At 64.2% G+C, this 56912-nt stretch carries 52 protein-coding genes and 1 pseudogene (2 of these 53 cut by a window edge); 38 read left to right on the forward strand and 15 right to left on the reverse strand.

What is annotated here, in order from left to right:
* The 4 genes from ACV1FX_RS16230 to ACV1FX_RS16245 all read left to right on the forward strand — a co-directional run.
* Positions 1-755, forward strand: the 3' end of a protein-coding gene (locus ACV1FX_RS16230; RefSeq protein WP_473118555.1) for a sulfatase-like hydrolase/transferase. The gene continues 958 nt to the left of window position 1, outside the view; 755 of the gene's 1713 nt are visible here — the last part of the coding sequence; its start codon lies beyond the left edge, outside the window; it ends in the stop codon at positions 753-755.
* A gap of 373 nt (positions 756-1128) precedes the next feature.
* Positions 1129-2301: a COG1470 family protein gene (locus ACV1FX_RS16235; RefSeq protein ID WP_473118556.1), complete on the forward strand. Its 1173-nt coding sequence runs from the start codon at positions 1129-1131 to the stop codon at positions 2299-2301.
* Positions 2298-3281: an ABC transporter ATP-binding protein gene (locus ACV1FX_RS16240; protein WP_473118557.1), complete on the forward strand. Its 984-nt coding sequence runs from the start codon at positions 2298-2300 to the stop codon at positions 3279-3281. The genes ACV1FX_RS16235 and ACV1FX_RS16240 overlap by 4 nt, the downstream gene beginning before the upstream one ends.
* Complete coding sequence (locus tag ACV1FX_RS16245; protein WP_473118558.1) at positions 3271-4233, forward strand: ABC transporter permease; 963 nt, start codon at positions 3271-3273, stop codon at positions 4231-4233. The genes ACV1FX_RS16240 and ACV1FX_RS16245 overlap by 11 nt, the downstream gene beginning before the upstream one ends.
* Positions 4234-4316: 83 nt before the next feature.
* Here ACV1FX_RS16245 and ACV1FX_RS16250 read toward each other — a convergent pair whose 3' ends face one another.
* Complete coding sequence (locus tag ACV1FX_RS16250; RefSeq protein WP_473118559.1) at positions 4317-5876, reverse strand: glycine betaine ABC transporter substrate-binding protein; 1560 nt, start codon at positions 5874-5876, stop codon at positions 4317-4319.
* Positions 5873-6655 carry an ATP-binding cassette domain-containing protein gene (locus ACV1FX_RS16255; RefSeq protein ID WP_473118560.1) on the reverse strand — a complete coding sequence of 261 codons (783 nt, stop codon included), beginning with the start codon at positions 6653-6655 and terminating at the stop codon, positions 5873-5875. Before ACV1FX_RS16255 ends, ACV1FX_RS16250 begins: the two co-directional genes overlap by 4 nt.
* 141 nt (positions 6656-6796) lie before the next feature.
* Here ACV1FX_RS16255 and ACV1FX_RS16260 point away from each other — a divergent pair, with 141 nt between their 5' ends.
* Both ACV1FX_RS16260 and ACV1FX_RS16265 read left to right on the forward strand, forming a co-directional pair.
* Positions 6797-7612 carry an ABC transporter ATP-binding protein gene (locus tag ACV1FX_RS16260; protein ID WP_473118561.1) on the forward strand — a complete coding sequence of 272 codons (816 nt, stop codon included), beginning with the start codon at positions 6797-6799 and terminating at the stop codon, positions 7610-7612.
* Positions 7612-8400 (forward strand): ABC transporter permease, encoded by a 789-nt coding sequence (locus ACV1FX_RS16265; RefSeq protein WP_473118562.1) that lies wholly within the window; start codon positions 7612-7614, stop codon positions 8398-8400. The genes ACV1FX_RS16260 and ACV1FX_RS16265 overlap by 1 nt, the downstream gene beginning before the upstream one ends.
* Positions 8401-8468: 68 nt before the next feature.
* Here the strand turns inward: ACV1FX_RS16265 and ACV1FX_RS16270 are convergent, their stop codons facing one another.
* Entirely contained in the window at positions 8469-8918 is a 450-nt protein-coding gene (locus ACV1FX_RS16270; RefSeq protein ID WP_473118563.1) for a cupin domain-containing protein, read from the reverse strand.
* Positions 8919-9055: 137 nt separating this feature from the next.
* Between ACV1FX_RS16270 and ACV1FX_RS16275 the strand changes: the two genes are divergently transcribed.
* The 18 genes and pseudogenes from ACV1FX_RS16275 (at position 9056) to ACV1FX_RS16360 (ending at position 29952) form a co-directional block, all read left to right on the forward strand.
* A complete protein-coding gene (locus ACV1FX_RS16275; protein ID WP_473118564.1) occupies positions 9056-10084 on the forward strand; it encodes an ABC transporter substrate-binding protein in 1029 nt (342 codons plus the stop codon).
* A 42-nt stretch (positions 10085-10126) separates the two neighbouring features.
* Positions 10127-10831 (forward strand): NUDIX hydrolase, encoded by a 705-nt coding sequence (locus ACV1FX_RS16280; RefSeq protein ID WP_473118565.1) that lies wholly within the window; start codon positions 10127-10129, stop codon positions 10829-10831.
* A 111-nt stretch (positions 10832-10942) separates the two neighbouring features.
* Positions 10943-12277, forward strand: coding sequence for an ABC transporter substrate-binding protein (locus tag ACV1FX_RS16285; protein WP_473118566.1), 1335 nt, complete (start codon positions 10943-10945; stop codon positions 12275-12277).
* A 24-nt stretch (positions 12278-12301) separates the two neighbouring features.
* Positions 12302-13069 (forward strand): ABC transporter ATP-binding protein, encoded by a 768-nt coding sequence (locus tag ACV1FX_RS16290; RefSeq protein ID WP_473118567.1) that lies wholly within the window; start codon positions 12302-12304, stop codon positions 13067-13069.
* Positions 13070-13072: 3 nt separating this feature from the next.
* On the forward strand, positions 13073-13771 hold the full coding sequence (locus ACV1FX_RS16295; protein ID WP_473118568.1) for an ABC transporter ATP-binding protein: 699 nt from the start codon (positions 13073-13075) through the stop codon (positions 13769-13771).
* Positions 13772-13784: 13 nt separating this feature from the next.
* Positions 13785-14666, forward strand: a complete 882-nt coding sequence (locus ACV1FX_RS16300; protein WP_473118569.1) for a branched-chain amino acid ABC transporter permease — start codon at positions 13785-13787, stop codon at positions 14664-14666.
* A pseudogene (locus ACV1FX_RS16305) lies at positions 14663-15671 on the forward strand (branched-chain amino acid ABC transporter permease); the annotation flags it as partial. The gene ACV1FX_RS16300 and the pseudogene ACV1FX_RS16305, both read left to right, overlap by 4 nt.
* Complete coding sequence (locus tag ACV1FX_RS16310; RefSeq protein ID WP_473118570.1) at positions 15643-16572, forward strand: polyphosphate kinase 2 family protein; 930 nt, start codon at positions 15643-15645, stop codon at positions 16570-16572. The pseudogene ACV1FX_RS16305 and the gene ACV1FX_RS16310, both read left to right, overlap by 29 nt.
* Before the next feature lie 20 nt (positions 16573-16592).
* Positions 16593-17606, forward strand: a complete 1014-nt coding sequence (locus ACV1FX_RS16315) for a patatin-like phospholipase family protein (RefSeq protein ID WP_473118571.1) — start codon at positions 16593-16595, stop codon at positions 17604-17606.
* A gap of 676 nt (positions 17607-18282) precedes the next feature.
* On the forward strand, positions 18283-20616 hold the full coding sequence (locus ACV1FX_RS16320) for a mechanosensitive ion channel domain-containing protein (protein ID WP_473118572.1): 2334 nt from the start codon (positions 18283-18285) through the stop codon (positions 20614-20616).
* Between the two features lie 329 nt (positions 20617-20945).
* Positions 20946-22595 carry an NAD-dependent malic enzyme gene (locus ACV1FX_RS16325; RefSeq protein WP_473118573.1) on the forward strand — a complete coding sequence of 550 codons (1650 nt, stop codon included), beginning with the start codon at positions 20946-20948 and terminating at the stop codon, positions 22593-22595.
* A 138-nt stretch (positions 22596-22733) separates the two neighbouring features.
* Positions 22734-23126, forward strand: a complete 393-nt coding sequence (locus tag ACV1FX_RS16330) for a BlaI/MecI/CopY family transcriptional regulator (RefSeq protein WP_473118574.1) — start codon at positions 22734-22736, stop codon at positions 23124-23126.
* Positions 23123-25636, forward strand: a complete 2514-nt coding sequence (locus ACV1FX_RS16335; protein WP_473118575.1) for a M56 family metallopeptidase — start codon at positions 23123-23125, stop codon at positions 25634-25636. The genes ACV1FX_RS16330 and ACV1FX_RS16335 overlap by 4 nt, the downstream gene beginning before the upstream one ends.
* Positions 25637-26022: 386 nt before the next feature.
* Positions 26023-27507, forward strand: a complete 1485-nt coding sequence (locus tag ACV1FX_RS16340) for a DUF1800 domain-containing protein (protein ID WP_473118576.1) — start codon at positions 26023-26025, stop codon at positions 27505-27507.
* Between the two features lie 2 nt (positions 27508-27509).
* Positions 27510-28766: a DUF1501 domain-containing protein gene (locus ACV1FX_RS16345; RefSeq protein ID WP_473118577.1), complete on the forward strand. Its 1257-nt coding sequence runs from the start codon at positions 27510-27512 to the stop codon at positions 28764-28766.
* Between the two features lie 30 nt (positions 28767-28796).
* Positions 28797-28958 (forward strand): hypothetical protein, encoded by a 162-nt coding sequence (locus ACV1FX_RS16350; protein ID WP_473118578.1) that lies wholly within the window; start codon positions 28797-28799, stop codon positions 28956-28958.
* 165 nt (positions 28959-29123) lie between these two features.
* Positions 29124-29675: a septal ring lytic transglycosylase RlpA family protein gene (locus ACV1FX_RS16355; protein ID WP_473118579.1), complete on the forward strand. Its 552-nt coding sequence runs from the start codon at positions 29124-29126 to the stop codon at positions 29673-29675.
* A 121-nt stretch (positions 29676-29796) separates the two neighbouring features.
* On the forward strand, positions 29797-29952 hold the full coding sequence (locus tag ACV1FX_RS16360) for a hypothetical protein (RefSeq protein ID WP_473118580.1): 156 nt from the start codon (positions 29797-29799) through the stop codon (positions 29950-29952).
* A 258-nt stretch (positions 29953-30210) separates the two neighbouring features.
* Here ACV1FX_RS16360 and ACV1FX_RS16365 read toward each other — a convergent pair whose 3' ends face one another.
* From ACV1FX_RS16365 to ACV1FX_RS16375, 3 genes are all read right to left on the reverse strand, one after another.
* Complete coding sequence (locus ACV1FX_RS16365; protein WP_473118581.1) at positions 30211-30579, reverse strand: hypothetical protein; 369 nt, start codon at positions 30577-30579, stop codon at positions 30211-30213.
* 84 nt (positions 30580-30663) lie between these two features.
* A complete protein-coding gene (locus ACV1FX_RS16370) occupies positions 30664-30927 on the reverse strand; it encodes a hypothetical protein (protein ID WP_473118582.1) in 264 nt (87 codons plus the stop codon).
* Positions 30928-31133: 206 nt separating this feature from the next.
* Complete coding sequence (locus ACV1FX_RS16375; RefSeq protein ID WP_473118583.1) at positions 31134-33821, reverse strand: flavin-containing monooxygenase; 2688 nt, start codon at positions 33819-33821, stop codon at positions 31134-31136.
* A gap of 263 nt (positions 33822-34084) precedes the next feature.
* Here ACV1FX_RS16375 and ACV1FX_RS16380 point away from each other — a divergent pair, with 263 nt between their 5' ends.
* Positions 34085-34300 (forward strand): hypothetical protein, encoded by a 216-nt coding sequence (locus ACV1FX_RS16380; protein WP_473118584.1) that lies wholly within the window; start codon positions 34085-34087, stop codon positions 34298-34300.
* A 97-nt stretch (positions 34301-34397) separates the two neighbouring features.
* On the opposite strand, the gene ACV1FX_RS16385 is transcribed toward ACV1FX_RS16380, so the two are convergent.
* A complete protein-coding gene (locus ACV1FX_RS16385; RefSeq protein ID WP_473118585.1) occupies positions 34398-35633 on the reverse strand; it encodes an LON peptidase substrate-binding domain-containing protein in 1236 nt (411 codons plus the stop codon).
* A 267-nt stretch (positions 35634-35900) separates the two neighbouring features.
* On the opposite strand from ACV1FX_RS16385, the gene ACV1FX_RS16390 reads away from it, so the two are divergent.
* A complete protein-coding gene (locus tag ACV1FX_RS16390; protein ID WP_473118586.1) occupies positions 35901-37412 on the forward strand; it encodes a carboxylesterase/lipase family protein in 1512 nt (503 codons plus the stop codon).
* 9 nt (positions 37413-37421) lie between these two features.
* Here ACV1FX_RS16390 and ACV1FX_RS16395 read toward each other — a convergent pair whose 3' ends face one another.
* Complete coding sequence (locus tag ACV1FX_RS16395) at positions 37422-37601, reverse strand: hypothetical protein (protein WP_473118587.1); 180 nt, start codon at positions 37599-37601, stop codon at positions 37422-37424.
* Between the two features lie 164 nt (positions 37602-37765).
* On the opposite strand from ACV1FX_RS16395, the gene ACV1FX_RS16400 reads away from it, so the two are divergent.
* Together ACV1FX_RS16400 and ACV1FX_RS16405 are read left to right on the forward strand one after the other, a co-directional pair.
* A complete protein-coding gene (locus ACV1FX_RS16400; protein ID WP_473118588.1) occupies positions 37766-38563 on the forward strand; it encodes a DODA-type extradiol aromatic ring-opening family dioxygenase in 798 nt (265 codons plus the stop codon).
* A 191-nt stretch (positions 38564-38754) separates the two neighbouring features.
* Positions 38755-39054, forward strand: coding sequence for a hypothetical protein (locus ACV1FX_RS16405; RefSeq protein ID WP_473118589.1), 300 nt, complete (start codon positions 38755-38757; stop codon positions 39052-39054).
* A 67-nt stretch (positions 39055-39121) separates the two neighbouring features.
* Here ACV1FX_RS16405 and ACV1FX_RS16410 read toward each other — a convergent pair whose 3' ends face one another.
* The 3 genes from ACV1FX_RS16410 to glgC are packed head-to-tail and all read right to left on the reverse strand — an operon-like array spanning position 39122 to position 42151.
* On the reverse strand, positions 39122-39382 hold the full coding sequence (locus tag ACV1FX_RS16410) for a SemiSWEET transporter (RefSeq protein WP_473118590.1): 261 nt from the start codon (positions 39380-39382) through the stop codon (positions 39122-39124).
* 55 nt (positions 39383-39437) lie between these two features.
* Complete coding sequence (gene glgA / locus ACV1FX_RS16415) at positions 39438-40892, reverse strand: glycogen synthase GlgA (protein WP_473118591.1); 1455 nt, start codon at positions 40890-40892, stop codon at positions 39438-39440.
* The gene (gene glgC / locus ACV1FX_RS16420; protein ID WP_473118592.1) at positions 40883-42151 is read right to left on the reverse strand and encodes a glucose-1-phosphate adenylyltransferase; all 1269 of its coding nucleotides are present in this window, start codon (positions 42149-42151) and stop codon (positions 40883-40885) included. Before glgC ends, glgA begins: the two co-directional genes overlap by 10 nt.
* A gap of 246 nt (positions 42152-42397) precedes the next feature.
* On the opposite strand from glgC, the gene ACV1FX_RS16425 reads away from it, so the two are divergent.
* The gene (locus ACV1FX_RS16425) at positions 42398-42844 is read left to right on the forward strand and encodes a hypothetical protein (protein ID WP_473118593.1); all 447 of its coding nucleotides are present in this window, start codon (positions 42398-42400) and stop codon (positions 42842-42844) included.
* A gap of 228 nt (positions 42845-43072) precedes the next feature.
* Positions 43073-43534, forward strand: coding sequence for a hypothetical protein (locus ACV1FX_RS16430; RefSeq protein WP_473118594.1), 462 nt, complete (start codon positions 43073-43075; stop codon positions 43532-43534).
* Between the two features lie 108 nt (positions 43535-43642).
* Here the strand turns inward: ACV1FX_RS16430 and ACV1FX_RS16435 are convergent, their stop codons facing one another.
* Positions 43643-43804: a hypothetical protein gene (locus tag ACV1FX_RS16435; RefSeq protein WP_473118595.1), complete on the reverse strand. Its 162-nt coding sequence runs from the start codon at positions 43802-43804 to the stop codon at positions 43643-43645.
* 193 nt (positions 43805-43997) lie between these two features.
* Here ACV1FX_RS16435 and ACV1FX_RS16440 point away from each other — a divergent pair, with 193 nt between their 5' ends.
* Positions 43998-47060, forward strand: a complete 3063-nt coding sequence (locus ACV1FX_RS16440; protein ID WP_473118596.1) for an AAA family ATPase — start codon at positions 43998-44000, stop codon at positions 47058-47060.
* Positions 47061-47062: 2 nt separating this feature from the next.
* On the opposite strand, the gene ACV1FX_RS16445 is transcribed toward ACV1FX_RS16440, so the two are convergent.
* From ACV1FX_RS16445 to ACV1FX_RS16455, 3 genes are all read right to left on the reverse strand, one after another.
* The gene (locus ACV1FX_RS16445; protein WP_473118597.1) at positions 47063-48154 is read right to left on the reverse strand and encodes a catalase family protein; all 1092 of its coding nucleotides are present in this window, start codon (positions 48152-48154) and stop codon (positions 47063-47065) included.
* 152 nt (positions 48155-48306) lie between these two features.
* Positions 48307-48693, reverse strand: coding sequence for a hypothetical protein (locus ACV1FX_RS16450; RefSeq protein ID WP_473118598.1), 387 nt, complete (start codon positions 48691-48693; stop codon positions 48307-48309).
* A gap of 267 nt (positions 48694-48960) precedes the next feature.
* The gene (locus ACV1FX_RS16455; RefSeq protein ID WP_473118599.1) at positions 48961-49947 is read right to left on the reverse strand and encodes an ABC transporter substrate-binding protein; all 987 of its coding nucleotides are present in this window, start codon (positions 49945-49947) and stop codon (positions 48961-48963) included.
* Between the two features lie 472 nt (positions 49948-50419).
* Between ACV1FX_RS16455 and ACV1FX_RS16460 the strand changes: the two genes are divergently transcribed.
* From ACV1FX_RS16460 to ACV1FX_RS16490, 7 genes are all read left to right on the forward strand, one after another.
* Positions 50420-51538 carry an ABC transporter substrate-binding protein gene (locus tag ACV1FX_RS16460; RefSeq protein ID WP_473118600.1) on the forward strand — a complete coding sequence of 373 codons (1119 nt, stop codon included), beginning with the start codon at positions 50420-50422 and terminating at the stop codon, positions 51536-51538.
* Positions 51516-52529 carry an ABC transporter permease gene (locus ACV1FX_RS16465; RefSeq protein ID WP_473118601.1) on the forward strand — a complete coding sequence of 338 codons (1014 nt, stop codon included), beginning with the start codon at positions 51516-51518 and terminating at the stop codon, positions 52527-52529. Before ACV1FX_RS16460 ends, ACV1FX_RS16465 begins: the two co-directional genes overlap by 23 nt.
* A complete protein-coding gene (locus ACV1FX_RS16470) occupies positions 52523-53314 on the forward strand; it encodes an ABC transporter ATP-binding protein (RefSeq protein ID WP_473118602.1) in 792 nt (263 codons plus the stop codon). Before ACV1FX_RS16465 ends, ACV1FX_RS16470 begins: the two co-directional genes overlap by 7 nt.
* A complete protein-coding gene (locus ACV1FX_RS16475; RefSeq protein WP_473118603.1) occupies positions 53308-54492 on the forward strand; it encodes an acyl-CoA dehydrogenase family protein in 1185 nt (394 codons plus the stop codon). Before ACV1FX_RS16470 ends, ACV1FX_RS16475 begins: the two co-directional genes overlap by 7 nt.
* Before the next feature lie 22 nt (positions 54493-54514).
* Positions 54515-55615 (forward strand): LLM class flavin-dependent oxidoreductase, encoded by a 1101-nt coding sequence (locus ACV1FX_RS16480; protein WP_473118604.1) that lies wholly within the window; start codon positions 54515-54517, stop codon positions 55613-55615.
* The gene (locus ACV1FX_RS16485) at positions 55612-56550 is read left to right on the forward strand and encodes an ABC transporter substrate-binding protein (protein ID WP_473118605.1); all 939 of its coding nucleotides are present in this window, start codon (positions 55612-55614) and stop codon (positions 56548-56550) included. The genes ACV1FX_RS16480 and ACV1FX_RS16485 overlap by 4 nt, the downstream gene beginning before the upstream one ends.
* A gap of 248 nt (positions 56551-56798) precedes the next feature.
* A protein-coding gene (locus ACV1FX_RS16490) for a CmcJ/NvfI family oxidoreductase (protein WP_473118606.1) crosses the window boundary here: on the forward strand, positions 56799-56912 show its 5' end (the start). Its footprint extends 732 nt past the window's final position; only the first 114 of its 846 coding nucleotides appear in the window; its start codon is at positions 56799-56801; the stop codon falls past the right edge of the window.

Consider the following 56912-nt stretch of genomic DNA (forward strand, 5'->3'; position numbering starts at 1 on the left):
GCCGCTGTGGCTATGACGCGATGTCGCTGTATCCCGCCTACGGCGCCTTCATGAGCGCGCGCAGCTTCCAGATGACGACCGGCATCGAGCGCTTCTATGATGCGAAGGACCTCGGTGCGAAGGACGTCGAGCCGGATTCGTTCTTCTACGACAAGGCCCTTCAGTTGATGGGCGAGCAGCCGCCGAACAAGCCGCTGTTCAGCTTCATCTATCTCGGCGCCAATCATTTCCCCTGGGAGACGCGCTTTCGTCCCGACCTGATGCCCAGCTGGCGCGCGCCCGGTAACACACCGTCGATCGACGAATATCTGCGCCGCCAGGCGATGAGCGCCGAGCAGTACCAGGCCTTCCTGGCCGGACTGAAGAAGAAATTTCCGAATGAGCCGTTCCTGATCGTGCGCTATGGCGATCATCAGCCGGAATTCGCGCCGCAGATCCTCGAGCCCGGGCTCGACGAAGGCAGTCTCGGCAAGAAGCTCGACGATTATGATCCGCGTCTCTACGCCACCTATTATGCAATCGACGCCATCAATTTCGAGCCGGTGAAAAGCAATGCGGTGATGGACACGATCGACGGCGCCTATTTGCCGCTGGTGATCCAGGAAGCCGCCGGCATCCCGCTCGACCCGTCCTTCGCCGCGCAGAAGGACGTCATGCTCCGCTGCAAGGGCATCTTCTATGGCTGCAAGGACGGCCAGGAAGCGCGACGGCTCAATCGCCTCTTGATCAATGCCGGCATGATCCACGGGCTGTAGCGCGTGTAGTCGACGTGTGGCGCTTCCACGCCGTCATTGCTGTGGAGCAAAGCGACGAGCTAATCCAGACTCGCTCAGCGGAAAGATTCTGAATCGCTTCGCTCGCAATGACGATGCGGATGCATTGTGCAAATTTGGTTCACAAATCCACGTTGCCGCGCTTGCCCGCTCACGTCGGTTTGAAGTCTCGCGCATTTTTCAAACTAAAGTCTGAGCCGAAAACGCCTGCAATCACCGACTTGTAACTGGCGCGGTGCTTCGCTTCCAAAACATCGTCATGATTGCTTCGATGATGCGACGCGCTGCCGCCAATGTCTCTTCGGCGGCACGATGCCCATCCGTGATTCAACTTTCCTTGCAAGGAGTATCGTCCATGCGAGTGCTTGATGCTGCGCGTCTTGCATTTATCCTCACCTTGATCGGCCCCGCCGCCCATGCCGCCGAGCCCGCGCATGATCACGACATCAAGGGCCTATACCTCATGACCGACTATCCGTCGGTCACGGTGCGGCCGGGGACTACCACCAACATTTCGTTGCGCTTGCAGGACTACGGCCTGTCGCCGGAGCGCTATCAGCTTTCGGTCGCGGGCGTGCCTGCGGGGTGGAGCGCGACGCTGCTCGGCGGCGGCCAGCCGGTCGGTGCCGCCATGCCTGCGCCCGACTCCAGTGTCGCATTGCAACTGAGGCTCGACGTTCCCGCAAACAGCGATCTCAGTCCGCAGACGCTCACGGTGAAGGCGCAGGGGCAGGGGACGAACGCGGAGCTGCCGATTGCGGTGTCGCTCGCCAAGGAGCTGCCGGCCAAGCTCAGCGTGAAATCGAGTCTGCCGTCGCTGCGCGGCAGCCCGAAATCCAATTTCGACTACACGCTATCGATCAAGAATGACTCGGGGCGCAATCTCGTCGCAAGTTTTGCCGCCGAAGCGCCGGCGAATTTCGAGACGTCGTTCACCGAGGCTTATGGCTCGCAGGAGCTGTCTTCGATCCCGATCGATGCCGGCCAATCCAAGGACGTCAAGCTGAAGGTGCGTCCGCCCAGCACGATCGACGCCGGACATTTCCCGGTGAAAGTGACGGTGAAGGCCGAGGACGTCTCCGCATCGACGGATCTTGCGCTTGACGTGGTCGGCCAGCCCCAGCTCCAGGTTTCGGGGCGCGATGGCCTGCTGAGCGCGCGCGCCGTCGCCGGCCAGCAGAGCTCGATCCCGATCGTGGTGACCAACACCGGCACGGCACCAGCCGAGAACATCGCGCTTGCGGGCACTGCGCCAAGCGGCTGGAAGGTGACGTTCGAGCCGAACGCCATCGAGCGCCTCGTCCCCGGCAAGGATGCCGAGGTGCAGGCGCTGGTGACGCCGAGCGACAAGTCCCTCGCCGGCGATTACCAGGCCACGATCCGCGCCACCTCGCGTGGCGAAAACGCCTCGAGCCAGTTCCGTATCACCGTCGGCACGTCGACGGTGTGGGGCATGGCGGGTGCCGGCGTGATCGGCGTCGCGCTGTTGTTGATGCTGGGTGCAGTTGCGAGGTTTGGTCGGCGATGAGCAACACTCCGGAGAAAAAGACAGCGACGCGCGGCACCGTCATCACGGCGCGCGGCCTGACGCGGCGATACGGCAAGGCGGCCGTCGTGGACGCCATCGACTTCGATATCGCAAAGGGTGAGGTGTTCGGCCTGTTAGGGCCGAACGGCGCCGGCAAGACAACGACCATCATGATGATGCTCGGCCTGACCGAGATCTCCTCAGGCACGGTCAGCGTCCTCGGCTTCGATCCGCCGCGCCAGCCCTTGCAGGTCAAGCGGCGGGTCGGCTATTTGCCCGACGCGGTCGGCTTCTACGACCAGCTCACGGCAACGGAAAACCTGGCCTACACCGCGAAGCTGATGGGCCTGTCGCGCGGCGAGCGAGCGCGGCGGATCGCGGCGGCGCTCGCGCGCGTCGGGCTTGCCAACGTCGCGGACCGGCGCGTTGCGACCTTCTCGCGCGGCATGCGCCAGCGGCTGGGCCTTGCCGAGATCATCGCCAAACGCGCCGAGATCGCCATTCTCGACGAGCCGACAAGCGGGCTTGACCCGCAGGCAACGCTGGAATTCCTCGCGTTGATCGGCGAGCTCAAGGCCGAAGGCGTCACGGTGCTGCTTTCGTCCCATATGCTCGACCAGGTGCAGCGCATCTGTGACCGCGTCGCGCTGTTCCAGGCCGGGCGCATCGTGCTGATGGGCTCGGTGCCGGAGCTTTCGGTCAAGGTGCTTGGCGCGGGCTTCGTGGTCGAGGTGGAGGCCGAAGGCGCCGGCATCGCGCGGAGGCTTGCGATGATTCCCGGGGTAACCCAGGTCGAGACCCTCGCCGCCGATCGCTTCCGCATGACCGCCGAGCGCGACGTGCGGCCGGACGCGGCGCGCGCGGTGGTGGCGGTTGACGGCGCGCTCAGGCGGCTGTCAGTCGACGAGCCGAGCCTCGAGGTGATCTACGCGCGTTATTTCCAGGCTCAGCCCACAGGAGACGTTCGTCATGCGGCGTGAGGGATCTCCGTTCCAGGGCCTGTCCACGGTCTTCGTCAAGGAGCTGGCGGATCATGTTTCCAGCGTCCGCATGCTGATGCTGCAATTGCTCATCGTCTTCACGGCGCTTGCCGCGCTCTATGAGGCGATCAACAGTCTCAAGCAGAACACGGCGGAAGATCCGTTCCTGCTGCTGCGCCTCTTCACCATCGACCAGGCGCCGCTGCCGTCCTTTGTCGCCATCCTCGGTTTCCTCATTCCGTTGATGGCGATCGGGCTCGGCTTCGACGCAGTCAACAGCGAGCATAACCGGCGGACCTTGTCGCGCATCCTGGCGCAGCCGATCTATCGCGATGCATTGCTGATGGGGAAATATCTCGCCGCGCTTGCCACCATCGGTATCAGCCTCGCGGCGCTCTGGCTGCTGGTGATTGGGCTCGGGTTGATCTTTCTCGGCGTGCCGCCGGGTACCGAGGAGATCGCGCGTTCGCTGGTGTTTCTGGTGGTAGCGATCTTCTACGCCGGTGTCTGGCTCTCGCTCGCCATGCTGCTCTCGATCATGTTCCGCTCGCCCGCGACCGCAGCCCTGGTTGCGCTCGGCACCTGGCTGTTTCTGACCGTGCTGTGGCCGATGCTGGCGCCTGCGCTGGCACAGGCTATCGCGCCGCCCGATCCGCGCTATGTGCTGCTCGGCCTCAACGATCCGGCGACCGCGGTGTGGACGCAGGAGCTGTTGCGGCTGTCGCCGAACGATCTGTTCGGCGAGGCCATGCTGGCCGTGCTGTCGCCCACCACGCGCGCGTTGGGGCCCGTGTTCATCGACCAGCTCCGTGGCGCGGTGATGGGCGCACCATTGCCGTTCCGCGAAAGCGTCATGATCGCCTGGCCGCAGACTGTCGGCCTCATCGCCGGCACCATCGTCCTGTTCGTCTTCGGCTACGTGCTGTTCCAGCGGCAGGAAGTGAGGGCGTGAATTACCGCACTACCCTCTCGTCCTCCAGAGAGGGGCAGGGAGGGGGTAGCCAACTCCCCCGCAAACCGGCTACCCCCTCGACTCTATCGTTGTCCGATCTTCGTCCATAACCACCTGGCCACCGCGTCGGGGGACGAGTTCGCGTCGTTCCCGCTGGCGCGCAGATTGGCTTCGCGCATGTCGGCGATGTCGATCCGATCGAGCAGCGGCTTAAGCGCGGCCTTGAGCCGCTCGTCGCCGGCACGCTTGGGAGCAAGCAGCAAAATGGCATCGTAGGGCGGGATCGCGTTCTTGGGATCGTCGAGCGCTACGAGATCATATTTCGCGATCAGGCCGTCGCTGGTGTAGCCCGCGATGACGTCCACCTCGCCGTTTGCGACGGCCGCATACATGAAATCCGGTTGCATCTGCCGCTGGGCGCGGAACGCAAGCCCATAGGCGTCGCGCAATGCCGCCCATTCGGGACGCGAGAAGAACTCGTAGTCGCCGGCGATCGACAGATCTGACGCATGCGCGGCCAGATCGGCGACGGAGTGAATGCCGAGCGCTTCGGCGCGCTTGCGCGGCATCACCAGCGCGTAGGCATTCTCGAAGCCGAGCTCGCCAAGCAGTGTGATGTTCTGTCTGGCGAGCGCCGTCTTCAATTCCTCGATCAGCTCCTTGCGCGGCTTGATATCCGTGCGGTGCAACTGGTTAGCCCAGAGCGTGCCCGAATAGTCGACATAGAGGTCGATGTCGCCGGCCTTCAGTGCCTCGAAGGCGACGTTCGAGCCGAGGCCCGAGCGCGCCGTTGCGGGCAGGCCCGCCGCCGCCAGGCGGTCCCGTATCAGGGCCGACAACACGTATTGCTCGGCGAACGTCTTGGCGCCGACGACGTAAGCTGGCGAGGAGCGTCCGAGCGAAGGCACCAGCGTCGCGGCGACCAGCGCCGCAATTCCGACGCCGCCAAGCGTTGTGCGCAGGCGGCTGCGATTGCGCAAGCCTGTTTCGATCAGGCCGAGCAGTTGATCGACAGCAAGCGCCAGCACGGCCGATGCAATACAGCCGAACAGCACGAACACCCAGTTCTGGGTCTGCAGGCCGGCGAAGATGTAATTGCCGAGGCTGGTCTGCCCGATCGGCGTGGACAATGTTGCCGTGCCGATCACCCAGACGGCGGCGGTGCGAATGCCTGCCATCATCACCGGCAGCGCCAACGGCAGCTCGACCATGGCGAGCGATTGCCGCGGCGTCATGCCGACCCCTTGGGCCGCTTCCAGCAAGGCGGGATCGATGCCGTTCAAGCCGGTGATGCCGTTGCGCAGCACCGGCAGCATAGAATAGAGCGCCAGCGCCAGCATTGCCGGCAGGAAGCCGAAGGCGGAAAAGGAAACCCCGAACCAGGCGAACGTTGCGGAAGCCGCCAGCAGCAGGAGCGGATAGAACAGCGCGAGCAGTGCCAGCCCCGGCACGGTCTGCACGATGCTCGCGAGCGCGAGCAGGATGTTGCGCGCAACCGGGCGGTTGCGGCAGAGGATCGCGAGCGGCAGGCTCACGATGAGCCCGAGCGCGAGCGCCGCGAGGCTCACCCGCACATGGTTGCCGAGATAGTCCGGCAGATGCGACAGCGCCTCCCCCCAGCGCGGATCCGAGATCAGGCTCATGCCGCACCACCCTGTGGCAGCCGCTCGTTCAGTCGGGCGACCTGGCGCCGCGGCGTGCGCAGCAACTCCAGAACATAGGCATCGTCGCTTCGGCCGAGCTCCGCCGGCGTGCCCAGCGCAAGCAGTTGCCCGGCGTGCATCACTGCTATGCGGTCGGCAAGAAGGATCGCTTCCGTCATGTCGTGGGTGATCATGACCGTGGTCAGGCCGAGCTTGTGATGCAGTGCGCGATAGTCCTCGCCGAGCGCGTCGCGCGTCAGTGGATCGAGCGCGCCGAACGGCTCGTCCATCAGCACGATGCGTGGACGCGCCGCAAGCGCCCGCGCCACGCCGACGCGCTGGCGCTGTCCGCCGGACAGGTCCTGCGGCAATCGATCGCGATGCTGGATGCGGTCGAGCCGCACGAGGTCGAGCAGCTCGTCCACGCGTGAAGCTATCTCCCCCTGCGGAACGCCCAGCAGCTTCGGCGTGATGCCGATATTGTCCGCCACGCTAAGATGCGGAAACAGCCCGCCGCTCTGGAAGACGTAGCCGATGCGCCGCCGCAGCGCGACCGGGTCGACACGGCTGATATCCTCGCCTTCGACAGTGATCGTGCCGCGGTCGGCCTCGATCAGCCGGTTGGTCAGTCGCAGCAGGGTGGTCTTGCCCGAGCCCGAGCCGCCGACGATGGCCAGAAACTCGCCTTCGGCGACGTCAAGCGAAACGCCGTCGACAGCCATGACCGGGCCGAAGTCTTTCGCGACGTGCGCATAACCAATCACTGATTTGGTGGGCATCGGTGAGGACCCGGCCTTGCACTCCCGCAAGGGGAGATTGATGGAGGCGACCCCGCATGCGTACCACGCTTGGCCGCTCAATTGAACTTGGCGGCGCAAGCGGCTATGGCATCCAGCCAAGAGCTGGGAGGAAATCGGCAGATGACAACGCCCACAGCTGTGGCGCTCGAGGATACGAAAGTCGCATTCCGGCTGGAGGATGGGCGCGTCTATACGGCGGTCGAAGAGGCGCGGCTCACCGTCGGCCAAGGTGAATTCGTCGCCATCGTCGGTCCGACCGGTTGCGGCAAATCCACGCTCCTCAACGTCGCCGCCGGGCTGCTGAAGCCCGCCGCCGGCAGCGTCAAGGTGTTCGACCGGCCGCTCGCGGGCCTCAACAAGGACGCCGGCTATTTGTTCCAGGCCGATGCGCTGTTCCCCTGGAAGACGGCGATCGACAATGTGGCAATCGGCCTCGAGATCAAGGGCACGCCGCGCCCCGAGGCGCTTGCACGCGCGCAAAAATGGCTGACCTCGGTCGGGCTCGGCGCATTCGCGGGCCGCTATCCGCACATGCTCTCGGGCGGCCAGCGCAAGCGCGTGGCGCTGGCGCAGGTCCTGATCCGCGATCCAAAAATCCTGCTGATGGACGAGCCGTTCGGTCCGCTCGATGCCCAGACCCGGCAGGTCATGGGCAATCTCCTGCTCGAGCTCTGGAGCGCCGACCGCAAGGCCGTGCTGTTCGTCACCCATGATCTGGAGGAGGCAATCGCACTCGCCGATCGTGTGGTGATCATGTCGGCGGGGCCGTCCTCGCGCATCATCGGCGACTGGCGCGTCCAGCTTGCACGGCCGCGCGACATTTTCGAGGTGCGGCTGGACAAGGAGTTCCACGCGCTCCATCGCGAGATCTGGAGCGTGCTCAAGGATGAGGTGATGAAGGGCTACGCGCAATCCACCCAGGCGGAGGCGGTCTGATGTCGCGCCTCACGCTGCTCTCGCTGCAATTGCTGGTCGCCGTGGTCGCGATCGTGCTGTGGCAGGTGCTCTCGACCGTTCCGGTGTTCGGCAAGATCCTGCTGCCCCCGTTTTTCTTTTCCAACCCAGCCGACGTGTTCAGCCAGATCGTCAAATGGTTCGCGAGCGGTGTGATCTGGAAGCATCTCTGGATCACACTCTGGGAGTCGATTCTCGCCTTCGTGATCGGCTCTCTCGGCGGAGTGCTGGTCGGCTTCTCGTTCGCGCGGCAACCGCTGGTCGCCGCCGTGTTCGATCCCTACGTAAAGATGGTCAACGCCCTGCCGCGCGTGGTGCTCGCGCCGATCTTCGCGCTGTGGCTCGGCCTCGGCATCTGGTCCAAGGTCGCGCTCGGCGTGACGCTGGTGTTCTTCATCGTATTCTTCAACGTCTATCAGGGCGTCAAGGAGGTCAGTCGCACGGTGCTGGACAATGGCCGCATGCTCGGCATGAGCGAGCAGCAGTTGATGCGACATGTCTATTGGCCCTCGGCGCTGTCGTGGATGTTCTCCTCGCTGCACACCTCCGTCGGCTTTGCCGTGGTCGGCGCCGTCGTCGGTGAATATCTCGGCTCCGCCGCGGGCCTCGGTTATTTGATTCAGCAGGCCGAAGGCGTGTTCGACGTTGCCGGCGTGTTTGCAGGCATGTTCGTGCTGTCGGCCTTCGTGCTCCTGATCGACATGGGCGTGACGATGGTGGAGCGCCGGCTTCTGGTGTGGCGGCCGACGGCCGCGGACGGGCGAGGCTAGCCATGGTGCGATCGTTGCCGCACCCGCGCAGGGATGCGGGCCCCGACACGTGTGGGAGCCTCTCCAGCTCAGTTCAGAAGCTTGGTGTCGTCGGGCGCCTGCGGCGGTGTCTTGATCGCGATCGCCTTGACCTGTCCGCTGATCGGCTTGGTGCCGCCATGCGGCGTCCCCTTCGGAATGATCACGAGGTCGCCCGGCTTCACCGTCACTTCCTTGTCGCCGAGCCAGATCGTTCCGGTCCCATCCAGGATGTACTGGATCTCGTTGGTATTGGGATGCAAATGCTTGGGCACGTTGCCGACCTGGATCGAGACAGTGGCGCCGTCTGCCGCCATGAACATTTTCGAGCGGTAGCCGACCTCGTTCGCGGGCCCGAGCGCATCGCCTTGCATCTCGCCCGTGTGGATGAGTTGTGCGGTGATGTTCTCGGCAGCCCACGCCGGCTGCAACAGGTAGGTCACGCCGCACCCTGCGGCGAAGGCGGCGGCAAGCGAAACGGCGGTTGCGATGCGGTTCATGGATGATTCTCCCGATAAAGTGTTGTTGTTATGCCGTCATGCTATTGCGCCGAAAGTCCGATGACCAGTGTCTTGCCCAGCGCTTCTCAAGCCAGTCCCGCTGCTCTAATGTGCCGCCAGCCGAACGGAGGAAACCAATGAAGAACAAGATTGCCAGGCTCGCGGGCGCGCTGCTCGCGCTCACGCTCACCACCGGCTTTGCCGCAGCGCAGAGCAAGGTCACCATCGCGGTCGGCGGCGGCTCCTGCCTGTGCTATCTGCCCACGGTGCTGGCCAAGCAGCTCGGTGAGTATGAGAAGGCCGGCGTCAATGTCGACCTCGTCGACCTCAAGGGCGGCTCCGATGCGCTCAAGGCCGTGCTCGGCGGCAGCGCCGACGTCGTCTCCGGCTATTTCGACCATTGCGTCAATCTCGCCGCCAAGAAGCAGGAGCTGCAGGCTTTCGTTGTCTATGACCGTTATCCCGGCCTCGTGCTGGTGGTCGCTCCGTCGCATACCAACGAGATCAAGTCGGTGAAGGACCTCGCCGGCAAGAAGGTCGGCGTCAGCGCGCCCGGCTCCTCGACCGACTTCTTTCTGAAGTATCTCCTGAAGAAGAACGGGCTCGATCCCGCCGGCACCGCGGTGATCGGCGTCGGCCTCGGTGCAACTGCGGTTGCGGCCATGGAGCAGGGCCAGATCGATGCGGCCGTGATGCTCGATCCCTCCGTTACCGTGCTCCAGGGCAGCCACAAGGATCTGCGCATTCTCAGCGACACCCGCACACAGAAAGATACGCTCGAGACCTTTGGCGGCGAGTATCCGGGCGGTGCGCTGTACTCGACGGCGGCCTGGGTCGCCGGCCACGAAAAGGAGACGCAGGCGCTGACCAATGCGATGCTGAACACGCTCGCCTGGATCCATTCGCATTCGCCGGAAGACATCATGGCGAAGATGCCGGAGGAGATGGTCGGCAAGAACAAGGAGCTGTATCTCGCAGCGCTGAAGAACACGATCCCGATGTTCTCGGAAACCGGCAAGATGGACCCGAAGGGCGCGGACGCCGTGCTCGCGGTGTTCAGCGTAGGCTCGCCCGAGGTTGCCAACGCCAAGATCGAAGTCAGCAAGACCTTCACCAACAAATTCGTGGAGCAGGCGAAGAAGACGACGGGGATGAACTCAAAGTAATATTGCCAAGCAAATGACGCGAAGCGATGCTATGCAGGCGTCATGACATCTCCAGCCATTCATCGCGTCACGACGCTCGATCTCACCGTGGAAGCGCAGCCGTGGCCGTTTGCGCAGGAACGGCACGCCGAAATCGGGGCGCACTTTGCCGACATGCAGCGCGAGCGGCCGCAGCTCTGGAACGGCCGCATCCTGCTCGGGCGCGATCCCGTGCTGGCAGGCGGCCATTTCTCCGCGCGCTATTTCGAGGCCGATTTCGCCAGCTTCCTTGCCTGGCGAGATTGGGGTTTTCCCGACAAAGCCGTGTTCAACGGCTTTGGAATGGGCGCGCTGCGTGCATCCGACGGCGCCTTCGTCATGGGTGAGATGGGTCAGCACACCTCGAACGCCGGCCGTATCTATTTTCCTTCCGGCACGCCGGATCCCGCCGACGTCAGGGAAGGGGCCCTCGATATTCCCGGCAGCGTCGTCCGCGAGATCGAGGAGGAGACGGGCCTGAAGCCTGAGGACTACCAGGCGGACGTGGACTGGCATTGCGTGATGGCGGGGCATGCGATCGCGATGATCCGGATCCTCGACCTCGACATGCCCGGCGAGGCGGCGCGCGCCCGGATCGAGGCCAATCTGGCGGCGCAGGTCGAGCCCGAGTTGTCGGCCATTCACCTGGTCCGCGGGCTCAGCGATCTGACGCCGACCATGCCGCGCTTCGTCACGGCCTTCATGGAGCAGCAGTTTGCCGCACGCTGACGCGTCAAGCCCGCGACGCTATTCGGCTTGACATCGCATCTCCCAGCCCATGTGATGGGCGTGACGTAAAAACAAGAAGACTGCAACGCACAATCGTCCAGGGAGGTTTTGATGCGCACGCGCATGGCTGCCCGCTTGGTGCGTCACTTGGTAAGTCACGTAGTGCTTGGGCTGACGGTCGCGATCGCGGCGACGGGCCTGGCGGCATCCGCCCAGGCTCAGGACAAGAAGATCAAGATCGGTGTGATTTTTGACCTGACCGGACCGCTCGCCGGCGGCGGCTCCGAGCTCGAATATATCGGCGCCAAGATCATTCTCGATCATTTCGCAAAGACCGGCGTGGAGGGCTACAAGGTCGAGGCCATCTACGCCGATGCGCAGAGCAAGCCCGACGTCGCCATCAACGAATCCGTCCGCCTGCTCGAGCAGGAGAAGGTCGATATGGTGCTCGGCTTCTTCTCCTCGGCGCAATGTGTGCCGGTCGCGGCGCGCGTCGAGCAGTTGAAGAAGTTCATGTGGATGACGACCTGCATCTCCTCCGCGGTATTCGCCGACAAGAACTACAAATACGTGTTTCGCCCGCAGGCGAGCGGCGATCAGTTCGGCATGATGACGATGGACTTCATCGCGCAGAACTCGAAGGAGAAGTTCGGCAAGGAGCCCAAGGACCTGCGCGTCGCCATTATCCACGAGGACGGTGCCTACGGCGTCGATGTCGCCAAGGGCAACGAGGCCGGCGCCCGGAAGGCCGGCTTCAACGTCGTGCTGAAGGAGGGGTACTCGGCGACCGCGCCCGATCTGTCCGCACTGGTCACGAAGCTCAAGCGCGCCAAGCCCGACGTGATTTTCCACACCGGCTACAATCCCGACATCACGCTCCTGCTTCGCCAGGCGCGCGAGCAGGGCCTGAAGTTCGGCGCGCTGATGGGGCATGGTGCGGGCTATGGCGTCTATGAGAAGCTGAAGGAGGGCATGGGCGCTGACGCCAACTACATCTTCAACACCGATCCGATCTCGATCTGGCTCGCCAACCAGAAGACCATGGACCCGAAGCTTGGGCCGGTCATCAAGATGGTCGGCGAGGAGTTCGACAAGATGAAGCCGGGCGTCGCCATCCGTTCCGCCCATGTCGGCATCGGTGCTTCCAACACCTACGTCTTCATGGCGAACGTTCTGCCGCGCGCGATCAAGAAGTATGGCGGCGTTGATCCGGACGCGTTGCGCAAGGCGGCGCTCGATACCGACATCCCCGAAGGCGGCACAATGCTCGGCTTCGGCGTCAAGTTCTACGGCGAGGGAACGCCCATGGCGGGCCAGAACGAGCGCTCGTTCCCCGTCGTGATCCAGTATCTCGACGACAAATCCTATGTGGTGTGGCCGAAGAGTCAGGCGCAGCGCGAGGCCGTGCTGCCGCTGCCGAAGGGCACCACCTACAGCAACCAGTAGCGCGAGGCGAGGCGGAGGGATGCGGTGCTGGAAGTTCGCGGGCTGGTGAAACGTTTTGGCGGCTTCACGGCCGTCAACAACGTCTCCTTTAGGGTCGATCAGGGCGAGATCCTCGGCCTGATCGGCCCCAACGGCTCGGGCAAGAGCACCATCTTCAACATGCTCTCGGGCACGCTGACCCCAACCGCCGGCTCGATCATGTTCGCAGGATCGGAGATCGCGGGGCTAGCGCCGCACCGGATCATCAATGGCGGCATCGGCCGAACCTTCCAGATCCCGCGGCCGTTTCGCCGCCTGACGATATTCGAGAATGTCGCGCTTGCCGGCTACTACGGGCAAGGCCGCCACAGCCGCGCCGAGGCCGAGGAGGCCGCCGAGCGCGCGCTCGCCCTAGTTGGTCTGCCGACCGATCGCCATGCAGGTGTCGATGGCCTGAACGCCGCAGGGCTCAAGAAGCTCGAGCTGGCAAAGGCTCTCGCCACCGGGCCAAAGCTGCTGCTCGCCGATGAGAGCCTCGGCGGCCTTGATGAAGCCGAGATGGACCAGGCCGCCGACATGCTGCGAAAGATCCGCGACGACCTCGGCGTCACAATCATCTGGGTCGAGCACATCATGGGCGTTCTGATGCGCGTGGTCGATCGCGTGATGGTGCTCGATCATGGCGAGAAGATTTCGGAGGGGCTGCCGAGCGCCGTCGCCAGCGACGTGCGGGTGATCGAGGTCTATCTCGGCACCGACGCCGAGACCACGCAAGCCGCGGCCGCCGAAGCGCGCCGCCGCGCCGGAGGGTGAGCCATGCTGGAGCTTCGATCTGTCGATGCCGGCTATGGCAGCTTTCAGGCGCTGTTCGGCATCAATCTCGAGGTCAGGGCCGGCGAGGCGGTCGGCGTGATCGGCCCGAACGGCGCCGGCAAGACCACCTTGATGCGGGTGATCTCGGGCCTGATCCGGCCCGCGCGCGGCTCGATCAAAATGGAGGGTGTCGATGTCCTGGCCACGCCGGCGCATCGCATCGTCAGTCTGGGCATCGCGCATGTGCCGGAGAACCGGCGGCTATTTCCGCAACTCTCGGTCGACGACAATCTCAAGATGGGCGCCTTCATGGCGCGCCGCAAATATGCGGAGCGGTTGGAGATCGTCTTCGAGCTGTTTCCGCGCCTGAAGGAACGCCGGCACCAGATGGCCGGCACGATGTCGGGGGGCGAACAGCAGATGTGTGCGATCGGGCGCGCGCTGATGTCTGATCCGAAACTCCTGCTGCTCGACGAGCCCTCCGCGGGCCTCGCCCCGGTGGTCGTGCAGCAGGTGTTCGAGCTCGTGAAGCGCATTCGCGCGAGGGGGCTGACGGTTCTGATCGTCGAGCAGAACGTGCAGCAGGTGCTGCGCGTGGTCGACCGCGCCTACCTGATCGAGGCCGGATCGATCCGCAGCTCGGGTACATCGGCGGAGATGCTGGCAAGCGATACGGTCAAGGAAGCTTATCTCGGGGTCTGAGGACGGGCAGGCGATGCAGGCATTTCTTGATATCTTCGACATCTATTTGCTGGAGGCCGTGATCAATGGAATCCTGCTCGGCGGCGTGCTGGCGCTGCTCGCGCTCGGCCTGAACCTGATCTTCGGCGTCATCGACGTGACCTGGATCTGCTATGCCGAGCTTGTGATGATCGGCATGTACGCCATGTATTTCATGGTTCAGTACTACGGCATCAGCTACTTTATCGCCGCGCCCTTCACCATCATGCTGGTCGCGCTGCTTGGTGCGGCGTTGCATTATCTCGTCATCGCGCCGCTGCTGACGGCGCCGCCGATCAACCAGTTGCTCGCGACCGGCGGGGTGCTGTTCGTGCTCCAGAGCTTTGCCACCGTCGCCTTCGGCATCGACTTCCGCAATCTCGGCATCCGCTTGCCGGTGCTCGCGCTCGGCGACATGAATTTCAGCTATGCCCGGCTGTTGTCCTTCATCGCGGCGCTGGTCGGCATGGTCGCCGTCTATCTGTTCATGACGCGTACCTTTACCGGCACGGCGATCCGCGCCATCTCCCAGGACCGGCAGATCATGGCGTTGATGGGCGTTGACACCAAGAGGATCTACATCATCACCTCGGCGCTTGGCGGCGCGCTCGCCGGCCTCGCCGCCTGCCTCCTGGTGCTGCAATACGACGTGCATCCCTTCGTCGGCCTGTCGTTCGGACCGATCACCTTCCTGATCTGCGTGCTCGGCGGCCTCGGCAATTTCATCGGCGGTTTCATCGCGGCCTTCGTCTTCGCCGAGATCATCTCGCTCGGCGGCCTGTTCTCCGACCTCGAATGGGGCTACGTGCTGGCGTTCGCCTTCTTCATCGTCATGATGTTCATCCGGCCCGCCGGCCTGCTCGCGAGGCGTCGATGACGAGACAGGCGCATCTGGCTACATGGGCTGTCGGGCTTGCCGCGCTCGCCGTGCTGCCGTTTATCTATCGCGATCCCTATCACCTTCACATCCTGGTGCTGATCCTGATCTGGTCGTTCGCCTACACATCCTGGTCAATGATGGGGAGGTTCGGCCTGGTGTCGCTCGGCCATGGCGGTTTCATGGGAATCGGCGCCTATGTCACCGCGCTGCTGTGGAATCATCTCGGAGTATCGCCCTGGGTCGGCATTCCCGTCAGCATGGTCGCAGCCGGTGCGCTGGCGCTTGTCGTCGGCTATCCCTGCTTCCGCTTCCGCATCACGGGGCACTATTTCGTCCTCGTGACGCTCGCGCTCTCCGGCATCGTGCTCCAGGTCATTACCGCCACGCGCGACTGGACCGGCGGCTCGCTCGGCTATACGCCCAACCGCGCGGCGGGCAACAAGCTCTGGGCGCTCCAGTTCGATGACAAGACGACGTGGTATCTGGTCGCGCTGGCGGTCTGGTTCGCAGGGCTCGTGGTCTGGCACTGGATCGACCGCAGCATGAGCCGCTACGCGCTGGAGGCGATCTCGGAGGACGAGGACGCCGCAGCCGCCGCCGGGGTCGACGTCACCGCCGAGAAGCTGAAGATCACCCTGATCAGCGCCCTGATGACCGCGCTCGCGGGCGCGATCTACTGCCAGTACCAGATGTTCATTACGCCCGACACGGTGAGCGGCATCGCGGTGTCGCTCCAGATGGTGTTCGCGGCCATCGTCGGCGGCCTGTTCGTCTCGCTGGGCCCGACCGTCGGCGCCATCATCACCATCCTGCTCGCCGAAAGCTTGCGCATCGGATTTGGAACCAAGGCCGTCGGCTGGGACAATCTCGTCTATGGCGTGCTGCTCGTCCTCTTCATCATATTCCTTCCCAAGGGCATTCTTGGTAGCCTCATCGAACGATTGAAACCGCAACGCAAACCATCGCCGAGCTCATGAACAAGAAACCCTCCAAATCGCTCGCCACCGAGCTCGCCAGGTTCATCACGCCCTTTCGTTACGATGGCTCGGGCAAGTTTCATCTGAAGGACCACAAGACGAACGAGAAGGGCGGTCTCGACAAGGACGAGGCGCAGAAGATTCTCGAAGCCAACAAGCAGCGTCTCGCCGATTTTCAGGAGAGGCTCTACGCGCAGGACCGCTGGTCGGTCCTGATCATCATCCAGGGGATGGATGCGGCCGGCAAGGACAGCGCGATCAAGGCGCTGTTCGAGGGCATCAACCCGCAGGGCTGCGAGGTTCATGCGTTCAAGGCGCCGACCAGCCACGAGCTCGACCATGATTTTCTGTGGCGTCATGTCGTCGCGCTGCCGGCGCGCGGCCTCATCGGGATATTCAACCGCTCCCACTACGAGGAATGCCTCGTGACGCGCGTGCATCCGGAGGTCCTTGCCCGGGAGAAGCTGCCGTCCGGGCTCGTTACCAAAAATATCTGGCGCGAGCGGTTCGAGGACATTGCCGCCTTCGAGCGTTACCTCGCGCGCAACGGCACCGTCGTGCTGAAGTTCTTCCTCAACCTGTCCAAAGAGGAGCAGCGCCAGCGCTTTCTCGATCGTCTGGAGGACCGCTCCAAGCAGTGGAAGTTCTCGATGGACGATATCAAGGAGCGTGCGCTCTGGCCGCGCTATCAGGCGGTGTACCAGGACATCGTCCGGCATACCGCGACGACCCATGCGCCGTGGTATGTCGTGCCCGCCGACCACAAATGGTTCGCGCGCGTCGTCATCGGCTCCGTCATCGTCGCTGCGCTCGAGCGGCTCGACCTGCAGTTTCCGCGCGCCGACAGGGCCTCGCTGCGCGAGTTCAAGGCAGTGCAGCAGGCCCTGGAGGGTGAAGCGAAGGGAGGGAGGAAGCGGGCAAGGTGAGAGGTAACGGCAGCAAGAACGTGAAGAACGTGAACTTCGCGCTGCAGGGCGGCGGGGCGCACGGTGCGTTCGTGTGGGGCGTGCTCGACCTCGTGCTCGAGGATGGGCGGCTTGCTATCGAGGCAATCAGCGCGACCAGCGCCGGTGCGATGAATGCGGTGGCGATGGCTTCGGGCATGGCGCTCGGCGGCGCCGATGGCGCGCGGGAGAACCTGCACCAGTTCTGGTACGAGGTCTCGCGCATGGACATGGTCTATGACTTCTTCTCGCCGCTGAATCAGTGGATCCAGGCGCTCAAGCTGCCGCCCGAATACCATCCGGTGCACTCGTTCATTCACACCCTGACCCACACGGTGCCGCCGAACGTTCTCAATCCCTTCCATTTCAATCCGCTGCGCGCGCTGTTGCAGCGAGTCGTCGATTTCGACCGCCTGAATTCCTCGGCCGATGCCCCCCAGCTCTTCCTCAACGCGACCAATATTCGGACCGGCAAGATCAAGGTGTTCCAGACGCCGCTCCTGAGCGCGGATGCCGTGCTTGCCTCGGCCTGCCTGCCGCCCTATTTCCAGGCCGTAGAGATCGACGGCGAGCATTATTGGGACGGCGGCTATCTCGGTAACCCCGCGATCTTCCCGTTGATCTATCGCAAGGGCAGCCACGACGTCATCATCGTGCAGGTGACCGCGATCCGGCGCGACGAATTGCCGGCGAGCGCCGCCGATGTGCTTCACCGCATCAACGAGATCAGCTTCAACTCGTCATTGATGCGTGAGATGCGCGCGATCGCCTTTGCGACGCGGCTGATCGACAATGGTGAGCTCGACAAGGAGACGCACAGCCGCATGTACATGCACTGGATCGGCAATGATCAATTGATGTCGCAGCTCGGGACGGCGACGCAATTCCACCCGGAATGGAGCTTGCTGTGCCGGTTGCGCGATGAGGGTCGCGAAGCGGCGAGAAGCTGGCTCGACAGGCACTTTGGCCAGATCGGCAACGCCTCGACGGTGGATCTGACTGAGATGTTTCTCTGAGCTTTCGCTGTCGCTGGTTCCAACTCGAAATGCCGTTCCCCATCGCTTCACATTTGCTCGCTGCGCCACCGTTCCCGCTTGACAGTTCTATGTCACAGGAGGACCATCCCACCGGTCGCCCAGCGCGACGCGTAACGTCCATATCATGAGCAAGGGGAGGTCTATGACACCACCTCCGCAGATCCAGCCGCGTTAAGTGCGATGGAGCTCGTTCGGACTATCGCATAGCGGCAAAATCCGCGAACGGCACGCCGGGTCAAGGTGAAGCGGGCCGCATCAGTGAGGCATGGCCCCTTACCTTCCCGGCGCTGTGATTCGAGCATTCCTCTTTATTTCTGTCGGCGATGACGACGCATCCACCGCACGGCAGGGTGTCAAGTGCATTCCCGCGCGCCGAACAAGCCACCGAATGATCGATCGTAAAGCCGCTGCGCTTCGTGCCGTGGCGGCGTGATCGTGTCGCGAGAGATCGACTTTACCTCGAAGATTGCCGCTCGGTTGCGCAAACGTCGACGCGCGGTTCCCGATTCATGCGTCGCAACAAATGCCAAGAGAAAGTCGCCGCGGTGGCAAACTTCCGACACAGGACCGGGGCGAATAGCGATGATCCGACATGACTCATACACAAAGGCGGTGCCGGTTCTGACACCGCCTTAGCCATTTCTGGGGACTCATCGTGTCGCAAAGGCTGTCTTCGGCGCTTCTCGCTGCCTGCGTATTCCTCGCGATCTCAACTTTATCCGGTGCACGCGCCGAACCGGCGCCGTCTGCTGCGGCGAGTGCTGCAACGCTCTCTCCAGAGCAGGCCCGGCGCGCGCTGGACACGCTGCAGGACGATCAGAAGCGTGCCCGGATGATCGATACGCTGCGAGCGATCGCCAGCGTGTCGGATCAGCCGCAGGCCACGACGCCCGCGCCCGAGCAGAAGTCGCCCGCTTCGCTGTCGGCCGACGGCCTCGGCGCGGAGCTCCTGCTGACGGTCTCGGAAGAGATCGGCGAGATATCGCGTCAGGTCGCCGACATGGCGCGGACGCTCACGCATTTTCCCGCCTTCTATTATTGGATCGTGCGGACGGCGAACGACCCTGCTGCCTACAACCTGCTGATCGAGATCGCGTGGAAGCTGGGACTGGTGTTCGGCTGCGCCTTCTGCGCAGAGTGGCTGATTTTCCGCCTCATCAGGCGTCCGGTTGCGTTTCTGGAAGCGCGCGTGCCGCAGGCTTCGCACGTGCCCGCACAGGCGGCGCCGATCATCGAGCCGCCATTATCCGTGGCCGCCGAGCCCGAGCTGCATCGCCGCCGCGCTAGTCTCGCTCGGGCCTGGCAACTCCTGCTCCGTCTGCCCTTCGTGCTCGGCCGCCTCGCGATCGAATTGCTCCCGGTGGTCGTCTTTGTCGGCATCGCTACGACATTGCTCGGCACCGAGATTGGTGAGCCGGCGACGGTCCGCCTCGTCATCCTCGCCGTCGTCAATGCCTATGCCTTTTCGCGCGGGCTCATCTGTCTGATCCGGGCGCTGGCAGGGCCCTTCGGGCTCTTTCAGGTTCGCGCCGAGACCGCGGCCTATATCGAGATCTGGGCGCGTCGCATCGTCGGCGTCGGCGTCTCCGGCATCGCCTTTGCTAACGTGGCGCTGCTGCTCGGCCTGCATCGCGCCGGCTATGCGGCCTTGCTGCGCATGGTCTTGCTGATCGTGCATCTCTTCATCGTGGTCATCATCCTGCAATGCCGCCGCCAGGTCGCCGAGGCCATTCGTGCGCCGGCCGGCCGGCAGGGCGTTGCGGCAAGGGCGCGCAATCGCCTCGCCAGCATCTGGCACTATCTTGCGATTGCGCTCGATCTCGCGCTATGGGCTGTCTGGGCCCTCAACATCCGCAACGGCTATTCGCTGCTGCTGCAGTATTTCGTCGGCACCATCGCGGTTGCGCTGATCACGCGCGTTGCCATCATAGTGACGCTGAGCCTGATCGACCGCGGTTTCCGCATCAATCCGGAGATCCTCCAACGCTTTCCCGGTCTCGAGATCCGGGCCAACCGCTATCTGCCGCTGCTGCGCAAGATCGTCTCTGGCGTCATCGCCTTTATCGGTTTCGTAGCCGTGCTGGAGGTCTGGGGCGTGGACGCCATCGTCTGGTTCTATGGCGGTCAGATCGGCAGCAGGCTCCTGTCCGCGGTCGCGACCATCGGCGTTGCCGCGGGAATCGCGGCGGCAATCTGGGAAGCCAGCAATGCGCTGATGGACCGGCAGGTCAACGTTTTGTCGCGCGATGGCCACTACGCCCGCGCAGCGCGCCTGCGCACGTTTCAACCGATGCTGCGGACGGCGTTGTTGTGCCTGATTGCGACCGTCGTCGGTCTCACCGCGCTGAGCGAGATCGGCGTCAACGTCGCGCCGCTTCTGGCGGGAGCAGGCATCGTCGGTATCGCCATCGGTTTCGGTTCGCAGAAGCTGGTGCAGGATCTCATCACCGGCCTGTTTCTCCTGCTCGAGAATACGGTCCAGGTCGGAGACACCGTCAGTGTCTCCGGGCTGACGGGCGTGGTCGAAAACGTCTCGATCCGCACCATTCGTTTGCGCGCCGGCGATGGATCCCTGCACATCGTGCCGTTCAGCGCGGTGACCACCATCACCAATGCGAGTCGTGGCGCAGGCAATGCATCCGTCAGCGTCAATGTCGCCTACAAGGAGGATACCGATCGCGCCGGGCAAATCCTCAAGGACATTGTCGATGAGATGCGTCGGGAGCCGGAGTTCCGCGCGGCGATCCGCGGCGACCTGGAGCTTTGGGGCATCGACAAGGTGGATGGGTCGATGGTGTCGATCGTCGGCCAGATCCGATGCACCGACAGCGGCCGTTGGCCGGTTCAACGCGAGTTCAATCGCCGCGTGAAGCTGCGTTTCCAGGAAAACGGAATCGAAATTGCGTCCTCCGCCCAGACCATCCTGATGCAGATTGCCGCGCCCGCCGACCCGGCCTCGAACCTGACCTTGCGGCGCGCGACAGGCTGATTTTCGTCCTTGCCCTCCTGAACGGCGCTGTCGTTCACTTCTCGTCACGAGCAACCTGCCGGTGAAAGGCGGGCTGAAATTCCCGCGGTCGACGAAGCGGATCTTCCCAGCCTCTACATCTCCTGCTGTCCCACATTGTGGGCGAAGAACACGCCCAGGGACGTTAACTTTTGCGGCCGATGCAGCAGCGGCAACCTGCGTCATTCCCGGTCGCAGGCGCGTCGCTGCAGTGCGAAATCACAATCGGGCTTGACCTGCAACGTTCTTGATCTCAATCGAGGGCTGACCGACAATGTTTGTTCTCACATAAGATAGTCTTGGGGGAATTCGTGAATAGACCTGACCGGGTCAACGCCCACTCAACGCCTTCCACTTCGCCGCGCGGCATGACGTTGCTCCGCGATCCCTTGCTCAACAAGGGCACCGCCTTCACCGAGCAGGAGCGGGCGGCGCTCGGTTTGCGCGGCCTGTTGCCAGCGTGCGTGCTGACGATGCAGGACCAGGCGGAGCGCGTCCTGATCAACTTGCGCGGTCTGCCGAGCGACCTCGAGAAGTATGTTGCACTGAACGCCTTGCATGATCGCAACGAGGCACTGTTTTTTCGTGTCGTCTGCGACAACATCGATGAGATCCAGCCGCTGATCTACACGCCGACGGTCGGGCTCGCCTGCCAGAAATTCGGCCTGATCTTCCAGCGTCCGCGCGGTATGTTCATCTCCTCGCGCGACCGCGGCCAGATCGCCGAGATTTTGCAGAACTGGCCCTATCCCGCAAAGCTGATCGTGGTGACCGATGGCGAACGGATCCTCGGTCTCGGCGATCTCGGTGCCAACGGCATGGGCATCCCGGTCGGCAAGCTCTCGCTCTATTCGGCCTGTGCCGGCGTGCATCCGGAGCAGTGCCTGCCGATCGTCCTCGACGTCGGCACCAATAATGAGGAGCTGCTGCGCGACCCCTACTATCTCGGTTTGCGCGAACGGCGCCTCACGGGTGACGCCTACGACAGTTTCGTCGACGAGTTCATGCAGGCTGCGCGTGCGACCTTTCCGGACGTGCTGATCCAGTTCGAGGATTTTGCCAACCACTCCGCGTTCAAGCTTCTGCATAAATACCGCGACGAGGCCTGCGTCTTCAATGACGACATCCAGGGCACGGCGGCGGTGGCGCTTGCCGGCCTGTTCTCGGCACTGCGTGTCAGCGGCGGCAAGCTCAGGGAGCAACGCATCCTGTTCTTGGGTGCAGGTGAGGCGGCGACCGGCATCGCCGATCTCGTGGTCTCGGCGATGATGGCGGAGGGCGCGTCCGAGGCCGAAGCTCTCAGCCGTAACTGGCTGGTGGATTCCCGCGGCCTCGTCGTCAAGGGACGGGCGGGCCTGTCCGGTCACAAGCTGCGCTATGCCCACGACCATGGCCAGATTGCCGACTTCCCCACCGCGATCGAGACGCTGAAGCCGACCGCGATCATCGGCGTTGCGGCGGTGGGCGGCGCGTTCACGCCGGACGTGCTCAGGGCGATGGCGAAGCTCAATGCGCATCCGATCGTGTTCGCGCTCTCCAACCCGACCTCGAAGGCGGAGTGCTCGGCCGAGGATGCCTATCGCTACACCGAGGGCCGCGCGCTGTTCGCCTGCGGCAGCCCCTATGACCCGGTGACGCTCAACGGCAGGACGTTCGTCCCGCGCCAGGGCAACAACTCCTACATCTTCCCGGGCGTCGGGCTCGGCGTGATCGCCAGCCGGTCGCGCCTCGTGACCGACGAGATGTTCATGGCCGCCGCGCATTCGCTCGCCGATTGTGTCGGCAAGGACGATCTCGACCAGGGCAGCCTGTATCCGGCGCTGCCGCGCATCCGTGAGGTCTCTTCTCGGATCGCGGCCGCGGTCGCGCAGGTCGCCTATCAGCGCGGCCTTGCGGAAGGGCCGGTCCCCAATGACGTGATGGGCCTGGTCCGGTCGCAGATGTACGAGCCGAATTACTGACGGCTTCGCCCGCCCGCGCGCGGGCGGATCGGTCAGCACCGCGGCACCATCTCAGGTGGAAACGCCGTTGCGCGGCGCGTCCGTATATGCGACGATCCGTAACGTTACAAGAAATCTTCAGCCGCAAGGTCAGACACCATGGACGATCGTTTGCCCGAACTGGGCGACCTCGAGCGCGAGGTCATGCAATTGGTTTGGGCTCTCGGGCCGGTGACGGCCGAGGTCGTGCGTGAACGGTTGCCGCGCCGTCTCAAGGAGTCGACGGTTCGTACCGTCCTGCGCCGGCTGGAGGAAAAAGGTTACGCACGTCACACTGTGGACGGACGCACCTACGTCTACCAGGCGGTCGAGCCCCGCGCGCGCGTCGCGGCCAAGGCGGTGCAGCGCATCGTCGACTGGTTCTGCAACGGCTCGATCGAGGAGGTGCTGGTCGGCATGGTCGACAATGCGATGCTCGATCAGCAACAGTTGCGCTCGCTGGCTGACCAGGTGGCCAAGGCGAAAAAGGTGAGGGGAGTGAAGAAAGAATGATCGCAACTCTGGCAGAGGCGGCGCTGCGCTCCTTTGTACTGGGAGGCGTCGTCTGGTTTGGTCTTTATCTCTTTCGCGTGCGCAATCCGCACGTGCACATGACAGCGTGGGTCGTCGTGCTACTGGCCTCGCTCGCGATGCCGTTCGTGATGCATTGGCCGACGCTCACCATTACCCGCCTGCCGGTGGTGGCGGCGGACGCCGTCTGGCCGGCTGAAGCGCCGATCGCCGAGTCGCTTCCGCTCTTGCCGTCCGCCGAGCATGGCACGGCCGTCGTGCCGCTGCCGAAAAGTGCGGCGCCGATCAACTGGTGGGCGCTCGCGACGATGGCCTATGCCGGCGTCGCGGGCTTCCTGCTGCTGCGGCTCTTCGTCGGCCTCTGGCTGACTTTTCGCATGGCGCGGGCGGCGAAGCCGATCGGTGGTCCCCGGGTGGTCAATGCCGAGGTGCGAGTCAGCCGCGATATCGGCGGTCCCGTCACGTTCGGATCGACCATTCTCGTGCCGCCTCAGTTTCTTGATTGGGATGCGCGGAAGCGGCTTGCCGTACTCGCCCACGAGGGCGCGCATGTCGCCAATGGCGACTTCTACGTCCTGCTGCTCGCCTCCCTGAATCGTGCCGCGTTCTGGTTCAGCCCCTTCTCGTGGTGGCAACTCGCGCATCTGGCGGAGCTCGCCGAGATCATCAGCGACGTCCAGGCGATCGAGGCGATCGACGACAGGCTGTCCTATGCGGAGATCCTGCTCGACGTCGCAACCTCGGTGAAGCCGCGCCCGATGGAGCTCGCGATGGCGCGGGCGTCGACGGTGCGCGCCCGCGTCGAGCGCATCATTGCGGCAGCGGCGATGCCCGCCGCAGTTGGCTGGCGCAAGCGTGCCTGGATCGCGGCCATGATCGTGCCCGCCGTGATCGTCTCGACTGGCATGATTGCCTATCGCACGCCGGAAGCGAGCCCGATCATGGAAGATGTCGGCGAGCCGGGCAGCTCCCAGCACTACCGTGCCTTCGTCAATTTCTACGCGCTCGGCCCGACCTCGGTATTCGCCATCTTCCGCGACGGCGATGAATTGCTCGGACAGTGGACCGGGCAGCGCAAGCAGCGATTGACGGTGAAGGATGGCATGGCGTCCTATGTCGCCGCGTTCGGCAACATCACGTTCCCGGTCGACGCGGAGCGCCGGTCCTCGGAGCTGATGATGGTGGTGAACGGTCGCGACGTTCGCGCCACCCGCGTCGTCGAGATGCCGGCACCAGTCGCCGATGTAGCCTCGCTCGACCAATATGTCGGCTGGTACAAGGTCGCGCCCAACCGGGTGCTGACCGTCAAGCGAGATGGCAATCGGCTCCTGGTGCACGAAACCGGCCGGCCCGCCTTTGCCCTGATGGCCGAAGGCGCCGACGCGTTCTCGATCAGGGGCGACGATCTCGTGGTCTTCCTGCGCGACGATCAGGCCCGGGTGGCGCGGGTGCTCCTGCACAGCGCCGCGTCAGGCCCGCGCCTCGCGGGCCGTATCGATGAGGCCATCGCAGGCAGCATCGAGGCCGACTTCCTGAGGCGGATCGCGGAAGTTTCGGAGCGGTTCAGGGACCAGGTCCCGGCGCCGGGCAGCAAGGAGATGATCCTCCGCGGGGTCGAAGACTTGCGTCGCGGTACGCCGAACTACGACGCCATGAGCGCGCCGCTGGCCGCCAAGATCCATCGGCAGGTCGGGGAATTGCAGGCGACGTTCCTGGCGCTCGGCGCGGTGGAATCGATTTTCTTCCGCGGCGTCGGCCCGGGCGGCTACGACATCTATGGCGCCAAGTTCGAGAACGGCACTGCGGAGTTTCGCCTGCTGATCGACCCGGACGGCAAGGCCGGTGACGTGATCTTCCGGCCCGACGGCAACGACGAGCTCGGTGGCATCGTCGCCTGCTCGGAACAATCCGCCGTTCGCGGCCAGGCCGGCACCTCGCCGATCAGGATCGCGTTCTACAACGACACGGGCGACGACATTCAGGTCTTCAACCTGGATGCGGACGGCAATCGGCGCATGCAGGCAACCATCGGCAGCAGCATGACGTCGTTCTTCACCACCACGGTCAATAATCCCTGGGTGATTGCCGACCGGTCGGGACAATGTCGCGAGATCCTGCTGCCGGGACGGCAGACGCGTTTCTACAACGTCGACGCGCCTCATCCCGGTGCGCGGCTGGGGCGCGTGGCGCGGCGGAACATGCCGATCGCCAACGGCGAGGAGATGCTGCGCCAGTACATCGAAAGCGTCGGCAAGGGCCGACCGGACTATGACCACATGACCACGGAGGTCGCCGAGCAGACGCGTCAGCAGCTCCCGTTCGATCAGGCGATCCTGACCCGGCTCGGCGCGCTGCGCGCGATGTCGTTCCGCGGCGTCACCGCGCTCGACAGCGACATCTACATCGCGCAGTTCGCCAACGGCTCTGCAGAATGGCGGATCGGGGTCAAGAACGGCACCATCACGAAAATTGCACTGGGGCCTCATTTCTAGGAAGGCACGCGTGCGAGCTGGGTGGCCGCAAAACGCGTGAACGAGAGGATCGAGTGAGACGGCGCCGGTTTGTTTCGCTTCTCGGTGGAGCGGCACTGGTGCCGCTCACTACGTTGCCGGTGTATCCGGACCCGTCCGACGACTCCGGCATTCCAGCCGCGCGGGACGACGGCGCGCAAGCGTTTCAATTGCAGAACGGCGTCTTCAGGGATGTCTTGCGGGCGATTTCGCCTTCGGGCTGAACGCTGAGCGCGCGTCGCGGACCGCTCAATCGGAGCTTGCAGGCGATTGATGCAAATGCTACGGTATGTAGCATTACAGGGCGTCGTGGTTGGCCGAGGCGGCCGGCGCGAAGGTTCGGTTGGCTGACATATCGGACACAAGCCATGAGCAATTCTGCAAAGGCTGAAGCCGTGCTGGCGCTCCATCGCTTCGGCATGGGGCCGCGACCGGGGTCGATTGCCGCGATCGAAGCCGACCCACGCGCAGCGCTGCTGGCCGAACTCGACCGGCCATTGCTGCTGGCAGCCGCGGCCAACCTTCCGACCAGCGCCAAGGCCTACCGCACGGTCGCAGACGCCAATGCCAGGCGCGCCGCGCGGGCCAAGCAGGAAGCCAAGAAGCAGCAGATGGCCGCGGCTCCCGTCATGGCCGAGGGCCAGGACGCAAGCCAAGGAAACAATCAGACGCAGAAGCAAAGCCAGACTCAAGGGCAGGGTCAGGGCGCGGAAGCCGCCGAGATGGCGGCCAGGAAGGCCGCCGACGCCGTTCCCGATCCGGGACGGCCGATCTATCTCGAGGAGGCAAAGGTTCGCACGGAGGCGGCGCTGGCTGCGGAGATCGGCTTTGCCGAGCGGCTGGTGTGGTTCTGGTCCAACCACTTCTGCATCTCCGCAAACAAGATCCAGAGCATGTCGGGTGCTTATGAGCGCGAGGCCATTCGCCCGCACGTGCTCGGTCGCTTCAACGATCTCCTGCTGGCCGCCGAAGGCCATCCGGCCATGCTGTTCTATCTCGACAATCTTGGCTCGATGGGGGCGAACTCGATCGCCGGCATCAACCGCAGCCGCGGCCTGAACGAGAATTTTGCGCGCGAAATCATGGAGCTACATACGCTCGGTGTGCGCAGCGGCTACACGCAGGATGATGTCATCAGCTTCGCGAACGTTCTGACGGGCTGGACCTTGATACCGCCCGGAAACGACCCGGAGCGCGGCGGTGAATTTACCTTCAACCCCCGGCTCCATGAGCCCGGCGGGCAGACAGTGCTCGGCAAGCTCTATGACCAGGATGGGGTCGAGCAGGGACGCGCCGTGCTCAGTGATCTCGCGGTTCATCCCGCGACGGCGACACATGTCGCGACCAAGCTGGCGCGCCACTTCATTGCCGAGACACCGCCGCCATCGCTGATCGAGCAGATGACGAAGACGTTTCGCGATACTGACGGCGACCTCAAGGAACTCGCCAAGACGATGGTGTCCTCGCCCGAGGCGTGGAGCCAGCCGCCGTCCAAGCTCAAGCGTCCCGGCGAATGGGGCGTGGGCATGGTGCGCGCGACCGGCATCACGCAGGTCGATCCGGCGCGCTTCACGGGTGGGCTGGAGCTGCTCGGCGAGGCGCTGTGGCGCCCGCCGGCGCCGAAGGGCTATCCCGATGACGAGGCGAGCTGGATCGACGGCGTGGGACGTCGGCTCGACATCGCCAACAGTTTCGCCGAGCGCTTCGCGGGCCAGGCCGATCCGCAGGACATCATCGAAACCGTCTTCGCCTCGATGGTCTCGCCCGAAGTCAAGCAAGCCGTCAATCGCGCCGAAAGCCGGCAGCAGGCGCTCGCGCTGCTGTTCATGTCGGCGGACTTCCAGAGGAGGTGAGCATGAGCTTCGCCAACCACCTGCCGACACGGCGCGAACTGCTGATCGGCTCGGGCGCGTTGTTTGCGTGGAGCCAGATGCCCAAGCTCGCACGCGCGGAAGGGCGCGATCCGCGCCTGCTCGTCATCATCCTGAGGGGCGCGCTCGACGGTCTCGGCGCGGTTGCGCCGGTCGGCGATCCCGACTGGATCTCCTTGCGCGGCGAGCGTGCACTGGTGCTCGACGGCAAGACGCCGGCGCTGCCGCTCGACGCCTTCTTCGCGCTCAATCCGGCGATGCCAAACCTGCATCGGTTGTACAAGAGCCAGCAGGCATTGATTGTGCACGCAACCGCGACGCCTTATCGCGAGCGCTCGCATTTCGACGGTCAGGACGTGCTCGAGAGCGGAATCTCAAGGCCCGGCGCGACCGGCTCCGGCTGGCTCAATCGGACACTCCTCGCGCTGGAATCGGGCGGTCGCGTCGATCCGCGCGGCAGCCGTGCGCTCGGCGTCGGTGCGGTGACGCCCCTGGTGGTGCGCGGCTCGGCACCCGTGATGTCATGGGTGCCGCAAAAGCTTCTGTCGGCCAGCGAGGATACGCAGAACCGCCTGCTCGACCTCTATCAGCACACCGATCCGAAGCTCGCCACCGTGCTCCAGGCACGCATGAAGCTTGCGTCGCTCGGCGGCACCGCGAGGATGGGCGATCCGATGTCGGACGATCCGACATTGATGCCGCCCGGAATAGCGCGCGTGCGCGCCTATTTTGCGGAAGCCGCCGGCACCGCCGCGCGCTATCTCGCAAAGCACGACGGCCCGCGCGTCGGCGCCATGGGTTTTGTCGGATGGGATACGCACATCGCCGAAGGCGCCGCCTCCGGGCAGCTCTTCAACCTGCTTGGCGCACTCGATGGCGCGCTCGCCTCGATCGAGACCAATATGGGCGAGGCCTGGCACGACACCGTCGTTGCCGTCGTCACCGAGTTCGGCCGCACCGCCCGGATCAACGGCACGGAGGGGACGGACCATGGTACCGGCACGGTCGCATTCCTCACCGGCGGCGCACTGAAGGGAGGCCGCGTCATCGCGGACTGGCCGGGATTGAAGCCGGCACAGCTGTTCGAGGATCGCGACCTCAAGCCGACGACGGATCTGCGCGCCGTGCTGAAGGGGCTGTTGCGCGATCATCTGCGTGTCGAGGACAGCATGCTTGCCAGCACCGTTTTCCCCGACAGCGCCGATGTCGCGCCGATGAGTGGACTTGTCGCTAGCGGATGAGCTGAGACGCACGAAGTGCGTGGAAGCGTGATGGGGCTCGTCATGTGCTTTCTGACCCAGCGGGACATCGAGTTTCTGGCCGGCCTGCAATGGCGATGGCGAAAACTCTATTGGCGTGAGCTCGCGCGGCTTCTCACGGAGAGCGCGGCGCGCGAGGCGCACGCGGTTTTCTGGCGAGAGTCCCACGGCTGATATGCCCGATCGGATGCGCCGTGTTCCGCTTCGAGACACACGACGAACTGTTGTGGAATCGCAACAAGTCGAGCGAAAGCGACAAGGCCGCAGGGTGGCTCTCTTTCCGACAAGGTTCTGCCTCCATTGACCGCCGGACTAGGGGCAGGTCGGAGGCGCGTAATCATGTCTCGATTCGAATGTGCCGAAACAATTGACCCGCAGACCCACGCAAGCCGGGGTTCCCTGTACGGGTCGGTTACTCGACTTGTCCTTAGCCTGATTGCTGCCGTATCGCTCGCAGCTTGCGCGCAATCGCCGGTCGCGCGGCAGAAAGCGGAATTCGCAACTGCAAGCCGGCAGGCCATGACCGAGCATCGTCACGATGCCCGCAGGTTCGCCGGCGTCTATGCCCGTCCGCGCCATCATGCGCCAACCCGCGCGGCTGAGAAGCAAACGACCTCGCAAGGCGTCGCAAGCTTCTACTCGGATGATCAGGAGACCGCGAGCGGGGAGAAGTTCGACAAGAACGAACTCACCGCCGCCCATCCCTCGTTGCCGTTCGGCACGCGCCTGCGCGTGACCAACGTTTCCACCGGCCGTTCGGTGACGGTCCGCGTCAACGACCGCGGCCCCTATGTCCGCGGGCGCGTCGTCGACGTTTCCTATTCCGCCGCCGAGGCGCTCGGCATGGTCAACAAGGGCGTCGCCAACGTGAAGCTCGACGTAGTGCAGTAACCATCGCGCTCGCAGAAGTCCCGTTCTGCGACGTCGCACCCGCATACCGCGCTTAACCGGCTGTTAGTCTCGCTGAAGCAACATAGCGGGCTAGACAAACTCGACGGTTCGGGGAGGGCGCGTGAACACGATCCAGCATCTTGAGGACCAGGCTGCGCGCGCCGAGCGGCTGGCGAAACGGATCACGGATACGCTCACGGTCGAGAAATTGTTATCCTTCGCGGGCGATCGTCGCCGCGAGATCGAGGCGATGGCCGGCAGGCGCCGGCAGGCCTGACCCTTCCTGAAGCCCATGCTTTTTTCCGCATGCGGCCGCGCCAAACGGCCAGGAACTTCTCTTCGCCTCCCGCGTCATGTCCGTGTTGAGGAGGAGACGACCATGGGATTTGGAAGAGGTGCTTTGCTTTGGCTGCTCGGCGTTCCCCTGCCGATCATCCTGCTGTTAGCGTTGTTCTGGCACCACTGAGAGTGCCGACGGAAAAAGGCGCCGCGATGCGGCGCTTTTTTCATGTCTGAGTGCTGGACGGCGAGCGATCTAGCGTGCCGCAATCCGCGCGCGAAGTGTCGTGTGCAGGCCGGACGGGGGGCAGGAGCTCACACAGATGTGTCGCTCGACGAAGTCCCGAAGATGGTCGGGCAGGTCGGTGCCGTCGATGTCGCAGCGGGATTGGATTTCAAGGGCGACGTCGGTCGAGATGTCCTTGACCCAGTGCTCGAGCGTATTGAACGAAATGACCCGCACGGGGTCGCTGAAGCAACCGGCGATGAACTCGCCGATCGTCTGCTCGAGATCTGCGCGCTCGACGCGGATTTCCCTGGCGCCGCTGATCCGGTCGATCACGACGAACAGCGTTTGATCCGCGCCATAGGGCACATCGAGAGATAACGGGACGGCTTCGAGCATCGTGGGCACTCACGCCTGGTTCGCCTCATCAACGGGAAAAAGCAGAAGAATGTTCCTCGCGATGTCAATCGCTGTCGCGCGTCGTCACAGATAGTCACGCAGCCGGGACAGCTCGGCGATGTGCTCGGGGGAGAGAATCTCCGTCACCAGCGGCGGTTGTGGCGAGGTATGGATCTGGTAGAGGTGCCTGGTTGCCAGCGGCTTGTCCATGAACGCCGTGATGCATCGATCGAGCGTGTCTTCGAGCACGAGGTAGGTCTCGCGGTCCTCGCGCCGTTGATTTCCGAGCGAGGGCCATTTGCGCAAGCGCGCGGTTGCGCCGAAATTCACTTTGGATTCGGAAGACATCTGCCCCTGCTACGCGCTCGCGCAAAAAGAATCCCCGGCACGCATGTCGCGTGCCGGGGCCCACACCTATCGCTGCATCTCAATGCCACGCGCTCACAACGCCGTCAGCCAGGATTCGTTCCCCGTCGACGAAGCCATTTTTTTGGCCGCATCTTCTGACCGGTCGAGGCTCACGGACTACCCGACCAGAGCCGCAATGCCGGCTGTCAGCTCGCGGCGGCCGCGATCTTATGTGCGGGCGGCGCGTGACCGCGGCTCGCGTCATCGCCGTGCCGCGCCTCCGGCGGAAGGCCGGCGAAGCGGCGCAAGGCATCCGCCATCTGCACCCGTCCATTGACGCCCGTGATCACCACGTCGACCATGGTGAAGGACGAATGAAAATGGCCCCGCGCCTGCAACTGCTCGACCGGAACGCCCGCGGCTGCGAGCGCGTCCGCATAGGCGATACCTTCGTCGCGCAAGGGATCGAACTCGCAGGTCACCACGAACGCCGGCGGAAGGCCGGCGACCTCGCCGCGGAGCGGCGAGACGCGCGGGTCGGTGCGCTCGGCCGGTGAGCAGTAGATGTCCCAGAACCAGAACATCAGCGAGCGCGTCAGGAAGTAGCCGATCGCATTGTCGTTGTAGGACGGACGGTCGAACGCGCAGTCGGTGACAGGGCACACCAGGAGCTGGCCGGAAATCTCAGGGCCTCCACGATCGCGCGCGAGCTGGCATGTGACGGCGGCGATATTTCCGCCGGCACTCCAGCCTGCAACCAGCACCGGGCCTGGCGTGCCGCCGAGCTCGGCCGCATGCGCCGCGACCCAGCGTGTGGCCGCATAGCCGTCCTCGGCGGCCGCCGGGAAGCGGTGCTCCGGCGCATGCCGATAGCCGACGCTGACGAAAATCATGCCGGTGCGCCGGCACATGTCGCGGCAGAACGGATCGTCGGACTGTTCGTCGCCGAGCATCCAGCCGCCGCCGTGGAAATAGACCACGATCGGGTGCGGCCCAGGCGTGGCCGGTCGATAGAGACGATAGGGCAGCGGGCCGTCGGCGCCCTCCAGCGTGCCATCGACGACTTCGCCGACCATCCGACCTGCGGGGCGGGCCTTGTTGAACTCGTTGACGAAGGCGCGCGCACCCAGCGCGCCCATCGATTCGATCGGCGGAAGGTTCAGCTGAGCGAGCATGCCCAGCACGATGCGCACGTCCGGCTGCAGGCGCACGACCTCGCCGTCATTGCACTGTGCGGCGCCGTTGGGTCCGGCGAGCCTGAAGCCGAGCATGCCGCGGGCAACGATCTCGTCGCAGATGCTGCGGTAAGGGCCGACGCCGCCGGTATAGGGCATCAGGCCTTGCACCTTGCCGGGAACGTTGGCGCCCGTGTACCAGGTGTTGGCGAGCCGATGCAGCGTCAGCATCGAGCAGTCGGCCATGTGCCGGCCCCATCCGGCCTGCGCTGCCTCGGTCGCCTCGATGGTGGTAAAACCGGCGTCGCGTAGTGCGGCCAGGCGTTCGACCACCCAATCGACGTGCTGCTCGATCGACACTGCCATGTTCGACAGCACCGACGGACTGCCCGGTCCCGTGATCATGAAGAAATTGGGGAAGCCCGCCACCGTCAGGCCGAGATAGGTCTGCGGTCCGTCCGCCCAGACGTCGGACAGCGATTTGCCGCCGTGCCCGGTGATCGGATGCACCGCCCGGATCGCGCCGGTCATGGCGTCGAATCCGGTCGCGAACACGATGACATCCACCTCGAAGCTGCGCTTTTCGGTGGTGATGCCGTGAGCGATAATCGCCGTGATCGGCTCTTGCCGCAGATTCACCAGCGTCACGTTGGGCCGGTTGTAGGTCGCATAATAGTTGGTATCGAGGCAGGGCCGCTTGGCGCCGAACGGATGGTCGTGCGGCATCAGGGCCGCAGCCGTTTCGGGATCCTTCACGACGTTGCGGATCTTCTCGCGGATCAGGTCGCAGATCAGCGCGTTGCCGTCGACATCGACCGCCTGATCGGCCCAGAGCTGGGTGAGGATGTAGACGAGGTCGCCCTTGCCCCACGCCTCTTCGAACCGCGTGCGGCGCTCGGCGTCGTTGAGCTGCCAGCTCACGGACGTCTGCTGCGGATAGGGCACGCCGGCCATCGACCAGCGCGCTTGCTCGCGATAGGCGGCGCGGTCGCCTTGCAAGAGGCCGAGGCGGTCCGCCGGTGCGGGACCGTTATGGGCGGGCAGCGCGAAATTCGGCGTGCGCTGGAACACGGTCAGCTCCGCCGCCTGCTCGGCGATCATCGGGATCGACTGGATGCCCGAGGAGCCCGTGCCGATCACGGCGACGCGCTTGCCGGCGAGATCGACACCCTCATGCGGCCAGCGTCCGGTGAAATAGACCTCGCCCTTGAAATCCTTGACGCCGTCGATTTCAGGCGGCTTTGGTGCTGAGAGACAGCCCGTCGCCATGATGTAGTGGCGGCAGGAGACGGCCGGGCCGTTGCTGGTCGTGAGCTGCCAGCGCTCTGCTGCCTCGTCCCACCGCGCTTCCGTGACCTTGGTCTTGAAGCGGATATCGCGTCGCAGATCGTAACGATCGGCGACGAAGCCGAGGTAGCGCAGAATTTCGGGCTGGGTTGCGTATTTCTCCGACCACGTCCAGGCCGCCTCGAGATCCGGATCGAACGTGTAGCTGTAGTCGATGGTCTGAATGTCGCAACGCGCGCCGGGATAGCGATTCCAGTACCAGGTGCCTCCGACGTCGTCGGCCTCTTCCAGCGCGACGCTCGTCAGGCCCGCCTTGCGCAGCCGGTGGAGAAGATAGAGACCGGCAAAACCTGCGCCGACCACGGCGACGTCCACTTGCTGGGCTTTCGGGGTGGTCTCCGAAGCACGTGCTGCAACCATTGCCTCAGCCATGCGATTATCCTCCCGAGCATTTTGCTTTGTGGACAGGCTATCGCCGCAGCGTTGGTTTGTCATCAGCGCAAGCTCAATCTTGGATAGCGGAAGATGTGCGCTGCAGCCTGTGCAGCGTGCGCCGCGCCGCAGCAACCGCCGTGAGCGCTTGATTTTTCGACGCAATCACGCTGATGTTCCGTCGCTGCCGAGTTCCGTGTTGTTGCTGTCCGAGAACGAGGCTTTCAAGTCTGTTGGGATCAGAGGCTCTCACGAAGCGCGCCATGAAGAAGCTGAGCGAGCGAACCAAGGCGAACATGGACGTGGTGCTGGAGGAGACCTGCCGTCAACTGCCGCATGGCGGCGATCACGACAGCCGCAGGTTCATTGCCGAGCGCTTGATCAAGGCGGCTGAAGCCGGGCATTCGACGCTCGGAGAGCTCGGCATCGTCGCGCGCCGCGCGCTCGCGGAGCTGGCCGCCAAGGATGGTCAGGGATAATACCAGCGTGGATGAGGCAGCCGAGCGCCAAGCTCGGCTACCTCAGTCTTGCGAGTGCGGAAGCTCCAAATATTGCGAACGCGCCGGACGACCTGCTTCAGGCCTTCCCTGCATTGCCTGCGATGAACTCGGCCACACGGGCGCGCGGGATCCCATGTTCGGCGAGCAACTGCGCTGCAGGGCTTCGCGTCTCCGGAAATATGCCGATCAGCATGTTCGCGCCGGTCACCGTGGCGCATCCCAGCTCATGGGCATGGATTTCCGCGCGCTGTTCAGCGCGTTGGAATGCGGCGGTGGGTATGGCCTCCCTGCTATCCTGGACGACGGTGTTGTCGAGCGCGTGATCGACATAGGCCTTGAGGCTCGTTCTCACGGCGCCAAGGTCCGCTGTGCAGGCCTGCATGGCGGCGGAGGCGTCGGCATCGTCGAGCAGGGCGAGCAGGAGATGCTCCAGCGTGGCGTATCGATGGTGCCGTTCGGTGGCATAGCCTAGAGCGCGGAGCTTCGTTGCCTGGAGCGCCGCCGACACTGGGCGTCCAAACTCCATGAAGGCATCGACTTGCTTCAGTCGTTCCACGGGGTCGAGCGTTGCCAGCAGGCTCTGCTTGTCGGTCATCGGCAATCGCAGGCGCGCAGCGATGATGTCGGCAACGCGACCGGGATCGTGGGTCTGCTCGAGCAGCGGCCATACTCCGGGAATGCGGATGTCACGGGCCGCCGCATAGCGTTCGAAGCGCTGGACCGCGTGGAAAATCAGTTCGGGTGCGTCGGGGATTGGCCCCTCGCCGAGTGCGGAAACCTCCGCCTCGAATGCGCCGTTAGCGGTAACGAAGCGGTGGATCAGGACGCGACGGTTGACCTGCGTCAGCACCTTCAGCGTCCCGTCAGGCAGCGATTCAAGCTCGAGCAGTTGGGCGAGAACGCCGATCGCATGGACATCCCCGTCTCCGGGTTCGTCGGTGCTCGACTCCTTCTGGATCGCCAGCACCACCTCGCGCTGCCGTTCGAACGCATGGTCGAGCGCCTGCATGGTCTTCGGGCGTCCGACGAACAAGGGGTAGGTCGCGGTCGGGAAGGGGACGAGGTCGCGCAGGGGAACGGCGGGATAGCTTGCAATTTCGGTTTGAGATCCCGTCGCCTGTGTCCTTGCGGGCGGCGTCTTGCCGTCGCGTCGATCGGCTTGGAGCATTGCAGACATGGTGTTCCAGTTGGCGACGCCGAACATCCTGGAGACCAGCTCCAGGCTCTCGCCGTGACTTATGCTGATGGCCTTGACCTGGAGGGCGTCGCGCAGGGTCTGCGCCATAGCCTTGGCATCGCGGAAATCGCGCATTGATGTCGTCCTTTGCAATGAGCGAACCAGGCGTGTCAGGTGGTTGCGTTGCTGACCCGGTCGCTCGGGCAAAGGGAGGCCGAAAAAGGGCTTCGATACGTTCACCGTCCCGTAAGGGATGCAACCGGCAGGTCGTATCAACCGAACGAAAAAGTGACCCAAAGCGCGCCCGCTGTCAATCGCAGCGGCGCTGGGTGAGGCTTGCCTCGCCGCCTCACGCGGACGTAAAAGTATTGGACGCACTTGCTTCGCATTGAGATTTCGCCGATGCGGTCCTTGCTGGCGCTCGCTACGGCTTCGACGGTTTCTTCACTGGTCCTGGGACAGGTCGGCTCGGCCGCGGCCCAGCAGGCCGTGCAGTTTCCGTTTGCCCTGACGCACGAGGGCCAGATGCTTGGCGCTGTCGAAGGCGAGGTGGCCTCTTTCAAGGGCCTGGCGTACGCGGCCGCGCCGCTCGGGCTGCTCCGATGGCGCGCGCCAGAGGCGCTTTCCGAGAGCTCGGAGATGCGGACCGCCTACGATTTTGCCCCGCCGTGCCTGCAGCCCGCGATGCCGCATGCGAGCGAGGATTGTCTCACGCTGAATGTCTTCCGGCCCTTCGGCGTCGATGGACCGCTGCCGGTGATGGTTTTCTTCCATGATGGCGGCTTCGTCATGGGCACTGCGAATGATCCCCTGTTCGATGGCGCGAAGCTTGCGCAGGCTGGCATCATCGTCGTGACGGTGAATTATCGTCTCGGCGTGTTCGGCTGGCTTGCGCATCCCGCGCTTGCCGTGAACGCGCCCGACGGCGCAAGCGCCAATTACGGCATGATGGACCAGATCGCGGCGCTGCGCTGGGTTCATGACAATGCCGCCGCGTTTGGCGGTGATCCCAACAACGTCACGTTGTTCGGTTCGGGCTCGGGCGCAACCTCGATCGCTCTTCTGATGCTTTGCCGGGACGCACGCGAGTTGTTTCACAAGGCGATCCTGCAGTCGCTGCCGGCGCGTCAAGGCGTGCCGTCGCTGCAAGAGGCCGAGGCCGTTTCGCAGCGCGTGTTCTCCCTGGTCGAGCGCGACAAAAGTACGTCTGATCCGCGTGCGTCGGATACGAGAATGCTGCTCGCGGCCGAAACCCTGCTGTTCGCCAAATCCGCGCGCAGCTTTGGCCCGGTGCTGGACGGACGGCTCGTGACCGAAGATATCGCGACCGGCTTCAGTGCCGCGCATGAAAGCCGCATCCCGCTGATCGTCGGCTCGAACGAGGACGAGACGAGTTTTGTCGGCGAGCCCGATCTGAAGGAGGAGCTCCGCCTCGCCGGTGAATCTGCCGATCGATTGAAGGCGTTCTATCCAGGTATTTCCGATAAGCCTGCGGAGCTTGCCGCCCGGCTCTACACGGACCGGGTTTTCACCGAGCCCACGCGGTTTCTCGCGCGTCTGCACACGGCGACCGGCGCGCCGACCTACCGCTATCGCTTTTCCTACATGGCCGAAGCCCAGCGTGCGAATGACGATGGCGGTCACGGACGGGAATTGCAATTCGTCTTCGGCGCGCAGGGCGTGCCGGGCGCCACGCCATTCACGCGCGCCGACCGCGAGCTTGCGGGTCAGTTGCGCAGCTACTGGACCAATTTCGCAAGGACAGGCGATCCCAACGGGTCGGGCCTGCCGCGTTGGGACGCAAGCTCGCAAGGCGAGCGCTTGCTGCTGATCTCCAATGACGGAATAGTAAGCCGCGACGATCCGCTGTCGGGGCCACTCGATCACCTCGAGCGGCGCAGCCCCAGGGGCTGAGCGGGGAGACTACGCTGCGAGCTCGACGCGGGGCGCCGCCGTCAACCGCTCTTCCTCGATGAAGTCCATCGCACCGTCTTTCTCGACGGCGTAGCACTGCCGGCCTTCCCGCGACATGTACGCGGCGCGGACGACCCCGCGGCGACCCTTCTCACTATTGACGACGTCCCCCAGCGCAAACTTTGCCATCTTGCTTCCCGCAAAAACCCAACCGGTCGAGTACTTCGACCGGCTTTCCGATTTTGGAAGGCAAATCGTTAACGACTTGCTAACCATGCGCGTTTCCCTATGCTCGCCGCTGAAAAGCGCGCACATTAGGGCCGCGCCTGTTGCGAGAGAGATGAGCCGAGGCGATGACGCGATTTCCGACCTTCTTCCTGTCGCATGGTGGTGGACCCTGGCCGTTCATGGACGACAGGCGTGTGCAATACGCCAAGACCGCACAGGAGTTCGGCCGGCTACCCCAGCGGCTGCCGTCACGGCCGAAGGCGGTGCTCGTCATCACCGGTCATTGGGAGGCTGACCAGTTCACGGTCTCGACCTCGGCACAGCCCCCGATGGTCTACGACTATTACGGTTTCCCCGAGCATACCTATCACCTCAAATATCCGGCGCCGGGCGAGCCGGCCGTGGCCGCGCGGGTGAAGGAGCTTCTGGGGCAAGCCGGCGTCGATTGCCGCGAGGACGCCAATCAGGGCTTTGATCACGGCACGTTCGTGCCGCTCGGCCTGATGTATCCGAACGCCGATATGCCGATCGTGCTGTTGTCGCTGAAGTCGACCTACGATCCAGCCGAGCACATCAAGGTGGGGCAGGCGCTGGCCGCGCTGCGCGAGGAGGGTGTGCTGATCATCGGCAGCGGTCTCACCTATCACAACATGCGCGGCTTCGGACGCGCGGAGTCAAAGCCGGTCTCGTACGAGTTCGAGGCCTATCTGAACGAGGCGATCGGCCAGGCGGACGCCGCGCGGCGCAACGCCATGCTGATCGACTGGCAGAATGCACCGAGCGCGCGCCTTGCCCATCCGCGCGAGGATCATCTGCTGCCGCTGATGGTCGCAGCCGGTGCAGCGGATGGCGATACCGGACACCGTCTGTTCGTCGACGAGGTCGCAAGCGTCGCGATGGCGTCGTACGAGTTTGGCGGCTGAATATCCGCATTGCTGAGCAGACGTCCGAGGACCTTTCGCTCGAAAAGGTCACGAACCGCACAATTCTGGCGCTCGGCATTTCAAGTAGGAGGCGCCTCCGCCTGAGTACCTCTTAATGGTGGACGCCAGATCTACCGTTTGCTCGCGACGATCGGCATCATGCAGGCAACCGAACGCCGCGAGGTAAGACAATGGCTACTGATCACCTCTTGCAGCCGCCGCCGATCCGTCACAACCGCATAGCTGGCATTGTTGGAGCCGCAATTCTTGTGCTCGGGCCAATTGCCGCTGCCATCGTTCTCGGGGGAGGAACGCGAATCTCCGACGGCTTCGAACCGTTCGAGAAATCAGCGAATGAGCGCGTCTCGCAAGCCTTCGAGGACCTTAATGGTCTCCCGCCGATCTCTGACGACCTGAAGACTGCGCTGGCGTCGCTGAGCCAGAGCCTCCAGGGCGAGCAGAAGCCCCCGGTTCGAGCCGAGGGGCAGTGATTTCGTCGCTTGCCTTGGAATGTTCGATAGCGGCAGCTTTTATCGGCAGAGACCACCAGGGCCGAACTCACCCGTATTTCAGCTTCATGACCAGGATGCCGCCGGCGAGCACCATGGTGATCGCGTTGGCGGCGACCAGGGGCGCATCGCCCGAGAGCAGTCCGTAGATCAGCCAGAGTGCAAGCCCCAGCATCATCGCGAGAAACATGCTGAGCGAGATGTCCTCGGTGGAGCGGGTCTTCCAGACCTTGATGAACTGGGGGGTGTAGGCGAGGGTCGTGCAGGTTGCCGCAGCAAACCCGAGCAGCTTGACGATGAGCGGTTCCATGGTGGCCGCCCTATAGCACGGATTCGTTGATAGAAAGGCGTCTGTTGCCCCGTCATTAGCGGCGGGCTGCTATGATCGTGCGATAAAGCGCCGCATAGTCGCCCGCCCGGTTGCGCCAGGATACATCGGTCGTCATGCCGCTCAGTTGCAGCCTGCGCCAGGTCAAATGGTCGTGGAAGGCGAGGTTCGCCTTGCGCAGCGCCGCGGCGAGGCCATCCGCCGTCACCGGGGCGAACTTGAATCCGGTCGCGTCGTGCCCGCTGCTGTCGGCCTCGCCGACGTCGACCACAGTGTCCGCAAGCCCGCCGACGCGCGAGACGACCGGTACGGCACCATAGCGAAGCGCACAAAGCTGGGTGAGGCCGCACGGCTCGAACCGCGACGGCACGACAAGCGCGTCGGAGCCCGCCTGGATGAGGTGGGCAAGGATTTCGTCATAGCCGATCACGACGGCGATGCGGCCGGGATAGGCACGTGCCGCGGCTTGATAGCGGTCCTGGAGGTCGGCGTCGCCGCTACCGAGCAGCGCGAGCTGCATGCCTTCGCGCAGCATCGTCGGAATGGTTTCGAGCAGGAGATCGAGGCCCTTCTGCCAGGACAGCCGGCTGATCACGCCGAGCAGAAGCGCATCTGCCGAAGGCGCGAGATTGAACTGCTTCTGCAGCGCCGCCTTGTTGGCGGCACGGAATTGCAGTTCGCTCGCGCCAAAGCGATAGGCGATGTGCGGGTCGGTCTCGGGATTCCAGACGCCGATATCGATGCCGTTCAAAATTCCGCTGAGCACGCCGGAGCGTTCGCGCAAGAGGCCGCCGAACCCCATGCCGCCCTCGTCGCCCTGGATTTCATGCGCATAGGTCGGTGACACCGTGGTGATGCGATCGGCGAATTGCAGGCCGGCCTTCAGGAAGCTGATCCCGCCAAAATATTCGACGCCGTGCAGGCCAAAGGACTCCGGCGGCAGGCCGAACGAAGCAAGCATCTCGTAGGCGAATTTGCCTTGATAGGCCATGTTGTGAATGGTCATCACGGTCCCGGGACGGGGACCGCCCGCATAGTGCAGAAAGGCCGGCAGCAGTCCCGCCTGCCAGTCGTGCGCATGCACGACGTCAGGCACGAACGAAGGGACGAGGCCGAGGCCGATATCGGCGGCGACCCGCGACAGCGCCGCAAAGCGCACGCCGTTGTCGGGCCAGTCGGTGCCCTCAGCGGTGACGTAGGGATTGCCCGGCCGCTCATACAGATGTGGCGCGTCGAGCACGAAGAGGTCCAGCTCCTCGTGCGTGCCCGCGAGCAGGCGCGCAGGCCCGCCGAAATAATCCGGCCAGCGCCGGATTTCCTCCGCCTTCGGCAGGGACCGCATGACCGCCGGGTAGCCCGGCAGCAGCGTCCGCATCTCGACGTCATGGGCTTTCAATGCGGCCGGCAGCGCGCCGGCCACATCGGCAAGTCCGCCGGTCTTGATGATCGGATAGATTTCCGATGCGACCGCGAGAACGCGCATCAACGCCATGCACTCAGCCTGTCGATCATCGGCTGCGTGATGAGCGAGATGCCCTGCTCGGTGGTGCGAAACCGCTTGGCGTCGGCTTCCGGATCTTCGCCGACGACGAGCCCTTCCGGAATCTCGACGCCGCGGTCGATCACGACGTTGCGCAGCTGCGCGCCGCGCCCGACGTTCACGTAAGGCATGATCACGGCGTTCTCGACATTGGCGTAGGAATTGATGCGCACGCCCGTGAACAGCAGCGAGCGCCGCAGCGAGGCGCCGGAGATGATGCATCCGCCCGATACGAGCGAGCTCACCGCCTGTCCGCGCCGGCTCTCCTCGTCGTGCACGAATTTGGCGGGAGGCGTGATCTCCGCATAGGACCAGATCGGCCATGAGCGGTCGAACAGATCGAGCTCCGGCACCACGTCGGTGAGATCGATGTTGGCGGCCCAGTAGGCGTCGACGGTGCCGACGTCGCGCCAATAGGCGCGCGTGTCATCGCCAGACCGGACGCATGAGCTCGAGAACTGGTGCGCCACCGCGCGGCCGTTCTTGACGATATAGGGAATGATGTCCTTGCCGAAATCATGGCTCGAGTTCGGATCGGCGGCGTCGCGCTTCAGCTCCTCGTACAGGAACTTGGCGTCGAAGACGTAGATGCCCATGCTGGCAAGCGACATGTCGGGCTTGCCGGGCATCGGCGGCGGGTCCTTCGGCTTCTCGAGAAACGACTTGATGATGCCGTCTTCATCGATGTGCATGATGCCAAAGCCTGAAGACTCGGTGCGCGGCATCTCGAGGCATCCGACGGTGACGTCGGCGCGGCTGTCGACATGCTGCCGCAGCATGAGCTCGTAATCCATCTTGTAGATGTGATCGCCGGCGAGCACCACGATGAAGCGGGCACCGTGCGACTCGATAATGTCGATGTTCTGGTGGACGGCATCGGCCGTTCCGACATACCACATCGTCTCCGAGACGCGCTGGCTCGCCGGCAGAATATCAAAGCTCTCGTTGCGCTCGGGCCGGAAGAAGTTCCAGCCCATCTGGAGATGCCGGATCAGGCTGTGGGCCTTGTATTGGGTGGCGACCGCGATGCGGCGGATGCCGGAATTCACGGCGTTCGACAGCGCGAAGTCGATGATGCGGGACTTGCCGCCGAAATAGACCGCGGGCTTGGCACGCCGGTCGGTCAGCTCGAGAAGACGGCTTCCTCGCCCGCCTGCAAGAACGAAGGCCAGGGCCTGGCGCGCGAGTGGCTCATTTCCAACACGATTCATTTTGTCCTCCCGAAGGCCCCGTTTTATCGCCCCGAAGCCTCCCTTGCGGGAAGCCGGTGGCGCCTGCATCGAAGCAGAATTCTAGCGGCACGGATAACAATTCGGAAAGTGGCATGTTGGTTGCCATCGGCGGTGGCCGCCCGGCGGCTTGGCTTTTTTCGATTGCCGAGTCTTCCCGATCTCCCCGAAAGGGTGGTAGGCTCAGGGTTATTTCAGATCGCATTCATATTTTTTTGGATTCATTCAATGCCTTGCGCCAACGAAATGTTTGGCCTGCTGCGGCTGCTTTCAGTCGGGCTGGCCTATCTGACCGGCATCCCCGATCATCCAGCACAGCAACGCGATCTCGCCGAGGCCTGGCAGGTCCTCTCGCCTTGCGCGGAGACGGCCTCCTTCGACGGGGCGTGGACCATGTCGCTGCAGGACAACGGGACCGCCATCGCCAGGAGCGATCGCCATGCGCAGTTGTTGCAAGGCCGCTGGGAGCTCGTCGATGTCGGGACGCACAGCTATCGCATCGACGTGCTCGCCTTCGGCAATGATTTTGTCGTGGTCCCGACGGCGGCCGGCTGCCTGCTCGGCTCGGGCACGCTCAGTAACGTCGATCTGCGCCAGAGCTGGTTTACGCATGGCAGCCGAGAGGCAGGCGATCTCATGGCCTTCGCGACCGCTCCAGGCGTGAGGACGAAGTAGCCGCTCCGGCGCGGCTTGCGGGCGTTCGTCCTGCGGCATTTCAGCGCCCGCAGCGGAGCTGGTGCGATCCATGCCGGCTTTCCGCGGCTTGTGGCCGTCGGAATCGACGACGGGAGGGGATGCCTTGTGCGGTGCACGCAAACGGATGCTTTGACTCAGCGCAAAGATGCCAGATCATGCGACGTGCAACCCTTTTTCCCAACGAAACGTCAGACAGGGAGTAAGGCGATGAGTATCTGGAAAACGGCAATAGCCTGTTCGCTCGCCGGTGCCTTCATGGCCGGGCAGGTGCAGCAGGCCACTGCGGCGCCAATGCCGACCAATGTGGCAGCGATGAAGGCCATGGTCTCCAACGACGTCACGCAGGTGTATTGGCGTGGCGGATGGGGCTGGCGCGGCGGCGGATTGGGCTGGGGCGTTGGAGCGCTCGCAGCCGGCGCCATCATCGGCGGCGCGATCGCGAGCACCGCACCGTACGGCTACTATGGCGGCGGTCCATACTACGGCAGCCCCTATGGCTACGGTTACGCACCGGCCTATTACGGCGGCTACGGGCCCGGCTATGCCTACTCGCCCTATTATGCCCATCCCCGCTACTACCGCCCGTATCGACCGTATTACGGCTATAGCTATGGCTACTACCGGCCATACCGCGCCTGGCATCGCCCCTACTATCGCGGATATTGGTGATCGCGCGAGCGTGCTTGGGCAGTTCTGACAGGTCGGCGCCCGACCAGGGCCCGGCGCTCGCGCTGGCTCGCGCGAGCGCCGGGTAACGGGTGCTCGATCCGTCGCCGATCAAGGCAGGAGCGCGATGATCCCGAAGCCCGCGTCGATGGCGATCGGCTCCGACGACGAGAAATAGACGGCGGCCAGCACGCACACGATCGCGTAGACGAATACGAACCAGCCTTCGCAATTGCGGGTTGAAAAAAAGGCTCTGCGGCGTGGAAGTGGCATGGTCAACTCCCTGCCAAATTTGGGGCATCGACTGCCCTGATCGAAAAAAACAGCGTGATGAAATGCTTCCTGGTGATGTCCGCGACATCACCAGGCGCGACGCTAGCGCCGAGAACCGGCTGGAGTCCTTAAGCCGCCCTTACTTTTGACTGAGCTTTCTCTTAAGCTTGGAGAGCACCCGGAGGTTGCGGCCGTGCGGAGAGACGAGCTCGCCTTTGGTCAGTTCCGGCTCGATCGCGCCAATGCGCTGCTGTGGCGCGGACCGGAGCGCGTCGTGCTGGCGCCGAAGCCCTTCGAGGTCCTCTGCTGCCTGATCGGCCGTCCGGGCGAGCTCGTCACGAAGGAAGAGCTGCTCGACGCGGTCTGGTCGGACCTGCATGTGAGCGAGTCGAGTCTCGCGGTCGCGATCAATATGCTGCGTGCAGCGCTTGGTGATGACAGGCAGTCGCCAAGCTACATCGAGACGGTCACGCGGCGCGGCTATCGTTTCATCGCACCCGTCACTACCGCATCATCGTCGGCCATGGAACGGCCGGAGGAGCCGTCCGAGGACGTCGTCGACCGCAGGCGGCAATGGCGTGTCGGGCGAACGACGGCGCTCGAGACACTCGACAGCGCACTACAGAAAGTCCGCTCCGGACAGCGTCAGGTCGTGTTCATTACCGGTGAAGCCGGAATAGGCAAGACGACGCTTGTCCAGATGGCTCTCGATCGCATGGCGCGCGAGGGACCATGCGTGCTGCATTGTGGCTGCAACGAATTGTTCGGCACTCACGAGGCCTTCCTGCCGCTGATCGAAGCTCTGAACGAGCAGTGCCGCGGCGCGGGGGGCGCCGCTCTGCTCACCGCCATTCGCGAGCACGCGCCGACGTGGCTTGCCCAGATGCCGGGTTTCCTTGGTGAAGGCGATCGCGCCGCCTTCCAGCACGAACTTTTTGGCGCGACGCGGGAGCGCATGCTGCGTGAGTTCGCTGATCTCCTGGAGAGCCTCGCCGCAAAGCGGCCTTGGGTCATCATCCTCGAGGATCTGCACTGGAGCGACTTTGCCACCGTGGATGTCCTGTCGCGCCTGGCACGACGGGACCGCAAGGCGGCGATCCTGGTTCTTGCCACCTATCGGCCGATGGAAGTGGCGGTCGGCGGGCATCCGGTCAAGGCAGTCCACCAGAATCTCCAGATCCACGGACATGCGACCGAGCTCGCGCTCGACCGGCTGACGGGCAGCGACGTCGAACGCTACCTCGCGCTGCGCTTCAACTCGGCCGAATTCGCCGGCGAACTGGTCGAGCGCATCTTCGCCCGGACCGAGGGGCAGCCCTTGTTCGTGACATCGCTCCTCGATCATCTGGTTGCCCAAGGCGTGCTTGTCGAAGATGGCGGCGAGTGGCGGCTGGAGCGCGAGGAGGCGGCCTCGCATGACAGCATGCCGCGCGATCTGGAAGGCATGATCGTGAGGCAGATCGATCACCTCACGGCCGAGGAACGCAGCCTGCTCGAGGTCGCTAGCGCGGCCGGGGCCGAGTTCTCGGCGTTGCACGTTGCCGGCGCGCTAGATCGGAACGTGCTTGACGTGGAGCAGATATGCGAGGAGCTGGCGCGCGCCGGCCGCATCATCCTCGTGGCCGGCTCGACCGAATGGCCGAATGGAGAAGTCTCGGGCCGCTACGCGTTTCAGCACGCGCTGTACCAGGAGATGCTGTACCAGCGGCTGGCACCCGCCCGGCGCGTCAATACCCACATGCGCCTTGGCGTCAGTCTCGAACGCGGCTATGGATCGCAAGCCGCGGAGGTCGCCTCGGTGCTCGCGCGTCACTTCGAGCTGGGGCGCGATTATCCGAAAGCAATGCGCTATCTCGCCACGGCGGCGGAAGGCTCGGCGCGGCGCTTCAGCACGCGCGAGGCTGCGAACTACCTCACGCGGGCCCTGGATCTCGTGGCGCATCTGCCGACGGACGTGCAGGTGCCGACGCGCCTGAAGCTGCTGCTGCAGCGCGCCTGGGCCTGGCGGGCCGGCGGCGACTTCCTGAACTCGCTGCAGGATCTCGGCGCGATCGTGGCCCATGCAGCGGAGAACGGCCTCGTTCGGGAGGAGGTGAACGCGCTGGTCGATCTCAGCAGGTTCTGCCTCTATATCGATCGGCGACGATGCCTGCCTTTCGCCGAGCAGGCGCTGGCGAAGAGCCGGGCGATCGATGACGCCGCATTCGCTGCTTTGGTCAGGGGCAATGTCGCCAATCTGAAGCTGATGCTGAGCGGCTGGAGCCGCGAGGATGCCGAGTTCTCGGAGCAGGCGTCCGCACTGATCTCGGAAGCGCAGGATCTCAGCATGCGGCTGCGGCGCTGCTCCATGGAAATGGTGCTCGAGTTCCTGAGATCGAACTATCCGGCCTGCATTGATGCGACGAGCAGGGGCAAGCAGCTCGCCCGCATGCTCGGCGACGTCTACCTCTTCGTGCTCTATGAGTCAGTCGAGGCGTTCGCGTCCCTTTATATGGGCAAATGGGGAACGCTGCAGCAGAGCGTTCGCGCCGCGCTTGCCATCGCTGAGCGGAACGCGAATCCGCAGGCACGCGCCTTGTGCCAGCTCACGATCGGATGGCTTCACGCCGCGGCACAGGACCATGAGGCCGCGGCGAGACACGCGGAGGAAGTCGTCGGCCCGATGCTCGAGGCAAATCCGTTCACCTTCTTCCTCGGCCGGAATCTGCTGGTGCGCGCCCATCTCGGGATGCGCAACCTTGCTTTGGCGCGGCAGCATCTCGATGCCGTCGAGCGGCGTATGAAGGTCGACGGCGTGCCGATTGAGTCGCTGGTCATGCCACAGTACCTGCTGAACTGCTGCGAGTACTGGATCGAGGCTGGCGATCTCGATCAGGCGAAGGCGGCAGCCAGCCGGTTTCACGAGGTGGTCGGCGCGGCGCCCGATCGGCCATTCCTCGCGCTGTGTTACGAGGTAATGGCGAGAATTGCGCTGCAGAGCGGCGATGCGGAGATCGCCAGGCGGCACCTGTCCGAGGCCGTCTCGGCCGTTCGCCATGCCGGGCTCCCTTACGCGGCATGGGGGGTCTACGCCTCGTTCGCGGAGTTTTACGCCGGCCGTGGAGAGGCGCAGAAGGCAGCGAACTGGAGAGGTCACTCAATCAATGCCGTGAATTCGCTCGCGTGTTCGCTCGCACCTGACGATCCGCTGCGCTCGCTGCCATTCTTCGCCCGAACCGAGATCTCCGGCGCAGCCGACTTGCGGCCGTCGGCCTGACATCAATCGGGAAACTCGCTGATATCTCGCGGTTCTTCGGGAGGCGGGATCGATCCGTTCTGCTTGTACCGGCGTTCGCGAGACGCGCGATAGGCCTGCCTGCGCAGGCGCATGATCGAGCCCAGCGGCTGATGCTCGACCAGGCAACGCCAGGGATCGAACGACAGAACGTCGTTGGCGTAGTCGCGCCGTGTGGAGGTATTGGCGGCCTGCGAGGGAAGGGTGATCTTGCCCAGCGGCTGCGGTACCTCGACATCCTCCGGCCAGTCGATCGAGGAATCTTCGACCGGCGTACGTTTCAGGTCGGTGCAGAGCTGGGCACGCAGCTCGTATTCCGCAGCATTCTTCTGAAAGAACGATGTGACCGAGTCCCGCACGATTTCGTCGCCGTCATGGCAAGGCTGACCCGTGAGCCTGCGCAGGGCATCCGAGACCGGCACTGCCCGGATCCTCGCAATATATTCGCCGAAGCGAAGCGTGCCTTCGGTGTGAAAGGTTTCGCCGAGGATGTTGTTGCCGGGGTCGCCAAGCGCCTTCGCGAGCATTGGAATCGAGGCGCCGGTTGCGCTCGAAATCGTGACAGCGATGCGCGAGAAGAAACCCACGAACCGGAATCCGATGTCGGGGGTGTTCAGGTTGCGCTCAACGTTGCTCTGCGCTGCCAAGTAGGCCTTGGCGTCGGCCATGTAGCTCGGGTGATTGACGAGAAGGAAGTCCTGGTTGGTGGAGGTGTCTTCCTTCAGCGCCTTGTCGCCGGACACGCCCAGGACCTTGATCGCCATGCCGCGGGGCGCGCGAACGCGATCGCTCTTGAGCCCGAAAGCGGTGGAGAGGCGGACGATGATCGGATAACTGGCGGGCTTTGCGAAAAGGCCCTGGCGCAAATGCGCCGGCAGATTGTCGTTGACGGTCAGTTCGCCGCGCAGGAAACCGACGCCCTTGGCATGTTGCTGACGAATACCGTGGTTGAAACGCTTGAAGGTGGCGTCGCTGGTCCGCTCGATCGAGGCAACGATGTCTCGAACGGCATCTTCCTCTTCGGGACTCGGTTGTTCGACAGCGGGGTCGTAGCGAAGATATTGATCGGCTGACATGGCGCTGATCTCCAGCCGCGGGTCGCCTGCCCTTTGCGAACGGTGGCGGCCGCTGGGCGGCTGCATTGTAGACGCGTGCCCGCCGCGCGAGCAACCGGAACACGAATTCCGGTCGCTCTGACGCCCCCTTCCGTCGCAGCTTTCAGTCGCTTCTATTGCGCCACGCGCTGCGATGCGACGCGGTTCTCCTGGCGAACCTCGCTGCGGCGCTCGGGCGTGGTGCAGACCTTGTCGCCGTAATACGCCTCGCGCCAGACATATCCGGACTGGCATGTGTCGCTGCCGGGTTGATGCCGGCTCGCAGCCCTTGCATTCTCGCTTGCGACGACGCTCCTGGATTCCGGCGTGACGCAGACAAGGTCGCTCGGAACGGCAATCCGCCAAACATAGCCGGGAGCGCATTCCATCGCCGCCATGGCCGGGCTGGTCGAGGAGATGCAAGTTGTCAGGAAGGCACAGAGAGTGGCAATCCGATAGCGATTTCGGACAGTGTTGTTGCCCGATCGCGAGGGCGAAGGTGCGCGTGCTGAAATGGTCATGGTCAAATCCTCCTGAAATAAGGCGCCACGCGGTCTCTCGTTTGATGCGGATAAGAGGCATGGACATCACCGGAGGCGATGCTACGGCGGAGGCAGCCGCAGAGTCCTTAAGCGGGCCTTATCTTGTTCTCATCTTTCTCTTAAGCGCGGTCGACCTCATAACGAGAACCAGACCATGGCCGCCATGCAGGCAAGGTGCAGCACCACGATCGCCGCGAGGTGAAGCGGCCCGGCCTTGAGAGGCGGTCCGCTCATCTCCCGGGCTCCTCAGTTCGAGCCTGCAGCGGCCGCCGTGAAGCTGCGGTCCACGGCCTGGCTGACGTCGAGCTTTTTCGGCAGGATGCCATAGCGGGTGGCGCGGTCAGAGGCCTCCTGCACCTCCTTCACCACGTTCTCGTCGATCACGATCGGGCCGGTACGCTGCGCAATGTAGGCGCTGAGCAGTACGTCTTCCGGCAGCTTGGTCAGCTCGGCGGTGTTCTTCGCATACTCGCCGAGATGATCGAGCGACCACAGCCGCGCCTTGTCGAGGCGCTGCAGGAAATCCTGCACGGCGGCGCGCTTGTTGGCGATGGCACTGTCGGAGGCGACGATGAAGGTGATGGTCGGCGTGAGGCCTTCGCCGTCGGCGATCACGCGGGCCTTGTCCTTCAGTATCGCGAACGAGATATACGGCTCCCACACCGCCCACGCATCCACCGAGCCTGCCAAGAGCGCGATCTTGGCGTCGACCGGGCCGAGCGGAGCAAAGGTCGCGTCGTCGAGCTTGATCTGTGCCTTCTCCAGTGTCGCATCGATCAGGAACTGGCCCCAGCCCCCGCGGGTGCCGGCGAGGCGCTTGCCTTTGAGGTCGGCGGCCGACCTGATCGGTGAATCCTGCCGCACGAGAATGGCCTGCGTCTTCGCGTCCGATCTGGTGCCGCCGATCGCCTTGATCGGCGCTCCGGCCGCATAGACCGACAGGAAGGAGAGATCGCCGGTCCAGCCGACGTCGAGCGCGCCGGCATTGAGCGCTTCGAGAATTGGTGCCGCCGCGGGAAATTCGGACCATTCGATCTTGTAGGGCAGGTCCTTGGCATAGCCGGAGATGTCGAGCAGCGAGCGATTGCCGCCTTTCTGATCACCGATGCGCAATACGACCGTATCGGCCGCGAACGATGCCGCGGCCGTTGACAGGGTAATGACGGCAGCGACCAGCGATGCCGCAAGCCTGCGCGTGAGGGAGTTATCGCCGGAGTCTGAGTTGATGCTCATATGATGCTTCTTGTTTTGTCCTGGCTCACGTGGCGTGAGCGACGATGCAGTAGGAGGATCAAGTCTATGAGCGGGCAGGCCGCAGTCAATAAAACGGCCAACCGAATTGCACGCGCTTGCCAGAAGGACGTTTCATTGAACAAGCGTCTGCGAGAAGGCGATGTGCGCGACGACGGATATGCTTGAAGATTGTGCAGGCCATGGCGCCGTCATGGGAGCCGTGATCGTGGCGATGGCGTGACGAACTCGAAAAATCCTTTCGTCGTCGATGCGCGCGCCGGTGGAGAGAATGACTGCGCTGCTCGCAACATTCGAAATTCCATTTCATTGACGCTGTGGCCAGCGCGCCGCATCATTTACGCATCGCACTGAAGAGGCGAGGGGATCGCCTCGAGAAATTTTTTCTCCTAACGCAGCTCCAAACGGAACATGCGCAACGCGAAGCGTTGCGTGGGTGGCGGAGCTTTGGGCAATGAGGACGGCGCAAGTGAGCAACAACGAGAACAAGCGTAGCGGGTCGGGTCTCGATCGGCGCCATCTGCTTCAAGCGGGCTTGGCGACAGCTTTCGCTGCGCCGCTCGGAGCCATTGGCGCCCAGGCCTTTGCGCCGCGTGCGATCGCGCCGACGATCGATTTCAACGAGTTCCCGCTGTGCCGGACGTCCTCCGATGCACCGGTGCTCACGGGCGCGCCGCGCAAGCTGAAATTGTCGTGGAACGCTGGTGCCGTCTGCCTCGCGCCGGTCCCCGTGGCGATCGAGCACGGCTTCTTCCAGAAACAGAATCTCGACGTCGAGCTCGTCAACTATTCCGGCTCGACCGATCAGCTTCTGGAGGCGATCGCAACGGGCAAGAGCGACGCCGGTCTCGGCATGGCACTGCGCTGGCTGAAGCCGATGGAGCAGGGCTTTGACGTCAAGATCGCGGCCGGCACTCATGGTGGCTGCATGCGTGTGCTGTCGCGCGTGAATTCCGGCGTTGACAAGCTTGCGGATCTCAGGGGCAAGGTCGTTGCTGTCGGCGATCTCGGTGGTCCCGACAAGAATTTCTTCTCGATCCAGCTCGCAAAGCTCGGCATCGATCCGCTCAAGGAGGTCGACTGGCGCGCCTATCCAGGCAACCTGCTGGATGTCGCCGTCCAGAAGGGAGAGGTGCAGGCCTTCCTGTCGTCCGATCCGCTTGCCTATCTCTGGCTCAAGGACAGTCAGTACAAGGAGGTCGCCTCCAATCTCGACGGCGAATATCGCGACAAGAGCTGCTGCATCCTCGGTCTGCGCGGCAGCCTGGTACGCGACGAGCCACAGGTCGCTCGTGCGATCACGCAGGCGCTGCTGGATGCCGCGATGTTCTCGTCGCAAAACCCGGAACGGGCCGCAAAGTCATTCCAGCCCTACGCGCCGAAGGCTGCGACGCTCGCCGACCTCGAAGGCATCGTGCGCTACCACACCCATCACCACCATCCGGTCGGCGAGGTGCTCAAGCGCGAGCTCAAGGCCTATGCCGACGACCTGAAGAGCGTGCAGGTCTTCAAGCAGAGCACCGATACCGCCAAATTCGCGGAGCGCATCTATGTCGACGTATTCGCTGTCTGACGGCCTGCCGTCTGCCGCATCGCGCGAGCTTGCGCTTGCGGGCTGGCTGAGGGAATTCGGGGCCGGTGTCGCGGCGAGCTTCGCCTGGATCGCGTTCGGCCTGTCCTGCCTGCTCTGGGACGACGTCAGCGACTGGTCGCGGACACATTCGCTTGGGATCGCCGCCTTTATCATCGCCGCATTCGCGCTGTTCGGGACAGTCGGTGCCGACTACCTCGGTTCCGCCGGGCGGGCCTTGCGCAAGCGCGCACCGTGGCTGCTGGCGCTCGGCCTGTTCCTGGCACTGTGGGAGGTCGCGACTGCAAAGTTCGCCTGGCTGCCGCAGCCGTTCTTCCCGCCACCGCAGGCGATCATCGAGGTCTATACCGATGACCTGCCGAAGCTGCTCGACAGCGTCTTTGCCTCGGTCCGGCTTCAGCTCGGCGGCTATCTCATCGGTGCGGCCGTTGGCTTCGTCACTGGCGTTTCGATCGGTTGGTCGCGCGCGGTCGGATATTGGGTGCATCCGGTGCTGCGTTTCATTGGTCCAGTGCCTGCGACCGCCTGGTTGCCAATTGCCTTCTTCACCTTTCCGTCGAGCTGGAGCGCCTCGACCTTCCTGATTGCGCTGGCGACCGGTTTTCCCGTCACCGTGCTGACCTGGTCGGGCGTCGCGAGCGTCAGCAGCGCCTATTACGACGTGGCGCGCACGCTGGGCGCTAAGCCGTCGTTCCTGGTGCTGAAGGTCGCGATCCCCGCAGCGCTGCCGCACGTCTTCGTCGGCTTGTTCATGGGGCTCGGCGCGTCCTTTGCCGTGCTCGTCATCGCCGAGATGATCGGCGTCAAGGCGGAGCTCGGCTGGTACCTGCAATGGGCGCAGGGCTGGGCCGCCTACGCCAACATGTATGCGGCGCTGATCGTGATGTCGCTGCTCTGCTCCGGAGCGATCACGCTGCTGTTCGCGATCCGCGACCGCTTTCTGGTGTGGCAGAAGGGGACCGTGAAATGGTAGCGACGGCCGAAGTCATCGCCTATCCCGCCGCCGGTGCCGCGCTCGACATCGAGCAGGTCAGCCACGCCTTCGACATCGACGGCACCGAGCTTGCGGTGCTCAGCGATGTCAGCATCGCCGTCGAGCCCGGCGAGTTCGTCGCGCTGCTGGGTCCATCCGGCTGCGGCAAGTCTACGCTGCTGCGGCTGGTCGCCGGCCTGGAGAAGCCGCGGGCCGGCACCTTGCGCGAGGACGAGACCCGTATCACCGATCCGCATCCCTCCCGCGTGGTCGTGTTCCAGGATCCGACGCTGTTTCCCTGGCGCACTGTCTGGGACAATGTCGCGCTCGGCCTCGAAGCCCAAGGCATTTTGAGGAGGCAACGTTCGCGAGTCGATGCCGCGCTCGATCTCGTCGGGCTATCGGAGTTTCGCAACGCCTATCCGCACCAGCTCTCCGGCGGCATGGCGCAGCGCGTGGCGCTGGCACGGGCCCTGGTGAACGATCCCAAAATCCTCATCCTTGACGAACCGCTCGGCAAGCTCGATTCGCTGACCCGCATCACCATGCAGGCCGAGCTCGTTTCGCTATGGCAGCGCAAGGGCTTTACCACGCTGCTGGTGACCCATGACGCCGAGGAGGCGCTGGTGCTGGCCAACCGCGTCATCGTGTTCAGCGAGCGTCCCGCGCGCGTCAAGGCCGACATCCGCATCGACCGGCCCTATCCGCGCCATCGCGGCGATCCCTATCTCGCCGACCTGCGCCGGCAGATCCTCGGCCTGTTGGGACTCGACGCCACATGGTGACATTGCAGGGCAACTCGACGGCGAGAACTCGCGCCGCACAAGGCGAACTGGACTATGTCGAGCGCGCGCAGGGCCTCGCTGCGGTCTTCGCCGAGCGTGCCGCCGCGCACGACCGCGCGGCCAGCTTTCCCTTCGATAATTTCAAGGAGTTGTCGGAAGCCGGCCTGTTGTCGCTGACGGTGCCCGCCGCGCTCGGCGGTGCCGGAGCCGGCGTACGCTACGCGACACGCATTATCGGCGTCATCGCCAAAGCCGATCCGTCCACCGCACTCGTGCTCTCGATGCACTACATCAATCACCTGGTGATGGCGCGCAGTCCGACATGGCCCGGTCGCTTGTCGCGCAAGCTTGCGCGCGAGACGGTCGAGGGCCTGGCGCTGGTCAATGCGCTGCGCGTCGAGCCCGAGCTCGGCTCGCCCGCGCGCGGCGGCCTGCCCGCAACGATCGCCCGACGGACCGAGACCGGCTGGCGGCTCTCCGGCCACAAGATCTATTCGACCGGCGTGCCGATCCTGAAATGGTATCTGGTCTGGGCGCGGACGGATGAGGCGGAGCCGCGTGTCGGGCAATTCCTGGTGCCGGCGGGTCTGCCGGGTACCCGCATCGTCGAGACCTGGGACCATCACGGCCTGCGCGCGAGTGGCAGCCACGATGTCATCTTCGACGACGTCGTATTCCCGCTCGACTACGAGATCGATGTCCGCAGACCTGCGGAGTGGCGCGGGCTCGATGCCACGCAGGCGACTATCCATACCGTCTTCATTGCCGCGATCTATGACGGCGTCGCGCGCGCGGCGCGCGACTGGCTGATCGACTTCCTGAAGAAGCGTGTGCCCTCGAGCCTCGGTGCGCCGCTTGCGACGCTGCCCCGCGCCCAGGACGTGCTCGGCGCCATTGAGGCGCGGCTTGCCGTCAATGCCCGGCTGATCAATTCGTTCGCCGGCGACTTCGACGATGGTGTTGAGCTGTCGGCTGCTGAATCGAATGCGATCAAGCTCACCGTGACCAACAACGCGGTCGCCGTGGTCGAGGACGCGCTGTCGCTCACCGGCAATCACGGGCTCAGCCGCAGCAATCCGCTGGAGCGGCATTATCGCGACGTGCTGTGTGGCCGCGTGCACACCCCGCAGGACGATTCGACGCGCATTGGCCTTGGCCGCGCTGCACTGGGACTTTGAGAACATCACAAGGAGAGGATCAATGTCGATCGAGTTCATCGGCTTCATCAGCAACAACAACTCGTCGGAGACGATCGTTCGCGAGGGACCGGTCCTGAACCCCACGCATATCGAGGCGGTGGCGAAGGCGCATGAGAACGCCGGGTTCGATCGCGCACTGCTCGCGTTCAATTCGACGAGCCCGGACGCCCTTCAGGTGGCTCAGCACGTGCTGAACGTCACCGACCGTCTCAACGTGCTGATCGCGCAGCGTCCCGGCTTCACTGCGCCGACGCTCCTGGCGCGCCAGTTCGCGGTGCTCGATCAGTTCTCGCGCGGCCGCGTCGCGCTGCACGTCATCACCGGCGGCAATGCCACCGAGCTGCGGCAGGACGGCAACACGCTCGACGACAAGGACGAGCGCTATGCGCGCACCAGCGAATTCCTCGACATCGTGAGGCTGGAATGGACCAGCGACAAGCCGTTCACCTACAAGGGCAAATACTATCAGGTCGAGAACGGATTTGCGCAGGTAAAGCCGTACAATCCGGACGGTATTCGCATCTATTTCGGCGGCGCTTCGGATGCTGCGATCGACGTCGCCGGCAAGCATGCCGACACCTTTGCGCTGTGGGGCGAATCCTATGCGCAGGTGCGCGACGTCACCTCGCGGGTCCACAACGCAGCGGTACGGCACGGCCGGTCGACGCCGCGCTTCAGTCTCTCGGTCCGGCCGATCGTCGCGCCGACCGAAAAGCAGGCCTGGGAGAAGGCGGAGGCGATCCTGGCGCGTGCCAGCGCGCTTCAGGACAAGACCGGCTACCGCAAGCCGGCCGACGGTCACGCCACCGCCGGCGCACGGCGCCTGCTCGCGCTCGCCGACCAGGGCAGCCGCATCGACAAGCGCCTGTGGACGGAGATCGCAAAACTGACCGGCGCCAACAGCAACACCACTGCGCTGGTCGGCACGCCCGAGCAGGTCGCGGAGGCCTTTGGCGACTATTACGACCTCGGCATCTCGCACTTCCTGATCCGCGGCTTCGATCCGCTGATCGACGCCATCGAATACGGCCGCGAGCTGATTCCGCTGACGCGTCAGCTCGTCGCCAAGCGCCAGGTCGCCCGCGGTGAGGCGGCGGAATGATCCGGCTGATGCTCGCCGGCGCGCTGCTGTTGGGTTCGATCGACCTTGCAGCAGCGCAAACGACCTTGCGGGTCGGTGATCAGAAGGGCAATGCGCGGGCCGTGATGGAAGCGGCAGGCCAGCTCAACGACGTGCCCTACAAGATCGAGTGGAAGGAATTTCCTGCGGCGGCGCCGCTGCTCGAAGCGCTGAGCGCCGGTGCGATCGAGACCGGGCTTGTTGGCGATGCCCCCTTCACCTTCGCGGCAGCTTCGGGCGCGCCGGTGAAGGCGATCGCGGCTATCCGGCAGACCGGCGAAACTCTCGCGATTCTCGTGCCAGAAAACTCGCCGATCAAGAGCCTTGACGACCTGCGCGGCAAGAAGATCGCAACCGGCCGCGGCTCGATCGGCCATCAGCTCATTCTGGCGGCGCTGGAGAAGAAGGGCTGGAGCGCGACCGACGTGCAGATCGCGTTCCTCGCACCGTCCGATGCCAAGATCGCCTATAGCCAAGGTTCGGTCGACGCCTGGTCGACCTGGGAGCCATACATCAGCCAGGAGGAGGTGCTGTTCAAGTCGCGCCGCATCATCACCTCGGAAGGTCTGACGCCGGGCCTCAGCTTCCAGGTGGCACGGCCCGACGCGATCCGCGACAAGCGTGCCGAGTTGATCGATTTCATCCGGCGCCTCGCCGCCGCGCGCGCATGGTCGATCAACAATGTGAGCAGCTACGCCGAGACCTGGGGCAAGCTGATGAACATTCCGACTGCGGTGCCGCTCAACTGGCTCTCTCGTGCAAAAATGCGCATCACGTCGATCGACGACAGCGTGGTCATGGACGAGCAGGGCACGATCGATCTCTATCTTCGTTGGGGCCTGATCAAGCAGAAGCTCGATGCGGCGGAGATCGTCGATCGCAGCTTCTCAGACGCAATCGCAAGGGCGGGATTGTAGGTTGTTTCTCGTGTCCCGGACGTGGTGCAGGGCGCAGCGCTGCGCGTTGCATCCGGGGCACGAGACCTCACAAACACTCAAGCATTCGTGAGGTGAGAACGAGGTTTCCCTCTCGGCTGCCATTGTCGAAATATTCCGTCTGCGTTCTGCATTCCCGGTAACAGCCGCATTGCTATTTGCATCGTGCCCCTTGCCCCACGCTAGCTCCCATCAAAAATCAACCAGACGACCACATCGGGAGACTGGCCATGGGCCTGCAAGAAACAAAAATCGAATCGCTTCCCTTCGTCGCGGCCGAGCTCAACTATCTCGCACCGCTCTCCGGCAAACCGCGCACCTACGCCTTCGATCCGCCGGCGGGC

It is taken from the genome of Bradyrhizobium ingae (assembly GCF_055791185.1).

Coding starts and splice junctions, on each gene's coding strand:
- ACV1FX_RS16235 (WP_473118556.1), top strand. CDS start 1,129: ATGCGAGTGCTTGATGCTGCGCGTCTTGCATTTATCCTCACCTTGATC.
- ACV1FX_RS16240 (WP_473118557.1), top strand. CDS start 2,298: ATGAGCAACACTCCGGAGAAAAAGACAGCGACGCGCGGCACCGTCATC.
- ACV1FX_RS16245 (WP_473118558.1), top strand. CDS start 3,271: ATGCGGCGTGAGGGATCTCCGTTCCAGGGCCTGTCCACGGTCTTCGTC.
- ACV1FX_RS16250 (WP_473118559.1), bottom strand. CDS start 5,876: ATGAGCCTGATCTCGGATCCGCGCTGGGGGGAGGCGCTGTCGCATCTG.
- ACV1FX_RS16255 (WP_473118560.1), bottom strand. CDS start 6,655: ATGCCCACCAAATCAGTGATTGGTTATGCGCACGTCGCGAAAGACTTC.
- ACV1FX_RS16260 (WP_473118561.1), top strand. CDS start 6,797: ATGACAACGCCCACAGCTGTGGCGCTCGAGGATACGAAAGTCGCATTC.
- ACV1FX_RS16265 (WP_473118562.1), top strand. CDS start 7,612: ATGTCGCGCCTCACGCTGCTCTCGCTGCAATTGCTGGTCGCCGTGGTC.
- ACV1FX_RS16270 (WP_473118563.1), bottom strand. CDS start 8,918: ATGAACCGCATCGCAACCGCCGTTTCGCTTGCCGCCGCCTTCGCCGCA.
- ACV1FX_RS16275 (WP_473118564.1), top strand. CDS start 9,056: ATGAAGAACAAGATTGCCAGGCTCGCGGGCGCGCTGCTCGCGCTCACG.
- ACV1FX_RS16280 (WP_473118565.1), top strand. CDS start 10,127: ATGACATCTCCAGCCATTCATCGCGTCACGACGCTCGATCTCACCGTG.
- ACV1FX_RS16285 (WP_473118566.1), top strand. CDS start 10,943: ATGCGCACGCGCATGGCTGCCCGCTTGGTGCGTCACTTGGTAAGTCAC.
- ACV1FX_RS16295 (WP_473118568.1), top strand. CDS start 13,073: ATGCTGGAGCTTCGATCTGTCGATGCCGGCTATGGCAGCTTTCAGGCG.
- ACV1FX_RS16300 (WP_473118569.1), top strand. CDS start 13,785: ATGCAGGCATTTCTTGATATCTTCGACATCTATTTGCTGGAGGCCGTG.
- ACV1FX_RS16310 (WP_473118570.1), top strand. CDS start 15,643: ATGAACAAGAAACCCTCCAAATCGCTCGCCACCGAGCTCGCCAGGTTC.
- ACV1FX_RS16330 (WP_473118574.1), top strand. CDS start 22,734: ATGGACGATCGTTTGCCCGAACTGGGCGACCTCGAGCGCGAGGTCATG.
- ACV1FX_RS16335 (WP_473118575.1), top strand. CDS start 23,123: ATGATCGCAACTCTGGCAGAGGCGGCGCTGCGCTCCTTTGTACTGGGA.
- ACV1FX_RS16340 (WP_473118576.1), top strand. CDS start 26,023: ATGAGCAATTCTGCAAAGGCTGAAGCCGTGCTGGCGCTCCATCGCTTC.
- ACV1FX_RS16345 (WP_473118577.1), top strand. CDS start 27,510: ATGAGCTTCGCCAACCACCTGCCGACACGGCGCGAACTGCTGATCGGC.
- ACV1FX_RS16350 (WP_473118578.1), top strand. CDS start 28,797: ATGGGGCTCGTCATGTGCTTTCTGACCCAGCGGGACATCGAGTTTCTG.
- ACV1FX_RS16355 (WP_473118579.1), top strand. CDS start 29,124: ATGTCTCGATTCGAATGTGCCGAAACAATTGACCCGCAGACCCACGCA.
- ACV1FX_RS16365 (WP_473118581.1), bottom strand. CDS start 30,579: ATGCTCGAAGCCGTCCCGTTATCTCTCGATGTGCCCTATGGCGCGGAT.
- ACV1FX_RS16370 (WP_473118582.1), bottom strand. CDS start 30,927: ATGTCTTCCGAATCCAAAGTGAATTTCGGCGCAACCGCGCGCTTGCGC.
- ACV1FX_RS16375 (WP_473118583.1), bottom strand. CDS start 33,821: ATGGCTGAGGCAATGGTTGCAGCACGTGCTTCGGAGACCACCCCGAAA.
- ACV1FX_RS16380 (WP_473118584.1), top strand. CDS start 34,085: ATGAAGAAGCTGAGCGAGCGAACCAAGGCGAACATGGACGTGGTGCTG.
- ACV1FX_RS16385 (WP_473118585.1), bottom strand. CDS start 35,633: ATGCGCGATTTCCGCGATGCCAAGGCTATGGCGCAGACCCTGCGCGAC.
- ACV1FX_RS16390 (WP_473118586.1), top strand. CDS start 35,901: ATGCGGTCCTTGCTGGCGCTCGCTACGGCTTCGACGGTTTCTTCACTG.
- ACV1FX_RS16395 (WP_473118587.1), bottom strand. CDS start 37,601: ATGGCAAAGTTTGCGCTGGGGGACGTCGTCAATAGTGAGAAGGGTCGC.
- ACV1FX_RS16400 (WP_473118588.1), top strand. CDS start 37,766: ATGACGCGATTTCCGACCTTCTTCCTGTCGCATGGTGGTGGACCCTGG.
- ACV1FX_RS16405 (WP_473118589.1), top strand. CDS start 38,755: ATGGCTACTGATCACCTCTTGCAGCCGCCGCCGATCCGTCACAACCGC.
- ACV1FX_RS16410 (WP_473118590.1), bottom strand. CDS start 39,382: ATGGAACCGCTCATCGTCAAGCTGCTCGGGTTTGCTGCGGCAACCTGC.
- glgA (WP_473118591.1), bottom strand. CDS start 40,892: ATGGCGTTGATGCGCGTTCTCGCGGTCGCATCGGAAATCTATCCGATC.
- glgC (WP_473118592.1), bottom strand. CDS start 42,151: ATGAATCGTGTTGGAAATGAGCCACTCGCGCGCCAGGCCCTGGCCTTC.
- ACV1FX_RS16425 (WP_473118593.1), top strand. CDS start 42,398: ATGCCTTGCGCCAACGAAATGTTTGGCCTGCTGCGGCTGCTTTCAGTC.
- ACV1FX_RS16430 (WP_473118594.1), top strand. CDS start 43,073: ATGAGTATCTGGAAAACGGCAATAGCCTGTTCGCTCGCCGGTGCCTTC.
- ACV1FX_RS16435 (WP_473118595.1), bottom strand. CDS start 43,804: ATGCCACTTCCACGCCGCAGAGCCTTTTTTTCAACCCGCAATTGCGAA.
- ACV1FX_RS16445 (WP_473118597.1), bottom strand. CDS start 48,154: ATGTCAGCCGATCAATATCTTCGCTACGACCCCGCTGTCGAACAACCG.
- ACV1FX_RS16450 (WP_473118598.1), bottom strand. CDS start 48,693: ATGACCATTTCAGCACGCGCACCTTCGCCCTCGCGATCGGGCAACAAC.
- ACV1FX_RS16455 (WP_473118599.1), bottom strand. CDS start 49,947: ATGAGCATCAACTCAGACTCCGGCGATAACTCCCTCACGCGCAGGCTT.
- ACV1FX_RS16460 (WP_473118600.1), top strand. CDS start 50,420: ATGAGGACGGCGCAAGTGAGCAACAACGAGAACAAGCGTAGCGGGTCG.
- ACV1FX_RS16465 (WP_473118601.1), top strand. CDS start 51,516: ATGTCGACGTATTCGCTGTCTGACGGCCTGCCGTCTGCCGCATCGCGC.
- ACV1FX_RS16470 (WP_473118602.1), top strand. CDS start 52,523: ATGGTAGCGACGGCCGAAGTCATCGCCTATCCCGCCGCCGGTGCCGCG.
- ACV1FX_RS16475 (WP_473118603.1), top strand. CDS start 53,308: ATGGTGACATTGCAGGGCAACTCGACGGCGAGAACTCGCGCCGCACAA.
- ACV1FX_RS16480 (WP_473118604.1), top strand. CDS start 54,515: ATGTCGATCGAGTTCATCGGCTTCATCAGCAACAACAACTCGTCGGAG.
- ACV1FX_RS16485 (WP_473118605.1), top strand. CDS start 55,612: ATGATCCGGCTGATGCTCGCCGGCGCGCTGCTGTTGGGTTCGATCGAC.